Annotated in this window: 60 protein-coding genes, 1 pseudogene and 2 riboswitches (2 of these 63 cut by a window edge); of the genes and pseudogenes, 17 read left to right on the top strand and 44 right to left on the bottom strand. The window is 35.2% G+C overall.

Annotation, left to right across the window (positions count from 1 at the left end):
• A protein-coding gene (locus tag ACIQXI_RS05365; protein WP_402922326.1) for a GDSL-type esterase/lipase family protein crosses the window boundary here: on the bottom strand, positions 1-594 show its 5' portion. Its footprint begins 336 nt before the window's first position; the window shows 594 of its 930 coding nt (coding positions 1-594); the start codon lies at positions 592-594; its stop codon lies off the left edge, out of view.
• Between the two features lie 190 nt (positions 595-784).
• Positions 785-1,627 carry a DegV family protein gene (locus tag ACIQXI_RS05360; protein WP_402922324.1) on the bottom strand — a complete coding sequence of 281 codons (843 nt, stop codon included), beginning with the start codon at positions 1,625-1,627 and terminating at the stop codon, positions 785-787.
• 268 nt (positions 1,628-1,895) lie between these two features.
• Here ACIQXI_RS05360 and trhA point away from each other — a divergent pair, with 268 nt between their 5' ends.
• Positions 1,896-2,528, top strand: a complete 633-nt coding sequence (trhA, locus tag ACIQXI_RS05355) for a PAQR family membrane homeostasis protein TrhA (protein WP_402925670.1) — start codon at positions 1,896-1,898, stop codon at positions 2,526-2,528.
• 68 nt (positions 2,529-2,596) lie between these two features.
• Here the strand turns inward: trhA and ACIQXI_RS05350 are convergent, their stop codons facing one another.
• A complete protein-coding gene (locus tag ACIQXI_RS05350; RefSeq protein ID WP_402922322.1) occupies positions 2,597-3,079 on the bottom strand; it encodes a dihydrofolate reductase in 483 nt (160 codons plus the stop codon).
• A gap of 173 nt (positions 3,080-3,252) precedes the next feature.
• Here ACIQXI_RS05350 and ACIQXI_RS05345 point away from each other — a divergent pair, with 173 nt between their 5' ends.
• Positions 3,253-4,170, top strand: a complete 918-nt coding sequence (locus ACIQXI_RS05345) for an alpha/beta hydrolase (protein ID WP_402922320.1) — start codon at positions 3,253-3,255, stop codon at positions 4,168-4,170.
• Positions 4,171-4,347: 177 nt separating this feature from the next.
• Here the strand turns inward: ACIQXI_RS05345 and ACIQXI_RS05340 are convergent, their stop codons facing one another.
• Positions 4,348-5,628: a helix-turn-helix domain-containing protein gene (locus tag ACIQXI_RS05340; RefSeq protein ID WP_402922318.1), complete on the bottom strand. Its 1,281-nt coding sequence runs from the start codon at positions 5,626-5,628 to the stop codon at positions 4,348-4,350.
• 392 nt (positions 5,629-6,020) lie between these two features.
• Here ACIQXI_RS05340 and ACIQXI_RS05335 point away from each other — a divergent pair, with 392 nt between their 5' ends.
• The 5 genes from ACIQXI_RS05335 (at position 6,021) to ACIQXI_RS05315 (ending at position 12,892) form a co-directional block, all read left to right on the top strand.
• A complete protein-coding gene (locus ACIQXI_RS05335) occupies positions 6,021-8,093 on the top strand; it encodes a class III lanthionine synthetase LanKC N-terminal domain-containing protein (RefSeq protein WP_402922316.1) in 2,073 nt (690 codons plus the stop codon).
• A gap of 12 nt (positions 8,094-8,105) precedes the next feature.
• A complete protein-coding gene (locus ACIQXI_RS05330) occupies positions 8,106-8,504 on the top strand; it encodes a lanthionine synthetase LanC family protein (RefSeq protein WP_402922315.1) in 399 nt (132 codons plus the stop codon).
• 2 nt (positions 8,505-8,506) lie between these two features.
• Entirely contained in the window at positions 8,507-9,781 is a 1,275-nt protein-coding gene (locus ACIQXI_RS05325) for an MFS transporter (protein ID WP_402922313.1), read from the top strand.
• A 174-nt stretch (positions 9,782-9,955) separates the two neighbouring features.
• Positions 9,956-11,464, top strand: a complete 1,509-nt coding sequence (gene abc-f, locus ACIQXI_RS05320; RefSeq protein WP_402922311.1) for a ribosomal protection-like ABC-F family protein — start codon at positions 9,956-9,958, stop codon at positions 11,462-11,464.
• 231 nt (positions 11,465-11,695) lie between these two features.
• A complete protein-coding gene (locus ACIQXI_RS05315; protein WP_402922309.1) occupies positions 11,696-12,892 on the top strand; it encodes a class I SAM-dependent rRNA methyltransferase in 1,197 nt (398 codons plus the stop codon).
• Positions 12,893-12,978: 86 nt separating this feature from the next.
• Here the strand turns inward: ACIQXI_RS05315 and ACIQXI_RS05310 are convergent, their stop codons facing one another.
• The 8 genes and pseudogenes from ACIQXI_RS05310 to ACIQXI_RS05275 form a co-directional block, all read right to left on the bottom strand.
• Positions 12,979-13,218, bottom strand: a complete 240-nt coding sequence (locus ACIQXI_RS05310) for a hypothetical protein (RefSeq protein ID WP_402922307.1) — start codon at positions 13,216-13,218, stop codon at positions 12,979-12,981.
• A gap of 12 nt (positions 13,219-13,230) precedes the next feature.
• Complete coding sequence (locus ACIQXI_RS05305; protein WP_402922305.1) at positions 13,231-13,806, bottom strand: phospholipase A2 family protein; 576 nt, start codon at positions 13,804-13,806, stop codon at positions 13,231-13,233.
• 232 nt (positions 13,807-14,038) lie between these two features.
• A pseudogene (locus ACIQXI_RS05300) lies at positions 14,039-14,885 on the bottom strand (cytochrome c oxidase assembly protein).
• Positions 14,875-15,390 carry a DUF2243 domain-containing protein gene (locus tag ACIQXI_RS05295; RefSeq protein ID WP_402922303.1) on the bottom strand — a complete coding sequence of 172 codons (516 nt, stop codon included), beginning with the start codon at positions 15,388-15,390 and terminating at the stop codon, positions 14,875-14,877. Before ACIQXI_RS05295 ends, ACIQXI_RS05300 begins: the two are co-directional and overlap by 11 nt.
• Positions 15,391-15,532: 142 nt before the next feature.
• Positions 15,533-16,369: an MBL fold metallo-hydrolase gene (locus ACIQXI_RS05290; protein WP_402922302.1), complete on the bottom strand. Its 837-nt coding sequence runs from the start codon at positions 16,367-16,369 to the stop codon at positions 15,533-15,535.
• 169 nt (positions 16,370-16,538) lie between these two features.
• Positions 16,539-16,787 (bottom strand): hypothetical protein, encoded by a 249-nt coding sequence (locus ACIQXI_RS05285; RefSeq protein WP_402922300.1) that lies wholly within the window; start codon positions 16,785-16,787, stop codon positions 16,539-16,541.
• A gap of 87 nt (positions 16,788-16,874) precedes the next feature.
• The gene (locus tag ACIQXI_RS05280) at positions 16,875-17,546 is read right to left on the bottom strand and encodes a precorrin-3B methylase (protein WP_402922298.1); all 672 of its coding nucleotides are present in this window, start codon (positions 17,544-17,546) and stop codon (positions 16,875-16,877) included.
• A 48-nt stretch (positions 17,547-17,594) separates the two neighbouring features.
• A complete protein-coding gene (locus ACIQXI_RS05275) occupies positions 17,595-18,590 on the bottom strand; it encodes an ABC transporter substrate-binding protein (RefSeq protein WP_402922296.1) in 996 nt (331 codons plus the stop codon).
• A 192-nt stretch (positions 18,591-18,782) separates the two neighbouring features.
• Positions 18,783-18,967, bottom strand: a riboswitch (cobalamin riboswitch).
• 181 nt (positions 18,968-19,148) lie between these two features.
• Here ACIQXI_RS05275 and ACIQXI_RS05270 point away from each other — a divergent pair.
• Positions 19,149-21,086 (top strand): GTP-binding protein, encoded by a 1,938-nt coding sequence (locus tag ACIQXI_RS05270; RefSeq protein WP_402922294.1) that lies wholly within the window; start codon positions 19,149-19,151, stop codon positions 21,084-21,086.
• 31 nt (positions 21,087-21,117) lie between these two features.
• On the top strand, positions 21,118-21,588 hold the full coding sequence (locus tag ACIQXI_RS05265) for a hypothetical protein (protein ID WP_402922292.1): 471 nt from the start codon (positions 21,118-21,120) through the stop codon (positions 21,586-21,588).
• Positions 21,589-21,709: 121 nt separating this feature from the next.
• Here the strand turns inward: ACIQXI_RS05265 and ACIQXI_RS05260 are convergent, their stop codons facing one another.
• The 22 genes from ACIQXI_RS05260 to ACIQXI_RS05155 all read right to left on the bottom strand — a co-directional run bounded on the left by ACIQXI_RS05260 (position 21,710) and on the right by ACIQXI_RS05155 (position 41,631).
• Complete coding sequence (locus ACIQXI_RS05260) at positions 21,710-22,474, bottom strand: hypothetical protein (protein ID WP_402922290.1); 765 nt, start codon at positions 22,472-22,474, stop codon at positions 21,710-21,712.
• A 271-nt stretch (positions 22,475-22,745) separates the two neighbouring features.
• Positions 22,746-22,929, bottom strand: a riboswitch (cobalamin riboswitch).
• Between the two features lie 303 nt (positions 22,930-23,232).
• Positions 23,233-23,496 (bottom strand): hypothetical protein, encoded by a 264-nt coding sequence (locus tag ACIQXI_RS05255; protein WP_402922288.1) that lies wholly within the window; start codon positions 23,494-23,496, stop codon positions 23,233-23,235.
• Between the two features lie 264 nt (positions 23,497-23,760).
• Complete coding sequence (locus ACIQXI_RS05250; RefSeq protein WP_402922286.1) at positions 23,761-24,486, bottom strand: ABC transporter ATP-binding protein; 726 nt, start codon at positions 24,484-24,486, stop codon at positions 23,761-23,763.
• A gap of 11 nt (positions 24,487-24,497) precedes the next feature.
• The gene (locus tag ACIQXI_RS05245) at positions 24,498-25,247 is read right to left on the bottom strand and encodes an ATP-binding cassette domain-containing protein (RefSeq protein ID WP_402922284.1); all 750 of its coding nucleotides are present in this window, start codon (positions 25,245-25,247) and stop codon (positions 24,498-24,500) included.
• On the bottom strand, positions 25,240-26,052 hold the full coding sequence (locus ACIQXI_RS05240; protein ID WP_402922282.1) for an ABC transporter permease: 813 nt from the start codon (positions 26,050-26,052) through the stop codon (positions 25,240-25,242). Before ACIQXI_RS05240 ends, ACIQXI_RS05245 begins: the two co-directional genes overlap by 8 nt.
• Positions 26,049-27,017 carry an ABC transporter permease gene (locus tag ACIQXI_RS05235; protein ID WP_402922280.1) on the bottom strand — a complete coding sequence of 323 codons (969 nt, stop codon included), beginning with the start codon at positions 27,015-27,017 and terminating at the stop codon, positions 26,049-26,051. The genes ACIQXI_RS05240 and ACIQXI_RS05235 overlap by 4 nt, the downstream gene beginning before the upstream one ends.
• A complete protein-coding gene (locus ACIQXI_RS05230; protein WP_402922278.1) occupies positions 27,007-28,593 on the bottom strand; it encodes an ABC transporter substrate-binding protein in 1,587 nt (528 codons plus the stop codon). The genes ACIQXI_RS05235 and ACIQXI_RS05230 overlap by 11 nt, the downstream gene beginning before the upstream one ends.
• Before the next feature lie 31 nt (positions 28,594-28,624).
• Entirely contained in the window at positions 28,625-29,431 is an 807-nt protein-coding gene (locus ACIQXI_RS05225) for an urease accessory protein UreD (protein WP_402925667.1), read from the bottom strand.
• Positions 29,424-30,053, bottom strand: coding sequence for an urease accessory protein UreG (ureG, locus tag ACIQXI_RS05220; RefSeq protein WP_402922277.1), 630 nt, complete (start codon positions 30,051-30,053; stop codon positions 29,424-29,426). Before ureG ends, ACIQXI_RS05225 begins: the two co-directional genes overlap by 8 nt.
• Before the next feature lie 17 nt (positions 30,054-30,070).
• On the bottom strand, positions 30,071-30,811 hold the full coding sequence (locus tag ACIQXI_RS05215; protein WP_402922275.1) for an urease accessory protein UreF: 741 nt from the start codon (positions 30,809-30,811) through the stop codon (positions 30,071-30,073).
• Positions 30,753-31,199 (bottom strand): urease accessory protein UreE, encoded by a 447-nt coding sequence (locus ACIQXI_RS05210; RefSeq protein ID WP_402922273.1) that lies wholly within the window; start codon positions 31,197-31,199, stop codon positions 30,753-30,755. The genes ACIQXI_RS05215 and ACIQXI_RS05210 overlap by 59 nt, the downstream gene beginning before the upstream one ends.
• A 64-nt stretch (positions 31,200-31,263) precedes the next feature.
• Positions 31,264-32,979, bottom strand: a complete 1,716-nt coding sequence (gene ureC / locus ACIQXI_RS05205) for an urease subunit alpha (RefSeq protein WP_402922271.1) — start codon at positions 32,977-32,979, stop codon at positions 31,264-31,266.
• A complete protein-coding gene (locus ACIQXI_RS05200; protein WP_402922269.1) occupies positions 32,976-33,344 on the bottom strand; it encodes an urease subunit beta in 369 nt (122 codons plus the stop codon). The genes ureC and ACIQXI_RS05200 overlap by 4 nt, the downstream gene beginning before the upstream one ends.
• Positions 33,345-33,358: 14 nt before the next feature.
• Positions 33,359-33,661, bottom strand: coding sequence for an urease subunit gamma (gene ureA, locus ACIQXI_RS05195; RefSeq protein WP_402922267.1), 303 nt, complete (start codon positions 33,659-33,661; stop codon positions 33,359-33,361).
• Positions 33,662-34,125: 464 nt separating this feature from the next.
• Entirely contained in the window at positions 34,126-35,370 is a 1,245-nt protein-coding gene (locus tag ACIQXI_RS05190; protein WP_402922265.1) for a methyl-accepting chemotaxis protein, read from the bottom strand.
• A 192-nt stretch (positions 35,371-35,562) separates the two neighbouring features.
• On the bottom strand, positions 35,563-36,981 hold the full coding sequence (gene aspA, locus ACIQXI_RS05185) for an aspartate ammonia-lyase (RefSeq protein ID WP_402922263.1): 1,419 nt from the start codon (positions 36,979-36,981) through the stop codon (positions 35,563-35,565).
• Between the two features lie 150 nt (positions 36,982-37,131).
• Positions 37,132-37,761 (bottom strand): NAD(P)-dependent oxidoreductase, encoded by a 630-nt coding sequence (locus ACIQXI_RS05180; protein ID WP_402922261.1) that lies wholly within the window; start codon positions 37,759-37,761, stop codon positions 37,132-37,134.
• A gap of 74 nt (positions 37,762-37,835) precedes the next feature.
• Positions 37,836-38,246, bottom strand: coding sequence for an Rrf2 family transcriptional regulator (locus ACIQXI_RS05175; protein ID WP_402922259.1), 411 nt, complete (start codon positions 38,244-38,246; stop codon positions 37,836-37,838).
• 126 nt (positions 38,247-38,372) lie between these two features.
• Positions 38,373-38,579: a thymidylate synthase gene (locus tag ACIQXI_RS05170; RefSeq protein WP_402922257.1), complete on the bottom strand. Its 207-nt coding sequence runs from the start codon at positions 38,577-38,579 to the stop codon at positions 38,373-38,375.
• A gap of 686 nt (positions 38,580-39,265) precedes the next feature.
• Positions 39,266-39,475, bottom strand: a complete 210-nt coding sequence (locus tag ACIQXI_RS05165; RefSeq protein WP_402922255.1) for a hypothetical protein — start codon at positions 39,473-39,475, stop codon at positions 39,266-39,268.
• A 146-nt stretch (positions 39,476-39,621) separates the two neighbouring features.
• A complete protein-coding gene (locus ACIQXI_RS05160) occupies positions 39,622-40,599 on the bottom strand; it encodes a thymidylate synthase (RefSeq protein WP_402922253.1) in 978 nt (325 codons plus the stop codon).
• A 111-nt stretch (positions 40,600-40,710) separates the two neighbouring features.
• Positions 40,711-41,631: a hypothetical protein gene (locus ACIQXI_RS05155; RefSeq protein WP_402922251.1), complete on the bottom strand. Its 921-nt coding sequence runs from the start codon at positions 41,629-41,631 to the stop codon at positions 40,711-40,713.
• Between the two features lie 182 nt (positions 41,632-41,813).
• Between ACIQXI_RS05155 and ACIQXI_RS05150 the strand changes: the two genes are divergently transcribed.
• From ACIQXI_RS05150 to ACIQXI_RS05140, 3 genes are all read left to right on the top strand, one after another.
• Complete coding sequence (locus ACIQXI_RS05150) at positions 41,814-44,039, top strand: sensor histidine kinase (RefSeq protein WP_402922249.1); 2,226 nt, start codon at positions 41,814-41,816, stop codon at positions 44,037-44,039.
• On the top strand, positions 44,036-44,662 hold the full coding sequence (locus ACIQXI_RS05145; protein ID WP_402922247.1) for a response regulator transcription factor: 627 nt from the start codon (positions 44,036-44,038) through the stop codon (positions 44,660-44,662). Before ACIQXI_RS05150 ends, ACIQXI_RS05145 begins: the two co-directional genes overlap by 4 nt.
• A 327-nt stretch (positions 44,663-44,989) precedes the next feature.
• A complete protein-coding gene (locus tag ACIQXI_RS05140; protein ID WP_010859201.1) occupies positions 44,990-45,190 on the top strand; it encodes a cold-shock protein in 201 nt (66 codons plus the stop codon).
• Positions 45,191-45,261: 71 nt separating this feature from the next.
• Here the strand turns inward: ACIQXI_RS05140 and ccsB are convergent, their stop codons facing one another.
• From ccsB to ACIQXI_RS05125, 3 genes are all read right to left on the bottom strand, one after another.
• Positions 45,262-46,407 carry a c-type cytochrome biogenesis protein CcsB gene (ccsB, locus tag ACIQXI_RS05135; RefSeq protein WP_402925664.1) on the bottom strand — a complete coding sequence of 382 codons (1,146 nt, stop codon included), beginning with the start codon at positions 46,405-46,407 and terminating at the stop codon, positions 45,262-45,264.
• A 240-nt stretch (positions 46,408-46,647) separates the two neighbouring features.
• Positions 46,648-47,073 carry a GNAT family N-acetyltransferase gene (locus tag ACIQXI_RS05130; protein WP_402922245.1) on the bottom strand — a complete coding sequence of 142 codons (426 nt, stop codon included), beginning with the start codon at positions 47,071-47,073 and terminating at the stop codon, positions 46,648-46,650.
• A 24-nt stretch (positions 47,074-47,097) separates the two neighbouring features.
• A complete protein-coding gene (locus ACIQXI_RS05125) occupies positions 47,098-47,565 on the bottom strand; it encodes a GNAT family N-acetyltransferase (RefSeq protein WP_402922243.1) in 468 nt (155 codons plus the stop codon).
• A gap of 306 nt (positions 47,566-47,871) precedes the next feature.
• Between ACIQXI_RS05125 and ACIQXI_RS05120 the strand changes: the two genes are divergently transcribed.
• From ACIQXI_RS05120 to ACIQXI_RS05110, 3 genes are all read left to right on the top strand, one after another.
• Positions 47,872-48,426, top strand: coding sequence for a GNAT family N-acetyltransferase (locus ACIQXI_RS05120; RefSeq protein ID WP_402922241.1), 555 nt, complete (start codon positions 47,872-47,874; stop codon positions 48,424-48,426).
• A gap of 514 nt (positions 48,427-48,940) precedes the next feature.
• Positions 48,941-49,105 carry a Spo0E family sporulation regulatory protein-aspartic acid phosphatase gene (locus tag ACIQXI_RS05115; protein WP_402922239.1) on the top strand — a complete coding sequence of 55 codons (165 nt, stop codon included), beginning with the start codon at positions 48,941-48,943 and terminating at the stop codon, positions 49,103-49,105.
• Between the two features lie 220 nt (positions 49,106-49,325).
• The gene (locus tag ACIQXI_RS05110; RefSeq protein ID WP_402922237.1) at positions 49,326-49,793 is read left to right on the top strand and encodes a hypothetical protein; all 468 of its coding nucleotides are present in this window, start codon (positions 49,326-49,328) and stop codon (positions 49,791-49,793) included.
• 207 nt (positions 49,794-50,000) lie between these two features.
• Here ACIQXI_RS05110 and thrS read toward each other — a convergent pair whose 3' ends face one another.
• The 7 genes from thrS to ACIQXI_RS05075 form a co-directional block, all read right to left on the bottom strand.
• The gene (gene thrS, locus ACIQXI_RS05105; protein ID WP_402922236.1) at positions 50,001-51,923 is read right to left on the bottom strand and encodes a threonine--tRNA ligase; all 1,923 of its coding nucleotides are present in this window, start codon (positions 51,921-51,923) and stop codon (positions 50,001-50,003) included.
• Positions 51,924-52,500: 577 nt separating this feature from the next.
• Positions 52,501-53,010, bottom strand: coding sequence for a hypothetical protein (locus tag ACIQXI_RS05100; RefSeq protein ID WP_402922234.1), 510 nt, complete (start codon positions 53,008-53,010; stop codon positions 52,501-52,503).
• 165 nt (positions 53,011-53,175) lie between these two features.
• Positions 53,176-53,628 (bottom strand): hypothetical protein, encoded by a 453-nt coding sequence (locus tag ACIQXI_RS05095; RefSeq protein ID WP_402922232.1) that lies wholly within the window; start codon positions 53,626-53,628, stop codon positions 53,176-53,178.
• A gap of 219 nt (positions 53,629-53,847) precedes the next feature.
• Positions 53,848-54,333 carry a GNAT family N-acetyltransferase gene (locus ACIQXI_RS05090; RefSeq protein ID WP_402922230.1) on the bottom strand — a complete coding sequence of 162 codons (486 nt, stop codon included), beginning with the start codon at positions 54,331-54,333 and terminating at the stop codon, positions 53,848-53,850.
• Between the two features lie 15 nt (positions 54,334-54,348).
• Positions 54,349-54,696: a DUF3147 family protein gene (locus tag ACIQXI_RS05085; RefSeq protein ID WP_402922229.1), complete on the bottom strand. Its 348-nt coding sequence runs from the start codon at positions 54,694-54,696 to the stop codon at positions 54,349-54,351.
• Positions 54,696-55,094: a MarR family winged helix-turn-helix transcriptional regulator gene (locus ACIQXI_RS05080; RefSeq protein ID WP_402922227.1), complete on the bottom strand. Its 399-nt coding sequence runs from the start codon at positions 55,092-55,094 to the stop codon at positions 54,696-54,698. The genes ACIQXI_RS05085 and ACIQXI_RS05080 overlap by 1 nt, the downstream gene beginning before the upstream one ends.
• A gap of 187 nt (positions 55,095-55,281) precedes the next feature.
• A complete protein-coding gene (locus ACIQXI_RS05075) occupies positions 55,282-56,259 on the bottom strand; it encodes an HD domain-containing protein (protein ID WP_402922225.1) in 978 nt (325 codons plus the stop codon).
• Positions 56,260-56,523: 264 nt separating this feature from the next.
• Here ACIQXI_RS05075 and ACIQXI_RS05070 point away from each other — a divergent pair, with 264 nt between their 5' ends.
• On the top strand, positions 56,524-57,174 hold the full coding sequence (locus ACIQXI_RS05070) for a FusB/FusC family EF-G-binding protein (protein ID WP_402922223.1): 651 nt from the start codon (positions 56,524-56,526) through the stop codon (positions 57,172-57,174).
• A 432-nt stretch (positions 57,175-57,606) separates the two neighbouring features.
• On the top strand, positions 57,607-57,671 hold the start of the coding sequence (locus tag ACIQXI_RS05065) for a hypothetical protein (protein WP_402922221.1). 343 nt of this gene lie beyond the right edge of the window; 65 of the gene's 408 nt are visible here — the first part of the coding sequence; it begins with the start codon at positions 57,607-57,609; its stop codon lies off the right edge, out of view.

Genomic DNA, 57,671 nt, shown 5'->3' with positions numbered 1-57,671 from the left:
TTTGCTATAGCGATTCTCATAGGTTAATAATTCCTTGTCAAAAGCATCTCGTTTTAAATTAAAGAGATCTTGTTTGACGACTTTCATGACATCATTGCCACCCATTGTTAATGAAATAAGCTGTGCTTGTTGTAACTCTTCATCATAATGCCCTTTTTTTATTAATTTTAATAGTTGATCACTCCGTCTTCCTCTTTTTCCTCGGTTATCAACATCCACTTCCGATATTGACGTCCAAGCTAGCATTGAATCTGCTAATCTTCCAACATAACCGTCTTGACTATACTCATCCCCGACACCATCAGTTAAAGAATCACCAAGTGCCAAGTAATGCAGTTGTTTTGCGTTGTCATCATCAATTTGCCGTAAATCCTCTGGTGAAGGTTCAAAAAAATGTTCAAAAATTTGCGTCAATACATTACTAGAGGGTTTTGTTTCCTCTTCTGCTTGTTGCTCATCCTGTCTCATATCTTGCTCCGTCCCTGCCTGCTCATTTTGTTCTTCGGCAGGCTGATTCGGTTCATCTATTGATATAGCACAACCACTTAGTACTAAGACGGTCAAACATGACAAAATCAATCGCCAGATGCTCATTTGACCACCTTCCATCCTTTACTGTTAATTCTATTATAATTAGTTGTCGCGCCAATGAAAAGTAACGATGCTCCAGTTTAGCAAGAATTTCAAGCATATTCCTCAAGCTTGCTGTATTCAATTTTTCTCAATTAGGTAAGTAAATCGTTAAAAAAGCCACTACAATTACTTATGTAGTAGCTCTTGTCAATTATTCAGAAAAATAAATAAATCCGATTGCTCCCGGACCAGTATGTGTCGATATAATTGGTGAGGTAAAGGCAATTTCCACATCATTAAAGCCAGTTCCTTCTATTAGCTCTTTTAATGGATTCCCCATTGTTGTCAAGCCATCTGCATGTGAAATACCAACAGCTTTTACTGTTTTCCCTGCCGTATCGGCTTGGAATTGTTTAAATAGATAGTTGACAACTTGTTTATGACTGCGCACTTTTGACACAGGATTGTAAGCGCCACCTTCTAAATTTGCAATGACTTTAATATTTAGCAAAGAACCAATAAATCCTGTTCCCTTACCAATTCGACCACCTTTAATTAGGTTTTCAAGTGTATCAACAATAACATATAAGTGTGTATTGTCGCGCACTTTCTCTAAACGTGTGACGATTTCTTGTACAGTTGCTTCAGCATCCCGCATTTTAATCGCTTCTCGTAATTGAATAGCAAGTCCAATGGCGATAAAACGAGAATCAATAACTGTCACATCAGCATCCGTCATTTGGGCAGCCTGTCGAGCCGACTCAACTGTTCCACTCATGCCACCTGTCATATGAATCGACAGAATTTGGTCTCCATCTTTACCAAGTTCATCATATAATTCTTTAAATTTCCCTGGCGCAGGTTGCGAACTTTTTGGCAAGTTTTTCGCAGCTTTCATTAAACCTAAAAAGGGTTGTGGTGCTAAATCAACACCATCTATATATGTTTTCCCATCAATTTGAATCGTTAACGGCACAATATGTATACCGTGTTGCTCTACTTCTTCTTTCGTTAAATCACAAGTTGAGTCCGTTACTATATGAATTCGTCCCACTTTGACACATCCTTTAACTTCATTAAAAATTATTATATAGACTAATGTTTCCATATGTAAACATGACATTTGTCATCTCAAGTGTCTATTTCTAGTCTTTTTCATGACACTTCCTTCGATACTATAGCCTTAAACCATTAAATTTGTCTAACAATTTCCTCTAGAAATCGACATGACATTTATATAAGTAAATATATGACAAATGTACATAGTAAAACATACATTATTGGGCTATAGTAAATGGAGGATGAAAGGAGTGTTTATTCGAATGGATGCATTTGACTATAAAACATGGAAGGAAGAATTGTGGAATGCTATTACACATGGCATCGGTTTACTAGCAAGTATTCCAGCCCTTGTTATTTTAATATTAACGGCTGTACAAAACGGGAATGCCTTATATGTAACGACTTTTAGTATATTTGGTGCATCGGTTATCATTTTGTTCCTAATGTCTACTTTGCTTCATAGTATGCCAGAAAAACACAAATATTTTTTCGCAATCCTTGATCATTCCTCCATTTACGTATTAATTGCAGGAACGTACACACCATTTTTATTAATTGCCATTGGAGGTACATTAGGAATAACACTCCTTTGTATCATATGGGCACTTGCCTTACTTGGCGTTCTATTTAAATGCTTTTTTATTAATCGCTTTGAAAAACTTTCACTTATTTTTTATATTGGTATGGGATGGCTTATTATTTTTGCTATAAAGCCAATCTATGTTTTCTTAGGTAGTCAAGGTTTTGCCCTCTTGTTAGCTGGTGGGTTGCTCTATACAATAGGCGCCATTTTTTACGCTTGGCGCAAGCTACCTTATAACCATATGATTTGGCATCTCTTTGTGTTAGCCGGATGTGGAACGATGTATGCCTGTGTCTATTTTTATTTATAAATAAACATAAAAAAACGCACGGAATTAGCTTACACCGTGCGTTTTTATACTTTAGTTTTTCGAAAATATTACACTGTTTTACGCTCAAAAATTTGATACTGGTAGGTGTACCCTTCTGGGGCTTTTTCTTGCTCTTGTGATGAAACTAACATAAAATCGTCCTCATAATGTGGGAAAAATGTGTCCCCTTTAAAAGAATGATTGATTTTCGTAATGTAAATCCGGTCTGTTAACTCCATAGACTGCCTAAAAATTTGTTCACCACCGATGATCATAATTTCAGGCACATCTCCGGCTAATGCAAGTGCTTGTTCAATACTCGTCACGGTTTCAATGCCATCAGCCTGATAATTTTCATCGCGTGTAACGACAATATTGCGTCGTCCTGGTAGCGGTCGACCAATCGATTCAAATGTTTTACGCCCCATAATCATGGGCTTCCCCATTGTTTTCTCCTTAAAGTACTGTAAATCACCTGGCAAATGCCACGGCATACCATTTTTATAACCAATAACATGGTTAATATCATGCGCTACTATTAGTGAAATCATTATTACCCTCCAAGTTATAGCTTTCATACTATTATAAACATACTTTTACTTAACTATCGGTTTATTTTACCTCATGTAAAAATTAATTTTGTAATTCGAGATTAAATCCTAGTAAAATTATACGAATAATTTATAATAAGAGTTAACAATGAAATGATAAAGGATTGATGTCTATGACATATCTTACAAAAGAGGCAATTCACTATATTCAAGCAACTGATTTACAACCACATTATTATGAAATGACACCAGAAGAAGCAAGGTTCATGCGATGCGTTCCAACTTGGCATTCTATACACACGCCTCAGCTTGCTGCAATAGAAAATAAAATAATTACTGTCAGGGATGGGCAACAAATTAATATACGCCTTTACTTACCTGAACGAGCTGAAAAATTACCTGTCATCATTTATTATCATGGTGGAGGTTGGGTATTTGGGAATTTAGCGTCAGCTGATGCAGGATGTCAATTACTTGCAGACAAAGCACATGCTATCGTAGTATCCGTAGATTATCGCTTAGCACCAGAACACCCTTTTCCAACACCATTACACGATGCTTATGATAGCTTACTATGGGTATATAATAATATAGCAGCATTTGGTGGTGATAATAGTCGATTAACTGTAGCTGGTGATAGTGCAGGTGGAAACTTAGCTACTGTTGTCTCCTACTTAGCTGCTACATGCAATGGACCAACTATCACTGCACAAGCACTTATTTATCCAGTTGTTAATCTAGATTTTACAACCCCTTCCTATAAAGCATATGGCGAACATTTTGGATTAGATAAACAGGGCATGCTATGGTTTGCCGAGCATTATACAGAGACAAGTAATTTTCGTAACCCACTTGTCTCCCCTTTGCAAATTGAAAATTTGGATGTTCTTCCAAAAACGATAATTATTGCGGCAGAGGCAGATGTACTGTATGACGAAGGGCTAGCTTTTGCGCAAAAGTTGCTAAAAGCGGGTGTTTACGTTGAACATGTCCATATGGCAGGATTAATTCATAGTTACTTTAGTAAAATGGAATTTTTCGAAGACGCTACCGTTGAAACTGTGGAAAAAATTGCGGCATTCGTCAAATAAGTTTGGCTAATGCTACAAAACAATGCGATAATAGAGCAAAATGTTTTTTAAAGGATGACAACATGACACAAAGTAAGGCCTTGGTCGCTAACAACTAAGGCCTTTGTATTTTTCGCTAAAAATAATTGTCAAATTACTGTTACAATAGTCCGCGTTTCGTTGTAAATCAAACAACCGTTAATTAGTTCCTTTTCTTATACTCTCGCTGGTTTCTAAAGCATACTCATAGAGTTCACTTGATTTTTTATAGAACTTATTGTTTTTATAAAATTCCGCAAATAATTTTGTATAAAAAATTAATAAATTGTATAATTTATTTTTTTTAAAATATTTCAAACATTTTTCTTCTAAATCTCTAAAACTATTTGCCACTTTACTATTTAATTGCCGCAATAAAATAAACGAAAAAATATCCCGTTGATATTGTAATTTAAGAGGAAGTTCTTCTACAATATTATTTACATTGTTTAGATATTCTATAGCTGCTCTTAGATCCCCCTTTTTATATGTACAACGTATAATATTGATATAATCACTTCCTTCTTCTTTATAATTTAACGCAAGTTTATAGTTATAAATTGCTTCTTCTAAATTACCCTCCCTCTCAAAACAACACCCCAAATTTGAATAAACTATATTATAATACTCGGGGCGATTCATTTTTTCGGAATTTTCTAATATATTTAAACATATATCAAAATGAGTTCGTGCTAAATTATATTGAGCTAGATTATTTTTAGCTATTGCCAATAAGATGTGGCATTTAAAAGAAAAGTTCGGGAGATACATTGTTTTGAAATATTTTAGTGCATTTTGACAATAATCAATTGAATCTAAATGCCTATATTCTTTACATAAAATTAATGCAACGTTAAAGCGAAAACACGCTATTTCGAAATCACTTCCTTGAATATTAAAATTATTTTCATTATTTATTATTAAATTTAAGGCTTTGTTTGTTTGGTTAGTAAGATAATAAAGTGATATTGCAACATTTAAATAAATAAACTTATTTCTATTTGAAAATGAGTTATATATTACACATAGTTGATTAATAATTTCCTCTGCTTCTAAGTATTTTTTAAAAGAAAGTAAATATTTGCAATTTATAAGCCTTGATTTAATATATAATTCATTATTACCCAAATACAAATATGAGTTTTTGAAAATTTTCAAATCATAATCCTTAATATCTTCTTTTTCTGAAAGAAGTTTTAAATAAATAGTTTCTAAATTGTTATCTAAATCACTTAAATTTTCAATAAATTTATCGTAATCCAGATTTAACCGCTCTAAAATTAATTTACATGTCTCTTCACTCGGAATAACATGACCATTTTCAATTCTACTTAAATAAGATGAAGTACAAATACCATCACAAATTTCCTCTTGTGTAAATCCTAATCTCCGTCTAGTAATTTTTATTAGAGGACCAAATTTATAATCCTTTTTTTTCATATAAAATCTCCCCTTTTTATTTTTTTATGTAATTTTTATAAAAATACACTCTTTAATGCCCATTTACTTTCTTAATTGTTAAATGGTAATTTAATTTGCTAATTAATATAATAATTACAAAGATAGGAGGTGTTATTATGAACAAAGTATTAGAACTACTACGACTACCAGCTGAGAAGACAGAAAAAAATGTGAGAATGGCAAAATCTACAAAATGCATAGAAAGAACAACTAAAACAACATTATAATTACTGAGAACCAGAAAATTCCCATACACGAATTTTCAACAAATTAAAATATCAGTATGATTAATGTGTAAATAATCATACTGATATTTTTTGATTTATTCCAGAATCTTAAATAAATATTTTTGACTGAAGGAGTATTAAACGATGGACAAATTACAAGTAAAAGATTTTCTATACGGTAGTAAGATGCATCAGCTAAAATTAAAAGAAAATATAATTCCTTCATTTATCATAAAAAACGTTGCAAATTTTGAAGAAAACTTTTTTTCTATATTTCATTTATATATTTACAAAAAATCTATCTTACCAAGACAGGGATGGAAAGTCCATATTTCTTGTACTAAATTAAATTATCAACAAGTTCTAGATATCGTTTACAAATTTTGTATAGAAAATAACATTAGCTTCAAATTTATTTATAATAAAACTGAATTCTATCACTGTATATCTGGTGAAACTTCCCCCTTACAGATAGGCAAATTTATTACTATTTATCCCATCGATATAAGCCAATTCAAATACATTATATATTCATTATACAAACTATTAGAAAACTTCAAAGGACCTTATGTATTATCAGATAAACGATATAAAAATTCAAATATTTATTATAGATATGGAGTAATCGCATCTGATAGCGATTACTTAATTGCCCCTAATGGAGATAAAGTTTTAGATGAACGTCGTTTTTATTCTGTTCCTTCATTTGAAGAAGAACCATTTATAAATGAAAACTGTATTGAACAAGAAAATAAATACATTGATAAAATCATTTTTCCAAAAAGAATAATTCATCAATCAGCATCAGGGAATGTATATTTTTCAATCTATAATGGAAAAAAAGCAATCTTAAAAGAAGCTAGGCCATATGTTACGGGTATATGGGGAACAGCCATTGATGACTTGAAAAATGAGATTAAAATATTAAATAAGCTAAAAGGAATTCCAGGCATACCAATAATATACAGAGAATTTAATGAATGGGAAAACTTTTTTGTTATACAAGAATTTATAGATGGGGTTACCTTTACTGAAATAAGAGCTGATGTCACACTTAATAAAGATATAACCATTCACAAAATTATTAATGACTCAATTAAATTATTAAAAAAAATACACCAAAAGAATATTATTTTAAACGATATCAGCCCTAATAATTTTATGTTATGTAGAAAAACAAAACCCTCTGTTTGGATTTGTGATTTTGGTTCATCTTATATTTATAATGAATATACTCTACCTGATTATAAATTGGGAGCTACAGAAGGTTTTTATAATAATACTCTCACCAATTTAACCGCATTCGAATCCGACTATCAAAAATTAGGTTATTTACTAATGAACTTTATATTCCCTTCAAATAGATTAAACTATATTGATTCAAGTGGAGCATCCTCATTGAAACAATTTAATTTATATTGCAAAGATAATGAAGTTCCAATATCTGTATGCAAAATAATCAATCTATTAATTAACCAAAATGAAGGTTGGAAAGAAGAGCTGTTTATATTACTTAATAATGTTGATTATATGGAAAAAAGTTTAAGTAGAGAACCTACTCCAGGAAGAGAAATTTTACTAGAAAAAATAAAAAATTCATACTTAAAGAATCTAAACACTATTCAATTTGTATATGATAAATATTTCAATGAGTATCACCTTTCACCACCTAATACCTCTTTCTTTAATATTTTATCTGGATTCTACATACCAACGTTAGTTGCTAAAATTAACCAACATGACCTAATATTGCCGAATGATATAGCTTTAGGGGGTGTAAATAATAGTAACCTGGGATTCTTATTAAATCCTCATTTTAAAAAAGAGTTTTTTTCAAAAAAAACACTAGATTTTGAAATTATAAATTGGTTGAGAAATTCTACTGATTTTAGCATTTCAAATGGAATAACAGGTTTTGGAGTAATTTTAATGCTTTGTGATCTTAAAAAGGAAATTTTTAAAATAGATAAATATTTAAACATAATAGATAAAAAAATAAATGAGAAACAATTACACTTTAATATGGGAGAAAATTTAGGTCTAATTGATGGCTATCTTGGCCTAGCTTATTTTAAGTTATTACTTTATAACAGGAATAAAAATAAAAAGAATTTAAATAGCTGCTTGTCCATTATTAATAAAATAAAAGACTGTATTATTAAATTGGAACCCGAAGAAACACTATATTTCCCAATTACTATTGGAAGCAATACATAATCACCATATCTAATGGACGGGCTCTCTGGATTTCTTTATGTAACATTAGAATTATATTTAGTGGATGACCTAGATGATACTATCAAAACTGAACTTAAAGACAAATATATATTCCCCTGTGTTAAAAGCCTATTAAAAGAGAAATGGGCTCAATACCCTGGTTTTATTGATGGATTAACAGGAATTGCCTATACGATTTTCAAAGTGGGTAAAACTTTCTCTTTAAATCTATTGTTAGATGAAGCTATGTCTATTTTATTAAATGTCGAAACCTTTAATATTGATAAACACGTTTGCGCATATATCCCAAATAGAACATATAATAATTTTACTTTCGACTTTAAATCTGGGAATGCTGGGATTTCCTATGTACAATATAAGATTTTGAAATCTTTCAAAAAGGTTATGTAACAATGAATATATTCTTAAAAAACAAAAATTTCAGGTATCTTTTAACTACAAATATATTAAGTGTCATTGGAATAACTCTTTTTGATTTGGTCTTTATCGTATATGCGAAATCCTTTCCTAATCCCGACTTAGCAATCAGTGCTGTGACATTTATTTCTACATTACCATATATATCAGATTTTTTATTAGGTTATGTTGCAGATAAAACTAAAGATAGAATCAAGATGATTATTAAGATAAGAGCTTTCCAAGCTTCACTTTATTTTATTTTTATGCTAATAGTAGGTTTTTCTCAAAGTTGGCTAGTTTTTGGTATTGTGCTTTTGATTAATTTTCTCAGTGACTTATCAGGTACTTATTCTACCTACCTTACCTTACCAATTACTAAAAATATAGTAGAGCAAAAAAATTTGACGTCAGCTAGATCCTTTCAAACTGGTGTTATGAATATAATAGATTTGACTGGTAAATTATTTGGTGCAACTTTAATCATTCTATTAAATTATAACTACACATTGTTTGGATTATTAAACGCAATTTTCTTCTCTCTATCTTGTATTTTATTTTGGATAAACCGAAAAAATTTTTATGAGGTCGTTGAGGTTGTAAAAACAGAAAAATGTGAAAATAAAATCTATATTAAAAAGATTAAACAGTTTTATATAGATTCCTTGAATAATTTCAATATTTTGATTTCTATTCGGCAAATATTCCATTTTACTTTTGTATTTTCTATAATGAATCTTATTAGTTCCGCACAGTTTTCTTTAATTCCCCTAACATTTAACAAATATGAACATCTACAATTCGGTTCATTTGGATTCTCAATTGCTTTATTTGGAACTATAGAAAGTTTGGGATTAATCATAGGAGCTCTAATTCCCTTTGGCTACTTTAGGAATAAATCTATAGAGTCTAATCTAATAATGGAAATCTTTTTAACATGCGGGGTAATTCTTAATATAATATGTATTCAAGATAAGTTTATATTATATCTACTTACTTTTTTATCTGGTTACTTTTTAGGTTTATCAAATCCTAGGATTGATTCTTTTATAATGATAATTACTCCTGAGAACTCTTTAAGTTCAGTAACTAGTATTTTTTATTCCATTATACAGATGACAGTACCTATAGGTAGTGCACTTTTTTTATTAATAGCAAATACTGTATCGATTGAATTTTCATGGTTCATTTTATTAATAATTTCTTTTTTATTATTATTTTTTTCTATTATTCTAAGCAAAAAATATTCTACAATTCCTGAAAAACTATAAATTAAATATCAACTTTATTAATCTTATATAACTCCTCTTTATCCGAATTAGAGAAAGAGAGCAAAACTAGGATTATTCAACTTATTCATTTTTATATCTTATAGGTTTATTTGTTAATCTTTTTGTATTTAAATGCGTATAAATTCATAGCAAATAACTGGAATTATTTGCAGTATGTTAATAAACACTTCATCTCTATTTATAGTTGGAGGTCATACTAATATGAAAATAGAAATTAGAAATCTGAACTTCTCTTTTGGTGAGCTTGATCAACCTATATTTCGTAATGTCAATTTAAATATAGATACGACCTGGCGTCTAGGTCTCATTGGAAGAAATGGTCGCGGAAAAACTACATTGTTAAACTTACTAATGGGAACATACTCTTACGAAGGAGAAATTATTTGTGATGTAGATTTTGTATACTTTCCACAATCTATTCCGAATAAAGAAAACTTAACTTACTATGCGATTGAAGAAATTATGTCCATAGAATTGTGGAAGCTTGAACGGGAATGTCATTTATTAGCATTAGATAAAGAGATTTTATGGCGACCATTTTCACAATTATCGGGTGGCGAGCAAACGAAAGTTTTGTTAGCGGCGCTTTTTTGTGAAAAGTCAAGATATCCTCTTTTAGATGAGCCAACTAATCATTTAGATATTCATGCAAGAAAGACGGTCTCAGAGTATTTGAAGAAAAAGAAAGGTTACATTGTGGTAAGTCATGATCGGCATTTTATAGATGAAGTGATCGATCACATATTAGTTATTGAAAAATCACAATTAACTATTTATAAAGGGAATTTTTCGACCTATGAACGACAAAAAGAATTAAATGATCAATTTGAAATCGAACGAAATAGTCGGATAAAAGTAGAAATTGAGCGTTTGAAGAAAACTTCGAGGGAAAAAGCTGATTGGGCTCTTAAGAGAGAAAAAAATTCAGGAAATGATGCATTTGAGAATGCCCGGGCAGCTCGCATGATGAAAAAGTCAAAAGTAATCGAGAAACGTATGCTATCAAAAATTGAAGAAAAAACAAAACTATTAAAAAATATCGAAAGTGTTAGTTCGCTTACAATAAATTGTGTTTTCAATCATCGAGATCCCGTGTTGCGGTTGAAAAATTTTTCATTAGCTTATGGTGATACATTACTTTTTCGTCCAATTACATGTGAAATTTCCCAAGGTGAGCAAGTTGCATTAGTCGGACCTAATGGGAGTGGTAAAACAACACTGTTGAATTATATAATCAACCAAAATTTTTCTGGTTCTGTTATTGGTGAGCTTATTATTCCCCAAGGTATTACGAAAAGTATGATTCGCCAACATTACAATGACAATGATGGATTTTTAAAAGATTTCGCTACTGCACATCATCTTGACTACACCCTTTTCTTACATAACCTTCGTAATTTAGGAATTGAACGTGACGTATTTAATATTCCTATTGAACAAATGAGCGACGGACAGATGAAGAAGGTAGAATTTTCAAAGTCACTTGGAACACCTGCAGAGCTATTTATTTGGGATGAGCCTCTAAATTTTTTAGATGTCTTCAATCAAAAGCAAATCGAATCTATGGTAGTAAAATATAAACCTACACTTTTATTTGTTGAACATAATCAAACGTTTATTTCAAATATTGCTTCAAAAATTATAGAAATAAATCCTTATTAATTTCCTAATATTCAATTATATAGAAACACTGTAACTTAATTTCCACTTATTTTCTCGATAAATATAGAAAGGTTTTCTCGTTTCTCCTCCTATTTTATCTATTTCATAATCTTTCTCCATTTACCAGGAAATAAGCAACAAAAGAAAAATTGCACCAATCGTCAAATAAGTTTGGCTAATGCTACAAAACAATGCGATAATAGAGCAAAATGTTTTTTAAAGGATGACAACATGACACAAACAATTGCATTACAAATTAATAACCAATTTGCAGGCCCATTAAAAAAGGGTTATCCACTTATCTCAAAAGATGCTGTCGATACACGTAAACTGCCTGCTGAGGAAGGTGCCCTACTGCGTCTATTAGATATTCATAACCGCTTTATCGGTACAGGCTACTATGGTATCCAAAATAAAGGCATTGGCTGGTTGTTAACAACAGATGCCAATGAAGAAATTGATAAAGCCTTTTTTGCTAAAAAACTAAAAAAAGCGATTCAAAATCGCGAAGCATTTTTCAATAACCCTGATACGACAGCATTTCGCGTTTTTAATGGCGAAGGTGATGGCATTGGGGGCATGACAATCGACTTCTTTGCTGGTTACTATATGGTGAGCTGGTATAGTGCAGGCATCTATTCATTTAAAGATGTGATATATGAAGCACTTTCAGAAACAGTAAACTTTCAAGCAATTTATGAGAAAAAACGTTTTGATAGTAAAGGGCAATATATCGAACAAGATGATTTCGTCATGGGGACACCTGGTGAATTTCCGTTAATTGTGAAGGAAAATGGTATGAACTACGCTGTTCATTTAAATGATGGTGCTATGACAGGTATATTTCTCGATCAGCGTGAAGTACGACTTGCTATTCGTGAACGCTTTTCAAAAGATAAAACTGTGCTAAACACTTTTTCGTATACAGGTGCATTTTCTGTAGCAGCTGCACTGGGTGGCGCAATAAAAACAACGAGTGTCGATGTAGCCAAGCGCAGTTTAGCGAAAACAATCGAGCAATTTAGCGTTAATCATATCGACTATGAAGCACAGGACATTAAAGTAATGGATGTCTTTCATTATTTCAAATATGCGCAACGTCATCAGTTGAAGTTTGACCTTGTCGTACTAGATCCACCTAGCTTTGCAAGAACAAAACAAATTACGTTTTCAACGGCCAAAGATTATCCTAAATTATTAATGGATGCAATCGCCATTACTGAAAAGAATGGGATTATTGTTGCTTCTACAAACAATGCAAGTTTTGGGATGAAAAAGTTTAAAGGCTTTATCGATCAGGCGTTTAAAGAAACGAATACTCGTTATAAAATCGTTGAAGAATACGGTTTACCAAAGGATTTCCGGGTACCACGTGAACATCCTGAATTCAATTACTTAAAAGTTGTTTTTATTCAAAAGCTAAATTAAAAAGAGTGACTCTACTAGAGTCACTCTCTTGCAGTAGACAAGTCGAGTACGTCAACCTTGTCTACTTTTTTTCTACCTTCACGATTCTATTCCTTTGTTAAAAATACGAAAATATAACCTAAAAACATTATAATAAAAAAACTAAAGAATGTGATGATATTCCCTATCATCAAAATTTTAGATTTAGCGTAGACGGATAAGCCAATACCTATACTCGATAAGACAAATGTGAAAAGCCATAAAGTGGATGCTTGTTGAAACACAATATTAGGTACCCAAAGTAATAAAGAAATAATGATTGTACTTACAGCTAAAGCTTTCAGCAATTGTACCATTCCTTATTTCAACGGATTGCATAAGGTTTTGTTAAAAAATAATTTTATAGCAGCTGCAGCAATCTTTTCTTTGAGTCCCATTCTATGAAAATTTCTATCTATATAAGCAACAAGCTCCCAATCACATGAACAACTAAAATAACCTTTCTCTTCATAGCACTTATCATGTATTTGACAACCTCGATCTAAGATATCTTGTGGTGGACCAGAACCATGTCCAGGACCGCACCAATTCCCCCAAATAGGTATTCCCTTTTTAGTATTCATTGTAGTGTTTGTTTGATAGCTAGCGTAACTATTACTAATTTGATTCACCAACAAACTAATTTCTATATATTCCTCTTCTAACCTATCTGTTTTTACTTTTTCAATATTAATAAAGGGTTTTCCGTCTTCATAAAAAATATAAGCTCCTAACTGTTCTTCAGCATTTAAAAGGTCCTCATCTGTCATTGCAAAACCTTTGTACCTCCCCAAAAAAAGACTGAAGAAACTAAAAATGACAATACCGCGAAGAATGTAACTACTTTTTTCATCTAATGATAGCTCCTTTCGATCTTTTTTAGGTATAAATACCATTATTTTGGCTCATCAATAGGCAATGTTTTTACATGAACCATCTAATAGTATTTTTTTATTAAACGGACTGAAAATTCTCAATAATAAAGAAGCCCCTATTCGTCTAATTTTTTGTTAAAAGCTATTATGCATTCAAAAAAGCGTTAAATCGACTTGTGTCAATTTAACACTTTCCTTTGAGAAGACACACTTCATCTTCATTCAATCGCGTTGTAATGTGCGCGTAAACTTTTTACACTGAATCGGCTTGTTGTTCTCTTATGCGATTAATTTTCCCAAACGGTTCTTCTATTCGCGGACGTGCCGCCTTATACCATTGCCAGCAAAGGATAAAAATAATGATTGCGTCAATGACATCTCCACCATAGTACATCATTCCCATATTCTGCTTGCTGGAGTGGCACACCTTCTGGAGGATGAGCATAAATATATTTAGATAATATACCATGTCCAGCTAATGCAAAAATGAAAACAATTGCTCTGTAAAGAAAGGATTTTCTATGGAATACGGAATCAAAATAAATGATTGCTATCGTAAATACATATCCCGCTATAAAGACATGTAAATGGACAAGTACATGCAATAAACTATTACTGTGCATAACGGAATATAAGTTGGTCGAATAGAGTATCCATAATCCCCCAATATTAAGGAAAGTAGCTACTATTGGATGTGTAACGAAACGTAATGGCCAACTTCTCAAAAATTTTGTAAGTCCACGTGCTAAAGGGATACTTAAAGTTCGTAGTACTAGTGTCATCGGTGCAGCGATACAAATAAGTAATGGCGCTAACATGCCTAACAGCAAATGACAAACCATATGTGCTGTGAAATCCATCGTTGCCCGATTTGCCAATGGACCTACAACAGCAAGAAGCGCACAACATATTCCAAAAATAAAACACCCACTCCGATATAGTGGCCAAGTTTTATAATGTTGATTTGTACGAACAACAGCAAGAATATATAGTATTAATAACATACTAAATAATAGTAAAAATAATAGTTGTGAATAATCATTTATTAGACTCACATGCTGAATCCCAGCCATATGATGAACTTCATTATTAACGTTCATTAGCTGTGTCCCCAACATTCTGATGTTTGTTTCTAGTAACGATAACAAGATATATTCCTACTATCAATATAATTGCAGCAATAATATTCCAAATTACATCGTAGGTTACGACATTATCGACATATCTTATCTGATGGATTCGCATTAGTTTATGTTGAATAATGCCGTCATACAATTGGAATCCTCCTGCTCCAATGAATACACCAGCTATCCATCTTTTGAGCCAATAGCCATTTCGACGGCGCAAATCGGCCACTAAAAATAAGCCTGCAATGGTTGCAAACCAACTAAATGCATGAAATAAGCCATCCGAAATTAATCCTATATCAGTTGTCGATTTATCGTAAAAATGATGCCATCGCAAAAGTTGATGAAAAAAAGTTTCATCAATAAAGGCAACTAAACCAATACCAAACAGAAAGCCAGACCAAAAATTACGACTAGCATACGTCTGCTTCGTTTTGAGTCCTGTTCTATTTTTACTATTGTCATGATGGGTTTTCACAGTCTTATCACCCTCTATTTGTTTTCATTATTATTCCCTATTGCATCTTCATTTAATCGACAGAGCCTACCCATACGTCATTGCTATAGTAAAAATACATAATAGAAAAGGCCCTAGGATTATCAATCGCTAGGGTCTTTACTCAATTCATCTTATTAGGTATTGCAATTCGATCAAAATCATTCACTAAAAGGTGCAGCGCTTCCGTCAATTCTTCACCAACCATAGGTAATCCATGACCAGTAATCACTACTTGTGGTTTCAATGCCGCTAACTTGACAACAGATTCTTTGGCAGCTGACCAATCGGTCGTAAAATATTGGGGTGGACCACTTATCTCTTTTTGCTGGGTTAATACTTTATAAAGTGACTCTTGTTTTACTGTAACAAAAGCATCCCCAACAATTAATGTACCGTCTTCCTCTCTAAATAAAGAAATATGGCCAGGTGTATGACCAGGTGTATGAATCCAGCGAAATCCAGGCATATAGGGAACACTACCATCGGCTGGCATTTCATTAATATTTTCACCTAAGTTAATCGCTTCATGTGGAAAAAAAGGGGACATCTTGGCTATCAACCCAGCGCTTACAGCGGGATTGGGTTCAGGATAATGCTCTTTTCCTGTTAAATACGGTAGTTCTAAACTATGTGCATAAACAGGGACATTCCAATGCTTTATTAATTCGATAATACCCCCTACATGATCAAAATGACCGTGAGTTAAAATGATTGCCTTCGGTTTAGAATTAGAACCAAAGCGTTTTTCAACTACTTCTAGAATGTTCTCAGCACTTTTTGGCATGCCAGCATCAATTAACACAAAATCCTGTGTACGTGGACGACCATATAGCACTATATTGACAATTTGAACCGTATACTGGTAGAGATCATCTAATACTTCTATACCAACACCACTTCTCACAGAAGTTGCAGGAATATATTTGTAATCTTCACCGTAGTTTAATTTATTTTCCAAAGCAAAAGCCCTCTTTCCTAATTTTTAACAAAACTTATCTTCTCTTCGAAGCAGTTAAATTACAAGTATAAAAAGACAGTAAAGAGCCAAAATAAATTTTCGTAGTGCTTCACTACTTATGGAGCTGCAGAGAGAAATCGAAGCAGCTTTTTTGCATTTCTGAAAAATGTTAAGTCATCAGCTTTTCCATTATCGCCCAGACTTTATTGTAAGAAGGCGTTTGTTTTAAACCTTTTTGAATTCCACGTTTTACTAAACGAAATCCTCTTGCTTCGAGGTCTGCAATCGCAACATCTAACTCTTTATTATTTTTGCGCTGAATTGGCGGCAACCGAAACACACCATTATGTGCTGATAAACGATTAAACATTTCCTCATCCCCTTTAAATGTAATCAGCTTAGCGTGAGCCCATGACATATTTTTTATTCGCCTAAGCTTCCGGTATATATGTCCAATAAAAAAAGTGTTAGATTGGCTAATGCCAAACTAACACTAAATATAAGTTTACCTATCATTAATCGTTTCCCAATAATCTGCCGACTTTGTTCTACGATAAAATTTATGGAAAGGTTCATTAGGACGTGCATGATTTTGATAGAGCGTAATAATATGCTGAAGAAAACCCTCAATTTTTTGTACTGAAATCCTTTTGGCAAACAGTATACCTGGCTTAGCTTGAGCGCCCATTGGCACAGCGCCTAAGTAAACATCAAAGCTATCCTGTTGATAGACAAGACCTATATCATCATAGACGGCATTGTAGCAAGCAGATGCGCAACCATTTATATTTAATCGTAATCTTGATGGCACAGTTTGTCCCTTGAAATGATGATATAACTGTTCTGTTATGCTGGCTGCTTCCATTTTATCACCATCACAAAAATCACAAGCTTTCATCGCAACAACAGAACCTGCTTCGGCAATATATAACCCCGCTTCTTCAAGTTCCGACATCACGTGCTGAACCGTTTGTGTAGGGACGGACAGCAACATGCTATAGGATGCCGAATATTTCATTGCTCCATTGTCGCCTATAACCTCCGCAATCTTTTGAAGTTGAGCCGCTGTATAATGTTTATTAATAATGCCTGGACTTATGGCAAGTCGTGTATAATCGCCATCCATATTGAGTTTTTCAAATGTACAATCTGGTATATTTGAACGAAATGCATTCATTGTCTACGCTCCTTATGGAAAAGAGCTAGCATTTCGCTAGCTCGTTTATTAAAAGTTTTCAGGATAAAATCCTTTAGCTAATATTTCAATTGCCTCTGCAGCCCGAACTCCTTCCGACGCAGCTGACAATGGTAAAATAACAAAGCGTTCGTTTTTCACAGCAGTTGTTTCTTTTAATGCTGGATCATTTTTTAGGAAATGAATTTTATCTTCTGCTGTTTGTGAACCATAATCAATCACAACAATGACCTCAGGATTACGTTCAACAGTTGCTTCTTTTGAAACCGTAGTCCAGCCTGATTCTATATCGCCAAAAATATTTGTACCACCCGCCACAGTGACAAGTTCATTCATAAAATTTTGTGCTGCTGTAAAGACTTCCTTATCGCCACTGTCATAGACAAGGACGCGTAAATTTTGTTCACTTTGGGGTAATTTTGCCCGGACTGCATCGACATCTGCTGTCATCTGCTGAATCAATGCTTCCCCACGTTCATCCACACGGAAGATTTTTGCGATATTCCGAATATCCGTAAAAATATCATCTAACGTTGGTTTCGTAATACTTGAAGATGTATGTAAATAGGTGTGAATTCCAAGTGCTTCAAGCTCTTCAGGTGTACCCACCCCTTTTTCACTAAAGCCACTTTTCCAGCCTGCGTATAAAAAATCGGCTTCACTATCAATTATTTGTTCCTTTGTTGGATACTGTTCAGCTAGTACTGGTACTTTATCGTATGCTGCCTGTAGTGGTTCGTAAATTTGATCATCCAAATAAGCAGTGCCGACCATTGAATCCTCTAAGCCTAATGCCAACATGATTTCTGTGACATGCTGATTTAAGCTTATCGCCTTTTTTGGTGCTTCTGCATACACTTGTGTCGTATCGTTATTCTCAATCGTTACTTCAGTTGATGCTGTTTGTGCTGGTTCGATGTTTTCTTTTTGTGATGCATTCTGTGCGTCATCTTTCGCACTACACGCCACTAAAATACATAATAAAGCCATTGCAACAACTAGCCACTTGCCATTCCTTTTGATCATGTTTGTTCTCCTTTAAATTAAATTCATTTGTATAGATAGAAATCAATAGACTTCTGTGCTACTAAGTTTACGTTTTTTGCTTGACTAGCTCCTCGCACAAAGAACGGAAAAAACCCCCTTGTTTCCAAGAGGGCGGCATAGTGAAAAACAATGGTTATAAAACCAATCACTATCCCCATCCTCGTGGTTGTTAGTAAATATAATATATTGGCAGGTATCCTGGCTTAGGTTCAACATTTATACGTCTTCCCATAGTTCCACTACAGTGACAATTGTATAAACTCCCCATTTACAGTTGCGGGACAGCATCGGATTCACACCGATTTCCCTTTTAAGCAAATGGCAAAACCATTTGCACCAATATATAGAAGTATGCAGTTCTAAAATTAGCCTAGCAGAAGTTATTTTTGTTTTCAATGACAAAATAAAATCTAAAATGAATAATTATGAATTTTCCACCACTATCTAAACATAAACAACAACTATTTGACATGAAATGTTTTTACCTACTTTCTGTTACAATAAGTCTATAGGAAAAATAGAAATGAGGATTATTTTATGTATAAAACGATTGGTGTACTCGCACATGTCGATGCAGGCAAGACTACCTTTTGTGAGCAATTATTATTCCATACTAATAGTATTCAAACACGAGGAAGAGTGGATCATCAAGATACTTTTTTAGATAATCATGCGATTGAACAAGCGCGCGGCATTACGATCTTTGCTGAACAAGGCCGGATGCAAATTGGCAACGATACATATACAATAATTGATACACCTGGGCACGTCGATTTTTCACCAGAGATGGAGCGGGCAATTCGTGTGATGGACTACGCCATTATTATCGTCAGTGCTGTTGAGGGTGTACAAGGCCATACTGAAACGGTTTGGCAATTATTGCGCCAATACCACGTCCCAACGTTTTTCTTTATTAATAAAATGGATCGTGAAGGTGCAGATGTGGATGCTGTTATGAAGCAACTGCATAAAGAATGTTCGAGCGATATTCTCCTAATAGAAGCTCCACTTACGAATGATTCAGTTCATGGGCATATTGCAGAGTGGTTAGCCGAACGTGATGAACAACTTCTTGATGCCTTTTTAACAGAAACGATCGACGGCCAAATGTGCTTATCAAAGTTGCAAAAGATGATACAACAAGAGCAAGCGTTTCCATGTTTTATTGGTGCAGCATTAAAAGATGTTGGAATAAAAGAGTTTCTTTCACAGCTTCCTCTTCTTACAGAAGTGCATTTTGACAAACAAGCAACATTTCAAGGTGAGGTTTTTAAAATTCGTCATGATGGTACACAGCGCTTAACTTTTATCAAAGCTTTGCAAGGAACATTACATACTCGCCAAGACTTCACATTTGGTGATGTGACAGAAAAAATAACAGAAATTCGTTTATATAATGGGCACCGTTTTGAAACAACACAAAAAGTTCAGGCGGGAGAAATATTTGCCGTCAAAGGGCTAAGTCTAGCAAAAATCGGCGATATTTTAGGTGCTACACAACCCTCTCAACCGTATGAGCTGGTGCCTACGTTACAAGCTAAAGTACAATATGAAGGACAACAGCATATAAAAGAAGTTTTACAAGTATTCCGTTTACTTGAGGCAGAGGAGCCTTCCTTACGCGTTGTTTGGCATGAAAGATTCCAAGAAATCCATGTCCATATCATGGGTGTTATTCAACTTGAAGTATTAACTGAAGTTTTAAAAAATCGCTTTTCTTTTGCCCTTACTTTTGGTGAACCTAAAATATTATATATGGAAACAATTGCTTCGACCGTAACAGGCTATGGTCATTTTGAACCATTAAAGCATTATGCCGAAGTCCATTTATTAATGGAACCCAATAGCCGTGGTACAGGCAATACATTTGTCAATGCATGTCATGCGGATGATTTATCAGTTGGCAACCAACGCCTAATTGAAAAACATCTATTTGAGCGTGACCATCATGGTCTTTTAACAGGCTCCCCCGTTACGGATGTATGCTTTACTCTTTTGACAGGACGTGCGCATATTAAGCATACGGAGGGAGGCGATTTTCGCGAAGCCACTTTCCGTGCATTGCGCCAAGGGCTAGAACAAGCTGAAAATATATTGCTAGAGCCTTATTACCGCTTCAAAATGAAAGCATCAAATGATTATATCGGTCGTATGATGAACGATATCCAGCAAGCTAACGGCACTTTTGATGCGCCAATTTTAACCGAGGATCAAGTAATGTTAACTGGTCGTGTACCTGTTTCAACATTTATGCATTATAGTACTACCTTTGCCGCTTATACAAATGGCAAAGGCTCATTATCATTGCAATTTGATGGCTATAATATATGCCATAATAGTGATGAAGTAATCTCACAAATGCAATACAATAAACAAGCAGATCCTGACTATACATCCTCAAGTATTTTTTGTGCAAAAGGAAAGGGTTACTCCGTTCCTTGGAATGAAGCGAAGGCTGCGATGCATTGCTTGTAAGCAGTGATAGATAAGTAGGAGGAACAATGGCTTGAAAAAGTTTCGTGGGAAAAAGCGTTATTTTCGGAATATGTGGCACAATGCAAATGTCGAGTGCTATGATTTAGACTTTGAAAAAGATAGTTGGTTTGATTTATGGCACACACATTTAGATTTTTATGGATATGGCAATAATGACTTAAAAATAAGAAGAGAACATTGTAAAGCGCATATCGCGTTGTATTTAGATTTATTAGGAAAGCTCCAAACACTCGATCAACCATATCAATCATGGTTGGAAATAGTTGATGAAGATGCTAGTTTAGATGCCGTCTATATTCATACACCTAACCCAAATGCGGATAATTTCCCTTTGAAGATAGACAATATCAATTGGCATTGTGCTGTTCCTCATTATTTGATAGATGTAATTGACCTAAATAAATTTACTATAGGTCAATATCAATGGAACTCAACTAACAATTACATTGTACAGTCTAAAAATATTGGCGTTGAACTATAAAATTAGTTAAAGTACCCATTGCGAGTAACATAAAAAAAGCAGTCGATATGCATTCGACTGCTTTTTTGATATTTAAATATAACATTTTTCATTCGTTTTTTAGTTTACCCTTTAGAAAAAGCTACAGCACTTTTTCCGTTTTTGCCATAACAGAATTCGCTGATTCCACCCTAATATAGCCATTATTAGTCGAAGAATCGATGACAACTGATCCAGGTTTACTTTTTAATATTTGTAATTGCTCAATTAATTGAAGGAATAGCTGATGACCGTTGCCTCGTGGATGCCAATGGTAATGATAGTCATTTAACTCTTTAACCTTTTTCACGAATTGGGCGTATTCATATTCGACATATTGTAGTAATGGCTGTACTTTATCATTTTTTTGTACTAATTGTGTCAAGTCCTCTAGATAGATTTGATAAAAACGCATAACCATTGAACACAATAAATCATTAACTCTGGCAGCACTTAAAATAGGCTTGGCTTCTAAATGTAGCCGCTCTAAATTAGGTTTAGCGCGAATGGAATCAATTCGTGTAATTAAATGATAGGCTTCTCCGTTTACTTCATAGACAATGGGATTTGAGGGCATATACATCATAAAGCCATTCTTTTTCGTTTTCAGCTCGTCCGCTACACATGCCTTAGCAAAGAGATGACCTTCATACATATCATTTCGAATCCAGATTATATCTTTATTATAAAAAATCTCATTAAATAAACGGTCGTTACGAAGGAGACCGTTTGCTAAAAACTGATCGACTAGAGATTCAACAGCCATTCTCGTTTTTGGTTCTTTAGCCATTTCAATGCGTGATTGTTTACAAATTTTCATATCTTCATTGTGTTTTTCCTGTGTTGTACATTCATGAATAGTTGGCATACGCGCACCTCTTTTCGTACATATTTTCCAAAACAACTGGTCGGATGACATAAAAATACGGATTTCCTGCTATGTAAGAGGAAATCCGTGTTATGGTTATCGTACTTAACCTTAGTCAGTCATCGAAGAACATCAAACATTGCTTCGAATGGAGTAGTCTGGCTCGATACCATTGCCGTTTACATCCATTGGTTTTAGTTATTTGACGTACTTTGACGAACAGAACATTCTGTTTTGTCAACATGCCACCTCCTATTCCTCGTAGGTTACTGGTGTGTACTCGTAACAGGCAGGTCTCCTGACTTATGGTCATTGCTCCTTTTCACCTTCCCGTTCTTTGACAGTGGTATTCGAAAAGTCGCTCACATTTACAGTTGCGGGACAGTGTCGGATTTACACCGACTTCCCTTTTCAGTAAATTGCACGCAATTTACACCTATTACTACACGCTATTTAGTTGTGAAGGAAGCGAGCACAACGCTACTTCCCTTGAAGACTATTAAAATATAATTTTAAAGTAGTATATTTCCAAAGTCAAACAACACAATATTTCCCATCTAGTAATGCACTTTGATTAACCCTACGTTTTTGCTACTTTCTTTTCCTATTTATCTCTAATTATGCCAAGAAACAACGAAAGGCGTGCGATTTTATTCGGCACGACTTTCCATTTACGTCATTTTATTGAGAAATCAATATGGCTTAAAACGCACTCCAACGAAATCAGGATGAAAATGATCGATGATGAACTATCTTTTTTAATAGGAGAAGAATTTAACTACCACCAAACCCGCTGCACAATAAAGATCCACCGGTATCCATATGAGCCATCCTATCGTCCCATATAATCTTATATAAAAATTATTTGGTAGTATTTTTAAAGCTACTTTTGTATTTTCTACAAGTTCATTTTGTTGTTTTACCCCATCAGAATTATTTTCAACTTTTAATGCTACTTGAGTTAAATTAGGATTATTAAAATCAACTGCTAAAAATGCATATTGAGGATTTAAAATCGACAATTTTACACTCCTTCTTATTATCCTAATTCACGTGTCATTCTGGTCTATTGTATTCTCAAGAAAGTAACAACATACCAGTATAATCAGCTCTTTTAACAAGTTTAACAATGCGTTGACCACCATAGTCGATATTGCTGTCGTTTCCTTACGTTATGCAAAGAACGACAAAATTCAATGTAATTAAGGGACAACCCTCGTCATAACATCCCCTTTTCTTAATAAATCCAATCCATAAATTTGTAATAATTTACATTTCGTCAAATATCATGCCATTTTCATCGCTTGAAAGAGCCTTTTAGCATAACTATCTGAAAAATGAAAACCATCTTGTTCCTTATAACATTCATCGACCATTTTCCCAGTCTTCATTACATAAATACGTTGACATAAATATGAAACCGCTTTTAAATCATGTGAAATAAATAAAATTGCCATATTTTTTTCTTTATTCAACTTCAGTAATAGATCGATAATTTCGCGTTGAGTCAAGCGATCTAAACTCGACACAATCTCATCACATACTAACAATTTTGGCTCAACTAAAATAGAACGTAATAAATTGATTCTTTGCTTCTCTCCACCGCTTAGCTCCGATGGTAATGCATATAAAATGTCTTTCGATAGTTTGACCATGTCAAGCATCTCATCGTAATGTGTGTCTGGCACTTTTGAATGATGTTGTAAAGGCTCACGCAATAGCTCTTTTACCGTCCACATCGGATTTAAGGCATTGCTGGCATTTTGAAAAATGATTTGGCAATCTTTATAAAACGCATGACGTTGTTTTTTGGCAATTTGTTGATTTTGAAAAAACACTGTCCCTTTATCAGCCGATTCAAGCTGCATAATAACTTTTGCTAACGTACTTTTGCCACTTCCGCTTTCACCAACAAGACCAACGATTTCGCCTGCTGCTACATTCAGATTGATATTCGTTAACACTTGATGGTCTGCTCGATAGCTTTTACTTATGTTTTCTAGCCGAAGCACAAAAACGCCTCCTAAAAATGATTTGCAACAAGCCGTTGCGTATACGGATGTTGTGGTTGCTGAAAAATTTCCTCCACTTGTCCCTTCTCCACAACCTCCCCATCTTTCATGACAACAATTGTATTCGCTATAGAAGCAGCCACCCCTAAATCATGGGTAATTAGCAAGATAGTTGTCCCTAATTGGGAATGGTAATTTTTTAATAGTTTCATAAAATCCTGTTGATGTAACATATCTAGTGCCGATGTAGGTTCGTCTGCAATTAATACATCTGGTTTAATATACAATGCACAAGCAAGCATACAGCGTTGCAGCATACCACCTGACAACTCAAACGGATAGCAATTGAATACACTTTCCGGTAAGTTTAAATCCTTAAATATCGATGTCATAGTAGCAAGGAATAGCTCTTTCTTGTGGCCTAAACGAAGCGCAGTTAATGTATACAATTGGTGTTTCATTTTTTGTGTAGGAGAAAAGCTATTGCTCGCGTCCTGCAAAATGGTAAAGAAACGCTTAGAGCGCAACTGTACCCTTTCATCATTTGACATCTTTAATAGATTTCTTCCTTCAAAGAGTACCGTACCTGTAGCATCAGCTTGTGGAGCAAGAATACCTAGAATAGCCGATACTGTGGTGCTTTTCCCACTGCCACTTTCACCAATAACAGCCGTAATCTGACCTTTAGGTACTGCAAATGAAATATTACGGACGAGATTTTTGTTATGCACTCGAACTGTTAAGTTTTCGATATTAAACATGGGCTCGCTCGCCCCCTTTTTTAATAGTGCTTCCAATTACTTGCACACATAATATCGTTATAAAGATCATCAGCCCAGGAAATAGACCTATCCACCAAGCACCGACTAGTAAATCATTTTGTGCTGTATACAACATCGTTCCCCACGACGGAATGGCTGGTGGCACCCCAATACCTAAAAAGCTTAATGATACTTCCGTAAAAATAGCACCAGCAAAATTAAAAATTGTCACAACAAAAATGGCAGGTAAACTATTACGCAATAAATGACTAAATAAAATTTTCCACATTGGTGTACGAAACATTTTAGCCATCTGCACAAATTCCATATCCTTTAGACGAATAAACTCAGAGCGCACAATTCTAGCCGTAACAAACCACCCCGTTATGCCCATTATCATAGCCATGCGCCAAACACTACCTTGCATAATGGCTTGAAGGGCAAGCACAATAATTAAGGATGGTATCGTCAAAAATGCTTCCAAAACGCGCATCATCATCGCATCCACTGCACCACCAACATAACCGCTTATGCCTCCATAAATGATGCCGATGAAACTTGATAGGACGACGGACACTACCGCGATAAAAAGAGTCACTTTACCCCCAACAAGAATACGGGATAATACATCACGTCCTAACTGATCTGTGCCAAGTAAATGTGTCAGATTGGGTGCTTCATAAATATGATTCATATCCATAGCATTGGGCTCAAATGGCGACAATAAGGAGGAAAAAAGGGTTGTCCCAAAAATGATGCAAAGGAGTGCTATCCAAACTATTGGTATTTTCCGTTGTTTTCTCATAATAGCTTTCCTCTTCTTAAACTAGGATTGATACAAAACATGAGCACGTCGATGACAAATAAACAGAGAACCACAACTATGCCAGTTATTAGAATAGCTCCCATGAGTACTGGAAAATCCTTTACCATTACGGATTTCACTAGCAGAGATCCTAAACCTGACCAGCCAAACAAAGATTCGACTACGATGGAACCACCGAAAAAGGATGGAATCGTCACCCCAACATAATTGATATAAGGTATAACTGCATTTCGTAAGATGCTGTGTCGAATTTGTCGTTCTGGCACACCATTTGCTCGCGCAACTAATACATAATAACTGCGATTTTCTACCTTGACAGTGTCTTGTAAAAAACGTGCGAATATACCGACATGTGAAATAACGAGAACCGTTAATGGCAGCACAAGATGGTATAAACGATCTGTCCATCCGCCATTGCCACGCACATCATTCATGCCAGATGAAGGAAACCATCCTAATTGCACTGAAAATATAATGATACAGACAATACCTAGCCAAAATGGTGGAATAGCAGAACTGGCAATACTAAAAATCGATAATCCCCGATCCAATAAAGATCCTTCTTTCATCCCTGCCCGTAAACCTAGCCATGTAGAGACAATTGTAACAATAAATAATGTCAGTGCGACCAGCTGCAATGTATTTGGTAAACGTTCTAATAATATCGTCAACACTGGTCTTCCTTCTTTCGCCGAATAGCCCAAATTTCCTTTTGCTGCTTCACTTAACCATGTGCCGTATTGAAGAAGCACTGGCTTATCTAAGCCAAACGCTTTTTCAATGCGTTCTTGTTCAGCGGGCGTCAATGTTTGCGCATTCCCGCCATAATAAGCTGCCGCAGGATTACCCGGTGCTGCATGCATTATGAAAAAAGAGAGGAAGCTCACGATAATGAGGACAATTGTCCCCATTATCACGCGCTTCCCAATCCACTTAGCGATCATTCCATTTCCACTCCTCGACATTCCATAAGAAGCCGGCACCATGATGTCCTAAAATACGCTCTTTGACACCACTAATATTTTTATTAATGCCATACACAGCATCAACATAAGCAAAATAAGCGAACGGTGGATCTTCTGCTAACGCCTCTTGTAATGCCATATAGACCTCTTTGCGTTTTTCTGGATCAACGGTTGTACGTCCTTCCTCTAACAAAGTATCTACTTTTGCATTAGCGTAACTACCATAATTGTAGCCAGCACTTGTTTTACTGGATTCACCAGAATAGAATAAACTGTAAGTATGATGGTCTGCATCATACGGGCTGCCCCAACCAACCATAAATGCTTCCGCTTCATCAATCACGATATTGCTCCAATCAAGCGCTGCCACTTCTACATCCGCCCCTACGGCTTGATAGCCTTGTGCGACATAATTCGCCATATTGACGCGTACTGTATCTGTTATCGGCGCAGTAATTGTAAAGCCAAGCTTTTGACCATCTTTGTAGCGGAAGCCATCCTTCGCTAATAGCCAGCCTGATTTTTCTAAAAGGGCATTTGCTTTTGCAACATCAAACGTATAATGTTCAATATTTTCGTTGACAAAATCATTTTTCTGCAATGGCGAATAAGCTTCCGTACCATAGCCATGTAAAATGCCTTTGACGATACCAGAACGATCCGTGGCATAGCTAATCGCTTTTCGGACATTGACATCTTCCCATAGAGGAAACTTCATATTGAATAACACGCCTCGATAATCGGCTGATTCCACTTCATACATTTTTAACTGCTCTACTTTTGAAAGCTCTTCCACTTGATTGGGATCAAGTAAAGCGATATCTACCTCGCCTGATTTTAATTGTAATGCACGGACATTACTATCTGGAATAAATTTGAAAATTACTTTTTCAATCGAGGCTTTAGTACCGAAAAAGGATGGATAAGCTTGCAGTGTTAAGCTCGTCCCTTTATCCCATTTTTCAACCATATAAGGCCCTGCTCCGATAGGCTCTTGGTTAAACGTAGCTGTTCTCATGTCTTGCCCTTCAAAGGCATGCTTCGGTAAAATCGGCACTGTTAATTTATCTAGCAATGGTGTAAATGGTTCATCTAATTGAATTGTCATCGTTGTATCATTTACTTTATTCATTGCTATGACATGGATAAAATCTGCTTTTAAATACGAAGCATTGTCATCATTAAGAATGCTATCAATTGTAAAAATTACATCGTCTACCGTTAACACTTTTCCATCATGAAACGTTACATCATCACGAATGTTAATTGTATACGTCAACAGGTCATCTGAGATTTCTACATTATTAGCAATATCATAGACCGGTGTATTATGTTCATCAAAGCGCATAAGCCCTCTAAATAGTAATGCATCTAAATTTGTCTCTTCTAAAATAGGATTTAAACCCGCAAATTCGGTTTCAGATGCATAAACTAGCTCATTTGCTTTTGTAGAGGAAGCAGCGGATGGCTGTTTCCCCTCCCCTTGACTGGACTCTTTACTACAGCCCGCAAGACTAAGTATCATTAATAACATTAAGATTGAAAACTTTTTCAATTCACTATCTCCTTCATTTCACCACAGCACATTAAAGTAATGTTGCCACATGTTCAAACATGCGATTAATTTCTTTGTGAAGTATTCGTTGCTCTTTTGAAAGCCATCTACAATGGATTGCATGATCAGTCAATTTGGTCACACTTGCCTGGAGTGATGTCTCCTGATGAATCATTTCTTGCAGTCTCCTGATATCAAGCTCTTGAACACGAGGAGACACGATCCAAAGCGAGCCAATATAAAGTGCTTTCTCTAACACGCCAATGGATGAAACGTTCATTTCCTGTGGTTTGAAATGAAATGAATCAAAGGCAATGAGCGATTCTTCTACATATAGTTTATATTTGGATTGGAATGACTGGTAATCAAAGATTTCTCCTCGCATTTCTCGACCGGGTGCTATAATTTCGCCCCAAATTAATGTTGAGCTTGCTGTCATGCGAATCGTTGTATTTACCTGAAATTTCGCTCGCTCAAAAGGGATTGTCACTTCAGGTAGCCACTCTAAGCGAGCTCCTTCTGCTATATCCACTGTAATGTCTTGCGTACATTGCTCCCCAGTGTGTGAAGGATATATTTTCAGAGCAGATTGTTGTTTTAATTTAACTTGGCTTTCTGGCGCAAGTTTTACAGAGATTTCATTTTTATCTCCCGCCACCATACCACCAGAAGATTCCATTATAAAAACAGTAGCAGTAGGCTTATTGTCTGCATACAATTCTCGGCTTGCCTTTAATGGTGGCTGCTGATAGACATGAACAAGTCGTGTATAGCCCCTTCTTGGTTCAAATGCCATCTCTAATTTTCCGTAATGATTTACTTTTCCTGGACTAAGCATTCCCGTCAACTGCTTCGGCACCCTCAAGTAACATGTGATGCTGAATCCACTCGACCACTTTGTCAACATTCGTTTGCGAGCGAACATCTGCAAAAATATATGGACGGCCAGCACGCATTTTTTTCACATCCTGATCCATTAGCTCAAGGTCTACACCAACATGTGGTGCAAGTGATGTTTTATTAATTAATAATAAATCTGAGCGTGTCAATGCAGGCCCTCCTTTACGAGGGATATCCTGACCCTCTGCCACGTCAATTACATAAATATAGCCATGCACAAGTTCTGGACTAAATGTTGCAGATAAATTATCTCCACCACTTTCGATGAAAATAATATCTAAATCATCAAAGCGTTTGTTCAAGTCATCAATTGCAGAAAAGTTCATCGATGCATCTTCACGAATAGCGGTATGCGGACATCCACCAGTTTCCACACCAATAATTCGTTCTTCTTCTAAAACACCATTAGAAATTAAAAATTGGGCATCCTCTCTTGTATATATATCATTTGTAATAACCGCTACATTATATTGCGCATGCATAGCGCGTGTTAATTGGTCTACTAAAGATGTTTTCCCCGACCCAACTGGGCCACCAATGCCAATTCGTATTGGAGTCATTGCAATCCACTCTCTTTCTATGAAATAAATAATCGTGAAAATAAAAATTCATGTTTCATTGATGCTAACTCTATGCCTAACGCATTATTAGCAATGTCATCCACAGTTAATGTCATGACTAGTTTTGCCGCTGCTTCGATAGAAGTAAGTAATTCATTTAACGCTTGCACACCTGTGTTTTGACCAAATGGTACTGCTCGTACAGCATTTTGCACTAAACCGCTAATCGATGCATACATAAATGTCATCACTGCATGATACCGATCCACACCAAGTGCTTCACAATAAATCGCATACAAAACTGCATAATGCCCCTTTACTTCTTCGTTGTCGATTTTCTGTTGCCACTGTGCTAAAAACGAGCTCTCCACAAGTGGTGTCACCGTTCGCATAAATTGTTTACCAACATTGACACTAGCATCTCTCGACTCTTTTGCTAGTTTCATAGCACCACAAAGTTCATCTAATTCTTTAAGACGCGCATCATCTCGTGCTTGTGCTGCATGGAATGCATCTTGAATAATTAATGCATCTCCATTTACTAAATTGTGAAACAAATACGCTTGACAATACTCAATTAATTGTTCTTTCGTGCGAATGACATCTTCCTGAATATACGTTTCCATTCCATATGAATGGGTATAAGAGCCAATTGGAAATGCCGAATCATGGATTTGTAATAGTCGCAATAACGAAAAATCAGTGAGCGTGTCCGCGGTATTTGAACGGTTGTTTAAAGCGTCGTTCTGTCGTTTCATATTTCACTCCTATTTCATCTAATAAAGGATTTATCGTATGATCTGCTCGTACGATGATTTCGTTATGTTCAATCAGGCAAGGCGTATGACGATTTCCTAATTCAAATGCCGATTTCCCCATTTCATACATATCTTTTGGTGAAATAACGATGACTGGCTCCAATTTGGTACGAATGGCAATGCGACGACTATCATCTTCAAATAATAAATCGCCATATTTTAATGGCTCGTCGCCTGTTAAACGTAAAGCAATATCCGTTCCTTTATCTGTCTCTGTACGAAGAATTCGTTTGCTCAATTCTTCCCATTCCAGCTCAATCCACTCTGTAGTTTTGTGCGCGTGTTCTTCTTCATTGGCAATATTGCCGATTATTTTTTCAATTAGCATGTAAGCACCTCTTTATCAATTTATACTGTTTCCTCTGTACCTTTTACTCACTTACTGTTACTGTTTAAAATAGGAAATAGCGTTGTGCCATTGGCAAGACATCTACTGGCTCACAAGTAGCTAATTCACCGTCAATTTTCACTTCATATGTTTCTGGATTAACATCAATTGTCGGCGTAGCATTATTAAGTTTCATATCAGCTTTACTAATATTTCGACAATTCTTCACCGTGCCGATCATTCGTTTTAAACCTAATTTTTCTGGCAAACCTTCTTCGACAGCAATACTTGGTAAAAATGTCATGCCACAATGCTGAGGACCTTGTCCATAATACCCGAAAGTCTTGCGCCCTTTCATCGGCTGCGGAGTAGGAATAGACGCATTTGGGTCACCTGTAATGCCGTAAACTGCCATCCCATTTTTAATAATAACTTCCGCTTTCACACCGAAGAATGCTGGGTCCCACAGGACGATATCCGCCAGCTTGCCTTCTTCCAACGAGCCTACTTCATGACTTATGCCATGTGCAATCGCTGGGTTGATATTCAGCTTCGCCATATAGCGCTTAACACGGTAATTATCGTGCTCTTTTCCTTCATCCTGCGGTAATGGACCTCGTTGTTTTTTCATTTTATCTGCGGTTTGGAATGTTCGGATTGTTACTTCACCAACACGCCCCATCGCTTGCGAATCGGAAGACATAATACTTAAAATACCCAAATCTTGCATAATATCTTCGGCAGCAATCGTTTCAGGACGAATACGCGAATCAGCAAATGCTACATCTTCTGGCACGTCATGCTTTAAATGATGACAAACCATTAACATATCTAAATGTTCATCAATGGTATTCGTCGTAAATGGTTTAGTTGGATTCGTAGATGCCGGCAAAATATTTGGTAATGAAGCCATCACTAATTGGTCCGGTGCATGACCACCGCCTGCTCCTTCCGTATGGAAAATATGAATGACACGACCATCAATCGCATTTATCGTATCTTCTACAAATCCAGCTTCATTTAATGTATCTGAATGTAATGCCACTTGAATATCATATTCATCCGCAACTGTTAGGCTTTGATCTAACGCTGCAGGTGTTGCACCCCAGTCTTCATGTATTTTCATACCGATTGCTCCTGCACGAACTTGCTCAATAATCGGCTCTGGATCAGATGCACTTCCTTTCCCGAGTAAGCCAACGTTTATAGGGAAACCTTCTACTGCTTGTAGCATGCGATGGATATGCCATTCACCAGCCGTTAAACTCGTCGCTTTTGAACCTGCGGCAGGTCCTGTACCTCCACCTATAAACGTTGTTGTGCCGGCTAATAATGCCGTTTCCACTTGATCTGGACTAATAAAATGAATATGTGTATCAATAGCGCCAGCTGTTGCGATTAGACCCTCACCAGCATATACTTCTGTCCCAACACCAATGATCATATCTTGGTCGACTCCGTCCATGCTGTTAGGATTACCCGCTTTGCCAATGCCGATAATACGACCATCTTTAATGCCGATATCTGCTTTGACAATGCCTGTATAATCAATAATGATGACATTGGTAATAACTGTATCAAGAACACCTTCATTGCGTGTATTCTTGCCGTTTTGCCCCATTGATACGCGCAATGATTTCCCACCGCCAAATACGCCTTCATCCCCGTATGTTGTATAATCCTTTTCGATTTCAATCCATAGATCTGTGTCCGCCAATCGAATTTTATCGCCAACAGTTGGGCCAAACATTTTTGCGTAAGCTTCATGTGTTATCTTCATTTTTCTTCCGCTCCTTTAAAGCCACCTTCAATTGCCTTGTCCAATATTTCATCCTTATGGTGTGTTGAGCCCTCTGTTAGCATGTTCAAGCCAAAGACATGCTGTTTGCCGCCGAACTCAACAAGTTCCACCTCTTTTTCTTCCCCAGGTTCAAAGCGAACTGCCGTACCTGAAGGTATATTAAGATGCATGCCAATAGCATCTTCACGATTAAACTCTAGAAATCTGTTAACTTCAATAAAATGAAAATGGGAGCCTACTTGTATCGGACGGTCTCCTGTATTGGCAACTAGTACCATCTTTGTTGCCCTGCCTACATTAATTTCAATCACATCATTTTTAGGTCTGATTTCTCCAGGAATCATAGTTAATTCCTCCTTTACTGAATTGGGCGATGAACAGTAACAAGTTTTGTGCCATCTGGGAATGTACACTCCACTTGCACATCAGCAATCATGTCACCGACACCTTCCATTACATCCTCTGCTGTTAGTACATGTTTCGCCTCACTCATTAATTGCGCCACCGTTTTTCCGTCTCTAGCACCTTCCATGATAAAACTACTAATAAGTGCTACCGCTTCTGGATAATTTAATTTTAATCCACGTGCTTTTCTTTTCAACGCAAGTTCTCCTGCCACATGGAGGAGTAATTTTTCCTGTTCTACTTGTGATAGCTTCAATCTAATCTCTCTCTTTCCAATTTTCAGAATTATTTTTCTATAATGATTCTTGTTGTCAATCGATCTTGCAGTTTTCTTATCATTCAGTTATACAGCCATTTAGTTTTTTCATAATAAGTATGATTTCGCTGGGATTTGCGAAGAGAAATAGAAATGAAATGTTGACCCGGCGAGTGCGGATTGCAATGGTTGAAGTGAGATGGAGGAGGTAACAGTTAGTCCATTATAAAAAACTATATTAAAAAATTCAACATTTTTATTTGTCTGTAAATTTACAAATTTTTGTCTTGAAAAATAAAAAAAGAGCCATTTCGCAAAATAAATTACTTTTGCGAAATAGCCATTCATGCTAGAATTCGTCAACTACGAAAAAATTATATTAAAAAAATTATAATTTTATTTTAAAAAAACATCTTTATATGCTAATATTCCTATTAAAATTGTGACATTGCATCTGCGTATTTTTATAAATGAAATTGATTGGTCATTTTTTTCAAGTCATCTGCCTGCATCGATAATTCTTGTGAAACTTGATTGACAGCTTGCATGGAGGCTGTTTGCTCATCCATGGATTGTAACACAGCTTCCGTATAATTCGATAATCTGTCCATCCCCCCCGCAATTGTTGTCACTAATGTAGCTACCTCATTCGCACTGCCAGACAATTGATTGACGGTTGTCGAAATATCTTCCAGTTGATCGGTCATTTGACTAACATGTTGTGAGATGTTGCCAAACGATTTTGTCGCTTCATCAATAACATAAACACCTTGTTGGACGTTTTTCAAGTCTTCCTCCACCGCTACAGCTACCTGCTTCGTATCACTTTCAATGCCGACTACAAGATCTACAATTTGAGTTGCTGAATGTTTAGATTGCTCTGCTAAATGGCGTACTTCCTCCGCCACTACTGCAAAGCCCTTACCATGTTCACCAGCACGTGCGGCTTCAATTGCAGCATTCAAGGCCAGTAAATTCGTTTGATCAGTAATTGTTGTAATCATCTCTGTCATCGCTTTAATAGCTGTCATTTTATTCGTTAGTTGTTGCATTAATCCACTCGTCTTATCAGTTGAAGATGAGATAAATTCCATTTGTTTTTTCGCTACATGCAAAATTTCTGCACCGTTTCCAGCTATATCATTTGCTTCTTTCGCATGATCGTAAACACCTTGTGTTGCGGTTGTAATTCGTGCTATACCATTCACCGTATCTTTTACAGCTATGGCACTCGCATTGGCAGATTGTGCAGCTTGTTTAAGACCTTTTGACGTTTTTTCCATTTGTTGATCTACTGCTTCAACAGCCATCGTAATTTCATTTGTACTTGCTGATAGCTCTTCAATACTAGTAGATAAATCAGACGAGCTATTGGCGATTGTAAACGTCATAGTACGAAGTTGTTCTTTCATCTCTGCAAAAGCTTTCGCTAACTCGGCTATCTCACTATTATCTTGGGTAACAATTGCAACTGAGTCAAAATTTCCGACAGAGATTGCTTGTGCAGCTGTAGCTAGTTGGTTAATCGGTTGAATTACTTTAAATTTGACATAGAACATATAGGACAAAGTAATGGAAATACCGATGATTGTTAATATGGTCGAAAGCCATGCTAATGCCGTTATATTGGCTAAATCAATAATTAAGACAACAATCATAATTACATTTAATACTGAAAAACCGAGAATACTTTTTTTTCGTAAAGTCATACCAAATTCCCCTAACTATAATATTACTATAATACCATTAGTATAGTCGATTTCTCCTAATATGCACAGAAAAATGCCCTCCTTTTTCCATGTGAAGAATAAAAAAGACCAAAGGCTATAAGGAGATACTCCTAAAGCCTTTGGTCGACGATGTAGTAGCCAATGCATAATGCACAGTACTGACATCCTGTATTATTTTAATTTCATCATACTAGATCCAGCGATACCTGGGTGTGTCATTTCATATGGATCCAAGATTAAATCTAATTGTTCTTTCGTTAAAACGCCTGCTTCAATACAAAGCTCACGAATCGAACGTCCTGTAAGAATCGCTTCACGCGCAAGTCGTGCTGCCACTTCATAGCCAATATGTGGGTTCACTGCAGTAAGGACACCAACACTTTTTTCTACATATTCTTTCATACGCTCTTCATTTGCTTCAATATCTTTTAAGCAATTTTCTGTAAATGCATTGAACACATTATTCATAATGCTAATAGACTGAATTAAGTTGAAGACTAAAACAGGTTCCATTACATTTAGTTCTAATTGCCCCGCTTCAGATGCTAAAGAAATTGTATGGTCATTCCCTATTACTTGGAATGCCACTTGATTTAGCACTTCAGGCATAACCGGATTGACTTTACCAGGCATAATCGATGAACCAGGTTGACGGGCTGGTAAAAGGATTTCACCAAGACCTGCACGTGGACCTGAAGCCATTAAACGTAAGTCATTCGCAATTTTAGACATATTAATCATACAAATTTTTAGTGCGCCAGACACTTCTGTATACGCATCGGTATTTTGTGTAGCGTCTACTAAATGTGTCGCACCTTTTAATGGTAAACCAGAAATTTCAGCAAGATGTTCATCTACTGATTTAATGTAATCTGGGAAGGCATTTAACCCTGTACCAACAGCAGTTGCACCCATATTTACATCATATAAGTTTGGACGTGTTTGACGAATACGCACAATGTCACGGTTAATAACACGGCAATATGCTTCAAACTCTTGTCCTAAACGGATTGGCACTGCATCTTGTAAATGCGTACGTCCCATTTTAATAACATGTGCAAATTGCTCCGCCTTTTGATGGAATACAGCTTGCATATGTTCCATTGTAGCGAGAAGTTCATCTATCAAATTTAAAACAGCGATATGAATAGCTGTTGGGAAGGCATCATTTGTTGATTGTGACATATTCACATGACTGTTTGGACTGATCGTTTGATAGTCCCCTTTTGCTTTACCCAAAATTTCTAGAGCTCGGTTTGCAATCACTTCATTTGCATTCATATTGATTGAAGTGCCTGCACCGCCTTGGATCGGGTCTACAATAAACTCTGCATCCCATTTACCATCGATGACTTCTTGAGCAGCCGCGACAATTGCCCCTCCAATTTCTGTTGATAATAGGTGTACTTCCATATTACCTAATGCAGCAGCTTTTTTGACAATTCCCATTGCTTTAATAAGTGCTGGGTGAATTGTGTAGCCTGTAATCGGGAAGTTTTCTGTTGCACGAAGCGTTTGAATCCCGTAATAAGCATCTCCTGGTAATATTCGTTCACCTAAAAAATCTTTTTCTGTACGTTGTGTGGACATTATTGTCGTCTCCTTTGAAGTAATACTCACACTGATAGTAGCTAATAAATGGCGTCTTGTAAACAGTCAGTTCTTCATAAATCGAAAGTTTTTTTCAAATCTTGCGTAAATCAACAAAAACCGGGCGTAATTCTTACGCTCGGGACATAATTATTTCATTGAAGAAACTGTAAAACGTTTCTTAATATGTTGTGGATTTTCAATTTCATCTAAGACGGCAATGGCAAAATCACTGTAGCTCACATAACTTTCCCCTGCAGCATTGACTAATAAATGGTCAATACCTGTTGTATAGCTTCCAGTTCGCGGCCCCTCTGGATCAAACATAGCTGAAGGACTGATAAACGTCCATGTAATGGTAGAAGCTTGAAGGTCATTTAAGTTTTCACCTTGATTTTTTGCCGTTGCGAAAAACATTTCAGGAAAGTCTGGTGTATCCATTACTCGAATAGTTTTTTCGGGATCTACAAATAAGCTACCTGCACCACCGACAACCAATAGCTTTGTTGCGATGCCATTAAATAGATTAATTAAATGGCGACCAACTGTTACGTGTAACTCCTCTTGTCCGAATGGTGCACCAAATGCATTGACAACGACATCAAAATCTTTCATGTCCTCTTGCGTTAAATCCATGACATCTTTTTCAATAACATGAATGTGCTGTTTTATTTTAGAAGCCGAACGAACAATTGCAGTCACATCATGACCACGTTGTAATGCTTCTTCTACTATTTTTTGTCCTGCTTTCCCTGTTGCGCCAATTACACCTATTTTCATTTTGAATTCCTCCTCCAATATATTGTAACCATTTTAGTTACAGGTTAAACACAGTGAGACCGACCTCGTTACTTTTAACGAAGTTGATCTAGCACATCTTGCAAAGTTTGTGCTTGCAACTGTTTTTCCATTGCATGCCAAACATCTAAATAAACGGCTTCTAACGTATGCTGTATTTTGCGACCTACTGTACATGCTGGATTCGGCTCATCATGTATAGCAAAAACTTGCTCCGGTCCATCAATCGCCTGATAGATGGCCAATAAAGACAAATCTTGCGGTTCAATTAGGAGACTATAGCCAGCAACACCGGATTGCGATGTTAATAAACCAGCCTTCTTTAAAACACCAATCATACGCCTTACAACGACCGGATTCGTATTGACACTCCCTGCAATAAAGTCAGATGTCAACAAACTTTTATCAGATGTTGTTGCAATGAGCGAAAGTATATGGATTGCGACTGAAAATCGACTATTCACCATATGAATCACCACCTGTTGTAACTATTATAGTTACAGGTTGAGATAATTACAAATGATTTGCTTTTATCTAAGCCTGTTTTTCTTGCCTATCAAAAATACATCTTTTTCAAGTATTACCTAGTGATTTTAAATTTTTGATACATAAATCACTAGCTCTTGCTGAATTTGACCATTTTCTTCATAAAAGTCTAAGTTATGGAATTCATATTTAAAATGACCTACAGGAAACGTTACACTTTCCCCTTGTGCAGCTGCAAGTATCCCAGCGACATCATGTGACACTATATGTAAAAGTTCCGTCCCTGAAATTGTTTCAATAAAAAATACATTCATATAAAAACACCTCCTTAGCTATTATAGCCTAGAAGGTGCTTGAATTTATAGCGTTTATTTCTTGCCTTCTAGTGGAAAACAATCTGCTAGAAGGCTATTAAATAGATTGCTAAAAGCAATAAAATCAAATAATTTACGATAATAAGTAATGTAATCAAAGATATATTTATAAGGACGGTTTTAACATGAAAGCTCATTTTGCCATACCTCTTATAGACCTTTGCATTTCAAATCAGCCGAAACGACAGTGAAAGATTTTTTAGAGGAATTTATCCACAGCAACATTTAAATCATGCCATTTGAACGTATAAAAGAAACAAATACGTGGTTAGTAATCAACAGCTAATGTTAATCAGTATGGTCATAAACGTTTTAATAAAGGATGGTATGGCAAACTTAACTTTATTTATTTTTCTACAGATCTCCCACAAACCGATCGACAATACAAAACAATTAAAGGCAACTCTGGCACACTATATTACACGCATTAGACAGCAATATTGTAAAAATCAAATTGACAACAAATTGGATGCACTTTGAAAAAGGATTCGAAGTTGATACATCTGCACCATTTGTGAAAACATTTAAATTACTTCTAATGCCGAAGAGACGCTTCATGCCATCTTTATTATAAAAAATGGGGACAAAGATAAGGTAATAGTTTTTTATTCCACTATCGAAGGCGCTTACATTTTAATGTTATAACCGTTCAGGCGGATGCCCTCTATAATTTGCATCATTTCCTCTATTTGTTGTTTAGTTAATTCAGTAGAAATAATGGCGTTATCGTGTTCAATCTTCTGCTCTGTTTGAATTGAAGCGCCCCATTGTCTATTTTTTGTCAATCGACAAAGTTCTAATTTCTTTGTCGGTTGATGTTCTACTTTTTCTAGCACGATAGCCACCCCTAAATATTCCTATTAATACCATAAATACTATAATAGAGCTTACATCTCGATACCATCCAACTTATTACCTATTTCTTACAAGGGAAATTTTCTCAAGAAAAAAAGCAGCAACCATAATGGTTACTGCTCTCTTATTATACCGCAATAGGTGCTTTAATTGCTGGATGTGGATTATAGCCCTCGATAGAAAGATCCTCAAGCTCTATTTCGAATATTGACGTTTTATTTGAATTTATCTTTAAGGTTGGTAGTTCCCTTGGCTCACGAGAGAGCTGTTCTTTCACTTGCTCCACATGATTTGCATAAATATGTGCATCGCCAATACTATGAATAAATTCGCCAACTTCAAGCCCACATTCATGGGCAATTAAATGTGTTAGTAATGCATAGGATGCAATATTAAATGGACAACCAAGCAATGTATCAAGGCTTCTTTGCATTAATTGGCAGCTTAACTTACCTTCTGCTACATAAAACTGGAACATGACATGACAAGGTGGTAATGCTGCTTTACTGCCCTTTGCACCTGCATCAATCACATCTTCAGGGTTCCAAGCATTGACAATAATGCGACGTGAATCTGGATTATGTTTAATTTGATGAATGACATCTTGCAATTGGTCTAAACTTTCCCCATTTGACGTTGTCCAATTACGCCATTGCTTGCCGTAGACGTTACCAAGATCGCCGTATTTCTTCGCAAATTCATCCTCATTAACAATGCGGTCACAAAATGATGTCAGCTCCGCTTGATAGACTGCATTAAACGCTTCGTCCGTTAGACATCGACGACCGAAATCAGTCATATCTGGCCCACTATATTCGTCTGATTCTACCCATTTTTTAAAGGCCCACTCATCCCAAATATGATTATTATGTTGCAATAAATAGCGAATATTTGTATCGCCTTTAATAAACCAAAGCAGCTCGCTTGCAACAAGTTTAAATGGCACACGTTTTGTCGTTAAAAGTGGAAAACCCTTGCTTAAGTCAAAGCGCATTTGATAACCAAACACACTATATGTGCCTGTACCAGTTCGGTCTTCCTTTTTCACACCATTATCTAATATATGTTGTAGTAAATTTAAATACGCAGTTTCTGGATGCGTCAATTTGTCACCAGCTCCTTCAATATGCTGTTGACCATTATACCATCTAATAACGAAAAATGACCGTTCAAATAAAAAATTATGATAGCTTGTCCAACAGACTAAACATCAACATTACAGGTCAGCACTTAATGGATTATCTTGTAATTCTTTTGCAATTTCTTTTTCTGTTGTGACAAAAAATATCGGTAACAACAAGATAGATAGAAGGATTGGTCCGACCATAAACAATAAATCAATACCAGCGCTAAAAAAGAGTCCAAATGCTGTTAAAAGCCCAGACATCACTAAATATAAAATTTGACCGACAACAATCAACAATGGAATAATTTGATACATATAGTTCAATTTTCTAAATTGGTGCATTTCTTCAGGATGCAGAATGATTTTCCTTTTCAAGCGTCTCGATAAAATCCAACATGCTACAAGTTGCAAGACAATAAAGCTGAAGTATATCACGGTGCTTAAAATCATTTGACGTTTGGCAATTACACCATCGAAATGGGCAACTCGTTGCTGTAATAGTTCATTAACAGCTCCATTATAAACGTACTCACTTTCACTAAAGTATGTCAGTGGTTGGGCAAAACCAAGTGTTGCCCATTCTTTTCTATTAACTTTCCAATCTGTTAATTTACTTGCCATAATGCGTAATTGGATTGACTCATCGTCACGAAACATACCTACTAACGTACGATAAGGTATAGATAATTTCAATTGTCCATCCTTCTTCTTTTGAAATAAATCCTTGATAAAAAATGTATAGGCCACATTTGATTGATTTGTTTCAAAATGTGCACTTTCCACTTGCCAATGACTAGCCAAAGAAGCTTCAATATTATTTTTCATTTTAGTATACGGCATATCGTTATGTAACTGTTTTGGAATCTTATAAACAAAATGATTATCACTTCCAATAATACAAATATCCACTTCTACAGCATCTTTCTCAATCGGTGAAGCGACAGTAGTTAATGGATACACCATGGTGGCGACTAGGAAAAATAGGATTAACGACAGCAAACTTCTTTTCACACAGCGCTCCCCTTTCAGTCTCAGGCTAGATTCACATTATCATAGCTTTAACCGAAAATACTATTTCGTTATTCCGAAAAAATGATAGTGGTTTTCCGAAACACTATATTTCGGTATTCCAAAAAATTTATAAATTATGGATAATATAGAAGATACTTATTGATGGAGGCACTAATAACATAATGATGAAAGTTACAAAAGAAAATACTATGCACAAATTGACTTGCAGTTTTTTTATTACTTATCTAATCCTTGGTATTTATGTCCTTGGTGTTGCTGTTAGCACGCCTTTTATTAGTATCCTGGTTGATACATCAAATGGTCAACCGACTATAATTCGCTCTTATTATTCAGAATGGGCTCAACAACAACAAATCGAACAAGGAGACATCATCCTAACAATTAATCATCAAGCTATGACGGGTTTTAAAGCTTCTCAACAAAACGTTTATATTTCTAGCGCAAACGAGCTGTCAATTGTAAAACCAGATGGCACTGTGCATGAAATTAAAGTAAAACATCGGGATCTCCCTGAAGAGTTTTATTTACATATAGTATTTCCCTTATTGTACTTTGTGCTGTGCTTTAGCGTTGCACTCTATTTATGGAAGCGTAATAAAGATAATTTTATTACACAATTACTAATGTTATTTCTATTAACCTGCTCATTAGCCTACACAAGTATAGGGGCTTCAAGTCGAGGCAATTTAATTGGCATGATAGTCAATGGTGTTTGTATCGTTTTATGTTTAGTGTTAATTATCCACTTTTTACAGCAATATTACCGTTTATTACATATTAAATGGACGTATTTTAATACGAAGTGGCTCTATGCCATGCCACTCATTGTTATACCATTATGTTATGGCACCGAAATGATAGTCCCACAGTTTAGGTCTATTACACCGATGGTAACGCTGAGCCTATTTGCTCTACTTGTTTTATATGCAATGTATATTTTACTTAGCAGCTATTTACGAACACGTTTAGCAAAAATTAAGTTAATCGGCATCTCTTGCATCATTCCTTTCTTGCCATTTTTATTGTTATATGTTGTTCCTGAAATTTTAAGTAGCCGAGCATTCATCCGGCCCGAAATTAGTATTTTATTTATTTTGTTTATTCCTTTTTCTTTTATTTTCATCCAAGTCAATGAACGATTGTTTGATATTGAATACCAATTATCACGTTTTCGTTATTATACATCTATCGCTTTTTTCAGCTCACTTATTATCACGATTCTCTTAGCATTATTAATGATTGAACAACTTTCAATTGCGATGTTACTTGTAATCTTTATTGTTGTTTTCATAGGCTTTATTGCTAGCTTCTATATAAAAGAGCAATTAGATTTTAACCACCGAAAAATCATTTTCTCATCGTCTGGTGACTATGTACATAATTTATATGCATCAGTAAATCGCATTAGCAAAGCAAAAAATCAACAGGATTTGCTTGCTAGTCTCAAAAATGAAATTACTGAAAAACTTGGTACTACAGCATTTACACTTGAAACAACAAATGAGGCTATTTCTTTATCACGTGGTGAAATCCGGATAGAGAACCAAATGACACAGTTACTTATCCATGATACAGTGGATGAAAAGGTGCTTATACGAATTAGACACACATTACAAAAAGAAGAATTACTTTGGTTGGAGTTACTAGCTTTATACGTTTCGATGTTTATTGATAATTTAAAGCTTATTGAAGACTTAATACGTGATATACAACATATGAAAGATACGAATAACGCTCAACTTCCTTGGCTAGATAAATTATTATGGAATATTGTAGAAAAGGAAAAAAGCATATTAGCACAAGAATTACATGACACAATTTTACAGGAGCAACTACATTTAGCGCGGGAATTAGATGTTATCGCTAGCTCCCCTAAAATTGAAGAACGCAAAATATTAGCCATTCGAGAACAACTTTTAAATGCCACGAAAGATTTGCGGGAATATTGTGAGAATCTCAGTCCACCATTACTGGATACGTTTGGTTTAGATATGGCATTAAAAAAATTTGTTCAAAAAGTAAAAATTCGTGCTGATTTTTTATTGTATACACAAATCGATCGTTTCCAATTTCAAGATGCAACTTTACATTTAGTTGTCTATCGACTTGTTCAAGAACTACTTAATAATGCAATTAAACATGCCGATGCCTCCAAAGTTTCACTCAAGCTCCTTGCGGTTAACAATGGTTTTGTTCTTCAATATGACGACAATGGCATCGGCTGTAATATTGATGATTTAATGCAATCATCTGCTTCCATGGGCATTAATGGCATTCGTGAACGTGTTCGGGCATTTAACGGAGACATGACGATTACCTCCAAACCAAATGAAGGTATGCATATTAATATTGAAATTCAAGAGGAATGTGAGGAACTATGCAAATGATTAATATATTGATTGTTGATGATCATCCTGTCGTTTTAGACGGGACAAAAACATTATTACAAGACTTAGACAATGTCTATATTGAAACAGAACAAGAAAGTGCCAATGTTCTGTCAAAAATGGAGACACAAACTTTTCAACTCTATTTAATTGATATTAATATGAAACCATTGAACGGTATTCAGCTTGCTGAAAAGATAAAACAAACACAGCCAGAAGCCCTCATTATTCTTTACACTGGCTACGAATTATCCGATTATTATAAACTGCTTGTTGAAAAAAAGGTAGATGGACTGTTATCGAAACTAGCTACGAAAGAACAAGTAATTCAAACTATCCAAGCTACCTTGCGTGGAGAAATTTTATTATCAGCTGATTTTTTAGATTTTGTCCAACAGCACTCCAACCGTACAAATGCCCAGCAAGAAGTTTTACTAAGTCGTAAAGAACAAGAAATCTTACAGCTAGTTGCACAAGGTTGTACAAATAAAGCGATTGCCTCTGCAATAGGTGTAACACAACGTACTGTCGAAAATTATTTATCCAAACTCTTTGTCAGACTACATGTGGAATCTCGTGCTGAAGCGGTTATCGTGGCCAAAGAAAAAGCATGGATTGACTAAAACTTTTTGCCAAGTGTATGCAAATCTCTAAAAAGATAAATAAATACGTTTTTTATAGTACTTTATTAGTAAAACAAAGTTACTTTATACCTTATTTTGACAGTGATAATTTTAATTTTTATATTTTTACTTAACTTTATGTAATTTTTTCTTACTAAAAAACGGCATTTGCTGGATAAATGTATGAATCTGTTATATAATGTAGGTAATAATTAAATTACTTCATCGTAAACAATGAGTCCACGTATTCAAGTAATATGATTATGTGTTTATTTTATACAGCATGAAGGAATATGATTGTTGAATTTATTTTTGGAGGTTTTTTAAATGACTCAAGGTACAGTAAAATGGTTTAACGCAGAAAAAGGTTTTGGCTTCATCGAAGTAGAAGGTGGCAACGATGTATTCGTACACTTCTCTGCAATCCAATCTGAAGGTTTCAAAACACTTGAAGAAGGACAAAAAGTAGAATTCGGCGTTGAAGAAGGTAACCGTGGCCCTCAAGCTACAAACGTTGTAAAACTTTAATTCTTTTTCAAGAATTAACAGTTCAAAGTCCAAGAGACATCCATCATGGATGTCTCTTTTCATTTATCATTTTATGCGTAAGAATGTAGACCTGCAATAACTAAGTTAACGAAGACTTGATTAAAAACAATAATTGCAAAACCAATAATGGCTAACCAAGCCGTTTTCTCCCCTTCCCATCCTTTAGCAAGACGAAGATGGAGAAACGCTGCGTAAAATAAAAATGTAATGAGTGCCCAAACTTCTTTTGGATCCCATCCCCAATATCTACCCCATGCAATTTGTGCCCAAATCATGGCAAACAGTAAGCCACCTAAAGCAAACAATGGAAAGCCAATCACAACTGCCCTATATGAAATTTCGTCCATTAAGGTGGCTTGTACACGTTTTGTAAGTGGTTGTAAAATAACGATAATAGGCTTTCTAAAAAGCAGTCGGATTGCAGCATATAAAATTGTCCCTGCTATGAATGACCAGACAATTGAATTAAACTGTTTCGCATCGATTGTAGGGGTTATTTGCATCAAGCCAATTGTATCTCCACTTTCTGTGACAGCTCCTTTATTAACAATGAGTGGTATCATTGTATAGACCGTCTTTTCATTAACACCGTGTGCATTTTTATATTGAATGTCTATGTCTTCAGTCATTATATTAAATGCTGCCGATATACCACTAAAGCCGATGACAACAATTAAGCAGTACATAACAACTTCTAGTGCAACAGTACTGAACGATTTTTTATAAACATCTAACTTTGTCAGCAAATAAATAATGCCCGTTGCAAAAGAAATTGATAAGATAGCACTTGAAAACGCAACAGTCATGACATGGATTGTTAACCAATTACTTTGTAATGAAGGTACGAGCGGGGTCACTTCATTTGTGAATACGCTTCCATAGCCTAGGATAATTAACACGACAGGAATGACAAATAATCCGACAACAATCTGTCTATACAAATAATAAATAATGAGAAAGCTAGCTGTAAGCATAATGCCAAAAAACGTCATAAACTCATACATATTACTAACAGGTGCATGTTTTACTGCGAACCACCTTAAAAGGTAGTAACACAATTGTAAAATAAAAGCAGTGTATGTAAGTATCAGTCCTAGTCGTCTAAACAAAAGGCTAGATGATTTTACAGCTAGACCAAGTGGTAAAATGGCAATCAATAGTAAAATAAAAGCTAAAAATAATGAATAACCACTCATACTTATTATTTTTTCGGTTTCCAAACAACATCGACCTCCAACATCCTTTTTTTGTAGAAGTTGTAAATACTTCTCCCTACAAGAACGTCGTGATTTCCATTAAGTTGCTATTTTTTACACTATTTTCACTTTTTAACGGTTATTGTTACAAAATAATGTCAATCCAATAATTAAAACATGCATAGAACAGCAACAGTAAGGGTAGCTGAAAACTTCAAAATAAATTAAAGTGATAAAATATTACTTCTTCATTGTAAAGTAAATGATTTCAGGATCCCCGTCATCTAAGTTTTCTATATAGCCACTCTTCTTGAAACCGGCATTGTCAAAAACTCTTTGCATCTGTTTATTCGAGCTATTCGTGGAAGAAAAAATTTTACTTGTAGGTGCTATAGCAATAAAATTAGCTAGTAATGTAGTCGCCACACCTTTTCTTCTTTCAGAAGATTTGACAATAATGAATGAAATAAAGCTACATTCAAAGAAATCGGTTGTGAAGATTAAAAACCCCGCAATCGTGCTATGCCTTCTCTGAATTAGGCATTGATTGGCCTTAATGGCTTTCATAATCGTATCCTTCCTTGAATTATCCCCTATTACCTCTTGATCGATCTTACATAGTTCTTCCACATGCTCTAGCGTCGCAACTTCTATTATTGACACCATTTCGATTCCTCCTTTTCTATAAGATTATAAATAATAAGTCATTACTTTTAACTTATCGTTAATTCCTATTGCCGTAATCCCTTCATCTACAAAACCACATTTTTTATATAATGCCTGAGCAGCTATATTTGAAAAGTTAACACCTAAAACGAGTTCATTTATGGTAGGAAAATATTGTTTGACGAAAGCAGGTAATAATTGTAACGCTTCTTTTGCATAGCCTTTCCCTTGTTCCTGCATAGTTGTTGAAAATGCCCGAATTAATAGTGCTTGTTCATTTTGACTATAGGGTTTTACCCCATCCTTTTCATGTAGTACAAAAAAAGTGACAAGTCTGTCATCTTTCATCGCTAAAATAGCATGTCGATTAACATCCCTTTCTGCTAGTTCAATGCTGGCCTGAGGGGCCATTGTAAAACGTAACTGGTCCTCTGCTAACACATATTGTACTATGGATGCTTGATCTTTTTTATCATAAAATTTTAATCGCACGATTTCCCTTCTTTCATCATTTCACTTAGTGGTCTCCAAACGAATCTAATGCACTTACAACACCAAATTTCATTAAAATTTCAGAAAAAAATAGCAAACTATATAAAAAGCATAAAAATAGACACAATTTCTATCACATTATTTTTCATTTAATTACTTAAAATTCCATACTATGCTATTATTATACTATTCGATTTTAAGGAGTTGTGAATATGATTGTGGAAAAGGCAGTTGGTTCGTTATTGAAAATAAATATTTTTCAAGGGATGTAACACTGCTGCAACCCTTGAGCAAGGGAGAATTTAGATGAAACACTATTTTAACGATTTCCTTACTGGGCAATCTATTATACTAAAGCAAATGTCCTCATCTGATTTAGATGAATTTATAAAAGTGGAGAATGAAAAAAGCACCTTACTACTCGCTAACGATGATATTCCATTTCCACATACAGTGGAAGACCATACTTCATTTTTTCAAAATATTAGCGGCAAAAAACAAGAATTTTTCTTTGGTATTTTTGAAAAAACGACACAACAATTTATTGGGTCTTGTGGTGTGTATGCTATTAACTGGATAAATAGTACATGCTCCGTAGGGATTACAATTAGTGAAAAGTGGCATGGAAAAGGATTCGGAACGGATGCAATGCAAACACTCATTACTTTTATTTTCGACTACATTGCCATCAATAAAATTAAATTACAAGTGTTCAGCTTTAACGAAGGAGCTATCCGTTCCTATGAAAAATGTGGCTTTACAAAAGAAGGTGTCCTACGTAATGAAATTTTTCGCTTTGGCAAATTTCACGATATGATCGTTTTTGGCCTATTACGCGAAGAATGGCTTGCGCGTAGTTAAAAAAAGCGCACACATTCAAAAAAGAATGTGTGCGTTCATTATTTTTTGTTTAGCGAAACTAACAAGATAAAAAAGTCTATTTATGTCAAGCATTTTAGAAAAAAAGAATTATCTCTTTTATTTAAACAGTAAATAATACAATTTGATAAATTGCGACAAGAAATGAAGCGAAATAAATTTTTCGTCATGCTTTTTCTAGTTATAAAGACAAATAAAGATAGGAAAAAAGACACGTATTTTTAACATACAATTCGATAGCTTTTCTAAAAGTAAAACATTGAATTATCGCTAAATACATAGCTTTTTTACTGACATACAGGTCAAATAATTCTATGAAAGTTTATATTCTTATTATAGTTATATAGACTAAATTGTGACTAAATTACGAATTTCAATTCCTATACACAATGTGACATTTTTTTTGTTTTAACTGATATACAATGAAAAAGCTGAATCGAAGTCATTAGCGTTTTAAATCAAGAATATGCAGAAAAAAATTAGGAGGAGAATTCAGTTGGTAAATATATTGCTTAAACAATTCTTGAAGTTTGAAATCGAGATCAAAAGGAGAATTATGTATAAGAAGGCAAAAGATTTAGGGTTTACTCACCCTGCCGTTGTAGATTATAGCCAAGAACTTGATGTATTACTGAATCGATATTTTAAACAAGCATCTTAATGAGGAGGAGTATTTATAATCAAATTTTATAAAGTAATCCCATTTTCAATAAAACCAGTCAAAAAAAATGTCTACTTGGCTGGTTTTTCATACCGTTTTATCTCTTGTTAAAAACAGCTTCACATTTCGCTCTATATTTGCTATGTTACTGTAACGAAACGTATACATAACAAAAAAATGGGAAATCTACCTATAACGCTATTTTATAGGAGGCCAAATGATGCAAATACTGTTTTTAACATTGGTCGTTATTTCTAATTTATTTCCACACCCAGAGACTTTACAAGAACAGTCGACAACGACTACTATTTGTGAACCAATCACTACAGCAAAAACTACGTACCAATACCCGAGCAATCACTTTCAACCATTTCTTGTTGCAGAAGAATATTACACGCAATTAGATAAATCTATTTTTGAAAACTATGACAATGCTACATTTATCTTGCAGAAAAAAATTCTGTTTAAAGAAGTGACTGAGACGCAAAAAAATTTTAATGTAAAAACAAATTTAACGCATGAAATAATGGACCTCTCCAATCACACAATGATACATCCTAATAGACAAGTTTATTTTTTAGCATCCTTCACACAAAATGCACAAGAGGAATTTCATAAATTTATCGTCATTGATGCAGAAACAAATAATATACTTTTAGCTGATAGTATTTACACTCCAATACGATAATTTAAAAGAACTTTTCTTACTAGAGTATATAGTATGCTTGAAAAACCATTTCTAGAAGTATCTATCACACATTCATTGAGAGAATTTTAAAATTTGGTACAAATACTTGAAGAAACTAATGACTTTCGAATTTTGGCTATGTTCACATAATTTTTCTAATCCTTTATAAAAAAGCCTGATTAACAATATCCATCAGGCTTTTCTCTATTACATAATGGGTAATGCCTTTTGTAAAATTTCACCTTTCAGTTCCTCAACAAATTGTTGCAATGGTTTTTCGTTCAACACTTGTTGATTATATTTGCGCACTGTGACACTTTGATTGTCTCGTTCTACATCTCCCAATACTAAAATATAGGGAATTTTCTTCATTTGTGCGTCTCTTATTTTTTTCCCAAGCTTCTCTTGACGATTATCTACTCGTACACGTATGTGTTCATTTGCTAGTACTTGCGCCACTTGCTCGACATACTGTTGATGGCTATCGGCGACCCCTATTACGATTACTTGTTGTGGTGCTAACCACGTCGGGAATGCCCCACCGAAATGTTCAATTAAAATGCCCAAAAAACGGTCGATGGAACCAAAGACAGCGCGATGAATAACGACTGGTCTTACTTTTTCATTGTGTTCATTTAAATATGTTAAATCAAATTTCTCTGGTAGTTGGAAATCAAGTTGGATTGTCGCACATTGATGACTACGATTAATAGCATCTTTAATATGGATATCAATTTTCGGACCATAAAATGCTCCATCTCCTTCGTTCATTTTATATGCATATCCTGCATGATGAAGAACATTTGCCAATGCTGTTTCCGCTTCATGCCAAAGCTCAATATCCCCCATAAAATCTGCTGGTCTTGTCGATAATTCAATTTCATATTGGAAACCAAAAACTTGATATATATGATCAATAATTTTCAGTGCTAGATTGATTTCGTCCTCAATTTGCTCAGGTGTGACAAAAATATGGGCATCGTCTTGACAAAAAGTTCGTACACGTAATAATCCATTTAGGGCACCGCTAAACTCATGGCGATGTACTTGCCCAAACTCCGCCATCCGAATCGGTAAATCCCGATAGGAATGTCTTTTATTTTTGAAAATTAACATATGGCCCGGACAGTTCATCGGCTTTAACGCAAAGCTTTGCTTATCTACATGTGTAAAATACATATTGTCTTTATAGTGATCCCAATGACCAGATTGCTCCCAAAGACGTTGGTTCATCATAAATGGTGTACGAACCTCTTGATAATCATATGTCGTTTGTAAATTGCGTAAAAACGATTCTAATTCATAGCGGACTATTTGACCATTTGCTAAATAAAACGGCATACCGGGTGCTTCTTCTGAAAACATAAACAATTCAAGTTCTTTCCCTAATTTACGGTGATTACGTTTGTCTGCTTCATCTAAAAATACTAAGTAATCTTGTAATTCTTCTTTTGTGGCAAATGCGATACCATAAATACGTTGCAGCATTTGATTTTGACTATTGCCTTTCCAATACGCCCCAGAAACATGCATTAATTGGAAGTGTTGTAATTTCCCTGTTGTAGGTACATGCGGTCCACGACACAAATCATAAAAATCACCTTGCTCATAGAGCGTAATCACCTCATTTTCAGGAATATCAGCTAGTAATTCCAGCTTCAAATGATCATGTTGGAACATCCTTATTGCTTCTTCACGCGTCACTTCTTTGCGTTGTATTTGTATATTTTCTTGTACAATCCGATTCATCATTTTTTCAATCTTTTGTAGATCGCTTGGTACAAGAGCTTGTGCTAAATCGATATCATAATAAAATCCATTGTCAATGACTGGCCCTACGCCAAACTTTGCTTCAGGATATAGTCGCTTCATCGCTTGTGCTAACAGATGAGCACTTGAATGGCGAATCACTTCGATTCCCACCTGGGAGCTAACATCAAATAGTTTGATTTGGGCGTCTGTCAATATCGGGCGCGTCAAATCAACGATGGTTCCATTGACACTTCCTGCAATTGCTTTTTTACGCAGTGCCGGGCTAATCGCCTGTGCAATGTCGGTTAGAGTAACACCTTGTGTAAATACTTGTTGTTTTCCATCTGGAAATTGAATACTTATTTCTTGATTTGACATGTTCTTTTCTCCTTTTCTAGAAAATAAAAAAAACACATATCCGCCCCAAAATAGGGACGAGTATGTGTAATTCACCCGTGGTTCCACCCAAATTCCTACTAGTTGTACTAGTAGCTCATTGATTTTGCTGTAACGTCGCAAATACGGTGCAAGTTTCCAAGCACTGCTCCAAGGTAGTAAGAATTGACGCTGCATTAGGAAGTTTTCAGCCTAGGCTTCCCTCTCTGTGAATCGTTCATCAAAAACTCTCGTCCTTCTCATCACTGATTTCATTGTTTATGAAATTGTTATTCACTATAACGGACATACCATTACCTGTCAATATTTAAAAATGTTTAAATTTTACTTTCTTTACATCCCAATGCCTGCTTTAACAGGACTATGACAGTTTTTATAAAAAATTTTTTCTCAGCAATAAGTTATGTCATAAAATGATTAACGTATCGACTATTGTCCTAGTTTTAAAATTGCAAATACAGCAATTAAATAAAGTTGTACTTACGATTACTGAGAAATTGAAAAAAGTGTTAAATTGACTGAAGTCACTCTAACACTTTGATCCTTGTTTTTATTGAATTTAATAGTGATTGACAATCACCTCATTATGCCAACTAATAGAATCTGAAAGCTGATAGGAAACCATGTTGGCGGTTACAACGAGCATGACACCTGCTCGAGACAGCATAGTGTGGGTAGGATTTTCTAAGACCAGGACTACATAGCCCTCCCCGCTTCCTTGTTCATCTAGCGCATGGGTCGCATCAATTTCAAATGTTGTAAACTTATCATCAGTCAAAGTAGGTATTCGCTCATCTCTATAGCTTCCTTGCTCTTTTAAATTGTAACTAACTGGCATCCATCCTTCTGACCAATCAATACTGCCGATAATTTCCTTACTACGCCCTGCAAGTTTTCCGATTGAAAATGTAAAGTATATTTTCATTATGGCCTGGTCCAATTCATTTTTTCCCTCACATATCGCTTCAACCTGGAGCATGATATCAACTTTAGACTGTTTCTTTAAGACAACAATTACGACAACTAAAATACTAATAATTAGCGCAATACCAACTAATGCTAATCCCATTATACCCCTCCTATCATAGCAATAACTATTACCATTAGATTACCATGTTTTTGGAATAATAGGTTTTTTTCATCAAACAATCTAATGAAATGACAATGGCATAAGTGATATGACAAATATTGAGAAAAAATCCGCAAGTTGATTTACTATCAACTTGCGGATTTTTTATTTTGCTTGAAGTTGCGCTGTTAATGTGAATGGTATTTTTAAATATTTATATTGGATTGTTACCTTGTGAATAGCCGTAGCATCGACTTGTAATGCATAATATTGTGGCTGTTTACCAATTGCTTGTCGGTCTATGTATTGACTTGGAAAAACCTTTACTTGCGTTATTTTATGAAATGACATGTTTGCGTTGTTATCAATTTTTGTGCCCACCTCAAAAGGTTCTGATTTACTAATAATCAGCTTAGCCTCTGCTGGCAATTTATCATCGACAAGAATCGATTGCAATTGTAATTCTTTGATTCCCTTATTCTCAATTTCGATTTGAATAGCCCCATTAGCACTTGTAAAACCATTGACCACAAGTGGTGGATGACTTTTCAAATAAATAACGAAAACTGCTCCCACTACGAGCATACTAAAAAACAGAATAAATATTATTTTTTTCATTGGATTCCTCACTTTCAAGCTTCAAAATAAGTATAACGACAAATAGTAAGCAACGAAACAACTTTCTCCTTTTTAGCGCTGTCGTTTTATCTCAAAATTAGTATTCTATAATAATTTTTTTGACATTGTCATTCGGGAGATTTACTTTTTTAACACAGCATAGCCCATTAGCTTCCTTGTCACCAATCTCTCAAATAATAAAAACGAAAACCACCTATCTCATAGCGAGGTAGATGGTTTTTGTAACTTTATCTCATCTCGGATTGGAATACCGTCATTGCCGATAAACGGTATCTCTGGTTTTAATACTCGTGCACGCTCAACCGCATTTTGTAAAATTTCTACAAGGTAATAGCCACGTTTTTGGTAAAATTTTAGTGCATGTAAATTATCATTCGTTGTAATAAGTGACACAATCGTACAATGGTGTTGCCAAGCGTGTTCCTCTACTGCTTGAACAAGTAATGTTCCGATACCATTGCCCTCTTTAGTGCTGTCGAGGGATATAATTTCACATTCGTTGTCTCGAATAACATATGTAATGAGACCAAGTATATTTTGATAGTCGTCCACATAGGCAAAGCCTTGTAATCGACTACAATCATATATCCCACTAGAAATAACCATTTCGGTAGTGCCCCAGTGCGACTGAAAAAATGCAATGACCTCTTTTTTATTCACTTGAGCAATATTCACTACTGTCATTTTAATACACCTACTTTAAATTGAAATATGAAATACACCAGCAATGGCTTTTTGAATACCTAAACAAATTGCCCATGATACAACGCCTAGCCCAATTGCTAAGACAATGTGGATAGATGATTTCATCGCAATATACATTACGAATAACATAACCATTGTTGCTGGAAGTCCAACGATAACACCAATCATAAAGCGCTGAATATGCTCATTAGGTTCGCTTTGGACCGTTAACCAAATAACACTTAAAATACTGACAAGTGGCAGAGCAGCAATTACCCCACCATATGTAGGAAATCTTCTTGCCACTTCAGTTACAAGTGCGATGAGGGCAGCCGAACTAATTATTTTTAGAAGTGTGTACATTATTTCGACACCTCACTTAATAATCGAAATGCATGCAACACTTCTTGTTGTTCTTTTTCGGATAATCGGACTAATGCTTGATTTAATTTTTCATCATCTAATTCCGTATTTTTCTTTAAAACAAGTTGTCCTTCAGTTGTCAAAAAGAGCTGTACTTTGCGTTGATCTTCAACTGCCCGTACTTTCTGTATCCAGCCATGGCGCTCAAGCTTTTTTATATGCTCTGAAGCTGTATTTTGAGAAATATTCAGTAACGCTGCAATATCACGCACAGTCACTTCATCTTCTTTTTTAATCATCTGTAAAATACGGACACTTTGATGGGAAATTACATCTTCATGTGTCGTATGGAGATGATAGAAAATATTTGTAAAATAATGATTGATTTCCTGAATCATAACTTATACTCCTTTAATATATCGTATTTACCGATTATATCGTATATCACGATATATTAAAAGTGTTTTGATTATGCAATCACCTAGTAACTAAAGAAACTAGCGGAATTGGAATGTTTTTGTTGTCGTAAATTTTTGTTAAATGTGTGTTACCAATGAATAACCCTTTTTACATAGTTTTTTTCACTTATTTAGTTTGTAAAACTTTTATATACATTCCTGTTGTTGAATAATCAAAAGCTTTATCTCCTATTTTTCTTACCCTATCTGAAACATGTGAGGCTTTCACAAGCTCCCCATCCATGTAAAGAAAAGGGTCTATTAAACGAACTTTATTTCTTCGGAAAATATCAAAATCATTTGCATCTACCTTTATATTAATATTTGGATGCAAATGATTTAAAAGTTCCAGCACTTCTTGATTATTTGATGATTTCAAAATGACAATTAGTTCATTATCTGTTTTCATAAAGTCATGTTGAGAAAGTATCTGATGTTCCAGTGATATTTTTAAAATTCGAGTCAAAACGTCATAAGCATAAATATTTAATGGGTCCATAAAAAAGCCAATAACTTCTTGATAATAGGTTTCAACAAACCATTCTGCACTTGTTATACTTTCCACATACATCTTTCCTTGATAAACTTTTAATTGTTGAAGAAATGATTCGATTTCTTCCATTGTAATAAAGCCATATGTAAACATATCACGCAATGTATAATCAACGCGATCGGCACATAATGCTGGTGCGTCTTGTTCAAGTAATGTCCATCTAGAAATATCAAATAAAATTTGTACATCATAATGATGTTTCCGAAGGATCGAAGGTATTTCTGAATTTATAATAACGTCTTGAAATAGTGTTTCATGATAATCTTCATTTTGATAATTTAACACAGCATCCACAACATGTGAAAAAGCCGTATGAGAAACATCATGTAATAATCCTGCAATCTGTTCTTCTATTGAACCACCTAATTTTCTTATTAGTAACATTACACCAAGTGAATGATCAAAACGCGTTACATCCCAGTCATTATTCACCAAATAGCTAGCTCCCCCTTGATGGATGCCTTTCAATCTTTGTATGGGCTTACTTGAAATCAACTCTGCTAACACACTTTCAACTTCAAATTGACCATATATTTTATCTGTAATAATCATAGTGTTCCCCCTTACTAGCAATTATTTTTTCGCTTTATTGACATTTTTTCTTTTCTTCTACTGCTCTTTCTTTATTTTATTCCCTTAAAATGTTAAGATAATTATAACTCTCTTTACAAGGAGGAATCGAAATGGACGCATTCTTTTGTAATGCCTGCTCTAGACCCGCCTTTACACAGGTCGAAGAGGTCTAGGTTAACACCACATATGGATGATCTCTTTAGGCCACAACAACAAAAGCCTAATTTACAGGAGTGAATTCACATGGAAAATCAAGCAATTCAGCCGTTTTTAACGGTTGCCAACTATCATTTACTTGAACAGCAAATGAATAAAATTTTACAAACACTCGCAACTTCAATAGATAAAAACGTCATTTTAACAGTACGCGGACTTGCACAAACAGAAATAACTGAAAAAATTGCCATGACACCTGCGCAAGCTCAGCTAATTGAGCCCATTTTATCTGTCTCAGAGCGTGGAACAGGTGAAGCCTACCTACAACAAATAATGTCGTATGTTATTCCCTTCAAGCCACTTACAGCAAGCACCATTAAAAGCTTATTCAAAAAAGAAAAAAAGTTAAAGTTGCCGAATCTAGAACAATTCAATTTTCAGCAAATTTGCTATTTGGCATGGGATGATCATGGTACACATCGCAAATATGTCATTATCGAACAAGATGACAAACTGAAAGCATTTAAAGGTATTTTCTCTAATAATACCATTCGCGGAATATGCGCCATCTGTAATCGCCACGCTGATGTAGGACTATTTACAACGTCCATCAAAGGGAAGGTTGTGGGCACCTATACAAATCATAGTAATTACATTTGTGCAGATAGCCAGACGTGTAATCAACATGTAACAGATATGGATAAAACAATCGCATTTTTCGAGCGCGTTACTGAATAATAAAGCAGCCTTCTCCAATTGGGGAAGGCTTTTTTATGTAAGAGCAAAGCTGAACCATAAAAAAACTATCCTTTACAGCTAATGCTGATTAACTTAGAAGATAGTTTGCCTTTAATTTAATAGGATTTATCGGCCTTAATAATGATAAAGCATGATTAAGAAGACGAACATAAGAACTAAGATCAAATCGAGTAAATCGCTGTTGACGTGTATCTTCCCCGCTATACCTCGTCCAACCGTAAATAGTTACCATTCGAGATATTTTCTTAACCCCCAAGAGCTTTCATAACATATAATAGGTGAAATAATAGACGGTGTTAATTATTCAGATAGTAAAGCTTTTGTTACAATTTTGCGAATTATATTTTATTTTTCACTTTCCTTTTTTATAATATTTAGTGAATTAAGAATAATATAAGGAGGATTTTACAAATGAGAAAATTATTTTTTGTGTTGACTTGTTTGGTTCTTTTATTCTTTTTCACGGGAAATATGGG

It is taken from the genome of Lysinibacillus sp. NPDC097195 (assembly GCF_044762075.1).
Classification (GTDB): Bacteria; Bacillota; Bacilli; order Bacillales_A; family Planococcaceae; genus Lysinibacillus.
The sequence above is the reverse complement of the archived record's forward strand: the minus strand, read 5'-3'. Positions and strand labels throughout refer to the sequence as shown.

Bases quoted from the DNA above. Each gene is read 5' to 3' on its own strand.
- trhA (WP_402925670.1), top strand. From the start codon at position 1,896: ATGGATGCATTTGACTATAAAACATGGAAGGAAGAATTGTGGAATGCT.
- ACIQXI_RS05350 (WP_402922322.1), bottom strand. From the start codon at position 3,079: ATGATTTCACTAATAGTAGCGCATGATATTAACCATGTTATTGGTTAT.
- ACIQXI_RS05345 (WP_402922320.1), top strand. From the start codon at position 3,253: ATGACATATCTTACAAAAGAGGCAATTCACTATATTCAAGCAACTGAT.
- ACIQXI_RS05340 (WP_402922318.1), bottom strand. From the start codon at position 5,628: ATGAAAAAAAAGGATTATAAATTTGGTCCTCTAATAAAAATTACTAGA.
- ACIQXI_RS05335 (WP_402922316.1), top strand. From the start codon at position 6,021: ATGGACAAATTACAAGTAAAAGATTTTCTATACGGTAGTAAGATGCAT.
- ACIQXI_RS05330 (WP_402922315.1), top strand. From the start codon at position 8,106: ATGGACGGGCTCTCTGGATTTCTTTATGTAACATTAGAATTATATTTA.
- ACIQXI_RS05325 (WP_402922313.1), top strand. From the start codon at position 8,507: ATGAATATATTCTTAAAAAACAAAAATTTCAGGTATCTTTTAACTACA.
- abc-f (WP_402922311.1), top strand. From the start codon at position 9,956: ATGTTAATAAACACTTCATCTCTATTTATAGTTGGAGGTCATACTAAT.
- ACIQXI_RS05315 (WP_402922309.1), top strand. From the start codon at position 11,696: ATGACACAAACAATTGCATTACAAATTAATAACCAATTTGCAGGCCCA.
- ACIQXI_RS05305 (WP_402922305.1), bottom strand. From the start codon at position 13,806: ATGGTATTTATACCTAAAAAAGATCGAAAGGAGCTATCATTAGATGAA.
- ACIQXI_RS05285 (WP_402922300.1), bottom strand. From the start codon at position 16,787: ATGTCATGGGCTCACGCTAAGCTGATTACATTTAAAGGGGATGAGGAA.
- ACIQXI_RS05280 (WP_402922298.1), bottom strand. From the start codon at position 17,546: ATGAATGCATTTCGTTCAAATATACCAGATTGTACATTTGAAAAACTC.
- ACIQXI_RS05275 (WP_402922296.1), bottom strand. From the start codon at position 18,590: ATGATCAAAAGGAATGGCAAGTGGCTAGTTGTTGCAATGGCTTTATTA.
- ACIQXI_RS05270 (WP_402922294.1), top strand. From the start codon at position 19,149: ATGTATAAAACGATTGGTGTACTCGCACATGTCGATGCAGGCAAGACT.
- ACIQXI_RS05260 (WP_402922290.1), bottom strand. From the start codon at position 22,474: ATGCCAACTATTCATGAATGTACAACACAGGAAAAACACAATGAAGAT.
- ACIQXI_RS05245 (WP_402922284.1), bottom strand. From the start codon at position 25,247: ATGTTTAATATCGAAAACTTAACAGTTCGAGTGCATAACAAAAATCTC.
- ACIQXI_RS05240 (WP_402922282.1), bottom strand. From the start codon at position 26,052: ATGAGAAAACAACGGAAAATACCAATAGTTTGGATAGCACTCCTTTGC.
- ACIQXI_RS05235 (WP_402922280.1), bottom strand. From the start codon at position 27,017: ATGATCGCTAAGTGGATTGGGAAGCGCGTGATAATGGGGACAATTGTC.
- ACIQXI_RS05225 (WP_402925667.1), bottom strand. From the start codon at position 29,431: ATGCTTAGTCCAGGAAAAGTAAATCATTACGGAAAATTAGAGATGGCA.
- ureG (WP_402922277.1), bottom strand. From the start codon at position 30,053: ATGACTCCAATACGAATTGGCATTGGTGGCCCAGTTGGGTCGGGGAAA.
- ACIQXI_RS05215 (WP_402922275.1), bottom strand. From the start codon at position 30,811: ATGAAACGACAGAACGACGCTTTAAACAACCGTTCAAATACCGCGGAC.
- ACIQXI_RS05210 (WP_402922273.1), bottom strand. From the start codon at position 31,199: ATGCTAATTGAAAAAATAATCGGCAATATTGCCAATGAAGAAGAACAC.
- ureC (WP_402922271.1), bottom strand. From the start codon at position 32,979: ATGAAGATAACACATGAAGCTTACGCAAAAATGTTTGGCCCAACTGTT.
- ACIQXI_RS05200 (WP_402922269.1), bottom strand. From the start codon at position 33,344: ATGATTCCTGGAGAAATCAGACCTAAAAATGATGTGATTGAAATTAAT.
- ACIQXI_RS05190 (WP_402922265.1), bottom strand. From the start codon at position 35,370: ATGACTTTACGAAAAAAAAGTATTCTCGGTTTTTCAGTATTAAATGTA.
- aspA (WP_402922263.1), bottom strand. From the start codon at position 36,981: ATGTCCACACAACGTACAGAAAAAGATTTTTTAGGTGAACGAATATTA.
- ACIQXI_RS05180 (WP_402922261.1), bottom strand. From the start codon at position 37,761: ATGAAAATAGGTGTAATTGGCGCAACAGGGAAAGCAGGACAAAAAATA.
- ACIQXI_RS05175 (WP_402922259.1), bottom strand. From the start codon at position 38,246: ATGGTGAATAGTCGATTTTCAGTCGCAATCCATATACTTTCGCTCATT.
- ACIQXI_RS05170 (WP_402922257.1), bottom strand. From the start codon at position 38,579: ATGAATGTATTTTTTATTGAAACAATTTCAGGGACGGAACTTTTACAT.
- ACIQXI_RS05150 (WP_402922249.1), top strand. From the start codon at position 41,814: ATGATGAAAGTTACAAAAGAAAATACTATGCACAAATTGACTTGCAGT.
- ACIQXI_RS05145 (WP_402922247.1), top strand. From the start codon at position 44,036: ATGATTAATATATTGATTGTTGATGATCATCCTGTCGTTTTAGACGGG.
- ACIQXI_RS05140 (WP_010859201.1), top strand. From the start codon at position 44,990: ATGACTCAAGGTACAGTAAAATGGTTTAACGCAGAAAAAGGTTTTGGC.
- ccsB (WP_402925664.1), bottom strand. From the start codon at position 46,407: ATGAGTGGTTATTCATTATTTTTAGCTTTTATTTTACTATTGATTGCC.
- ACIQXI_RS05130 (WP_402922245.1), bottom strand. From the start codon at position 47,073: ATGGTGTCAATAATAGAAGTTGCGACGCTAGAGCATGTGGAAGAACTA.
- ACIQXI_RS05120 (WP_402922241.1), top strand. From the start codon at position 47,872: ATGAAACACTATTTTAACGATTTCCTTACTGGGCAATCTATTATACTA.
- ACIQXI_RS05110 (WP_402922237.1), top strand. From the start codon at position 49,326: ATGCAAATACTGTTTTTAACATTGGTCGTTATTTCTAATTTATTTCCA.
- thrS (WP_402922236.1), bottom strand. From the start codon at position 51,923: ATGTCAAATCAAGAAATAAGTATTCAATTTCCAGATGGAAAACAACAA.
- ACIQXI_RS05100 (WP_402922234.1), bottom strand. From the start codon at position 53,010: ATGGGATTAGCATTAGTTGGTATTGCGCTAATTATTAGTATTTTAGTT.
- ACIQXI_RS05095 (WP_402922232.1), bottom strand. From the start codon at position 53,628: ATGAAAAAAATAATATTTATTCTGTTTTTTAGTATGCTCGTAGTGGGA.
- ACIQXI_RS05090 (WP_402922230.1), bottom strand. From the start codon at position 54,333: ATGACAGTAGTGAATATTGCTCAAGTGAATAAAAAAGAGGTCATTGCA.
- ACIQXI_RS05085 (WP_402922229.1), bottom strand. From the start codon at position 54,696: ATGTACACACTTCTAAAAATAATTAGTTCGGCTGCCCTCATCGCACTT.
- ACIQXI_RS05080 (WP_402922227.1), bottom strand. From the start codon at position 55,094: ATGATTCAGGAAATCAATCATTATTTTACAAATATTTTCTATCATCTC.
- ACIQXI_RS05075 (WP_402922225.1), bottom strand. From the start codon at position 56,259: ATGATTATTACAGATAAAATATATGGTCAATTTGAAGTTGAAAGTGTG.
- ACIQXI_RS05070 (WP_402922223.1), top strand. From the start codon at position 56,524: ATGGAAAATCAAGCAATTCAGCCGTTTTTAACGGTTGCCAACTATCAT.